Raw genomic sequence first — 55,878 nt, forward strand, 5'->3', positions numbered from 1 at the left:
GATAATGTAAATGATCGCCTGTAGAGAGAGAGCCTATCCCAGAAATCACTTGTGTTTGTGACAAATTCTTCCACCACAAGCCAGTCGCATTGTATGTAGATGCCTGTTTGAAATTTATTGCATTCACACCACTAACAGAGTTAAACTGCACATTCGCACCTATATTCAACGATTGATTGATAGTTTCCAGATAGTTGAAATTGTAGTGATATTGCCCTTGTATATGAGTGGGCAAATCCACCTGTTCTTTGCGTATTTTCTTTGCCATAATCTTTTATTTTAAAGCGAAAATCTCTACTTCATCACCCACAATAATAGGCGTTGGCAAACTTGCCTGTGCCAATCTCAAAATATTACCAGAAATGGTTACAGCACTTGCAGGTTGCATCACGCCGTTGAGGAAAACCAATATTTTATTCGGCCAAACCCTGAAGCAACTAATGAGATATTTACACTGCCACTAACTATATCACTACTTACAATAGTTCGCACCTGCCTATTGATTGTAATCCCTATAGAGTCGATAAAATTTTTCAATATTTTGGCACTCCACACACGATTGACCGTGTCTGCTCCCGCCTCCAATAGTGCATTAGTTCCCGCAGCATAAGTCGTATCTTTGTCGGTAAATGTTCCCGAAATCACGGTGTTGTCTCTCAAGGTAATGCGTATGGTTTTCGTAGCATCGCCTGTTACTTGCACACTTGCCACACCTTTAGGATCGGTTTCAGCAGTCAAAAAGGCTGAAGTGTCAATCGTTCCCGAAAGCACATCCCATCCCGAACCATTCCAAGCCACATTATCGCCAGCATTTACCCTCGGATTTGCGTTTGCTTGAATTATATTCCACACATCGCCCACTTGATTGCCCACACTTGGCAACCCTGCATAAGTGTGTTTTTGCCCTTTGTACGACATAGTAGCCGACAATCGAGCGTTGATATAGTCTGCAATGGTTTTGGCGGATACACTACGCAATGCAGTATCAGTACCTGTATTCAAAAGTGCTTGTGTAAGCTAGGATACTGAGTGTTCAGGTCGTTGAAAGTAGATGTAAGCACACTACCATCGTTAAAGGTTAAGGTCAATATTTTAGTAGTATTTCCTGTAAAAGCAATCCCCGTTACTCGTTTGTTGTTAGCTTGGTTCAACGCCTGTTCCAAGCCCTCTATCTGTTCTTTCCTGATTAATTTTGCCATTTTAAAAATTATATGTTACGACCACCAAGTCATCGGCTTTTATATCGACACCTGCTGTTTGATGATCTATCGTCAAGATGTTATTGTTTAGCCCCACGGCTTCTGGTATTACAAAAACCCCTCGTAAATACACTTTTACGCTTTCCGTAATAGGATTGTTTTCGAGCGTTAAGGTCAGTTTTTGCTGAACAAACCAACTTTCATGCACCATAAACGATTCACTCTTAAAGTTGCCCCCCATTTGCGTTTTTATAGCCTCCAACTCCGAGAGAGCCTTATTTAGATAGTTGATGATGTCGTTGGTTTTCGATACCCATTCGTTGATTTCCGTAGCCGACAGCATTTCATTTTCCGAAATCTTACGCTCTGCAATGAGCCGTTGTTTTGCAGGGCTGTCTATTTTAGTCCCAATTTGTAGTAATTCTATTGCCATTATCTTTCAAATATTTGCCATTCTACTTCGTTTCTTTCGGCTCCGTCCAAAGATGCTCGTATTTCTATTGAAAAACCATTGGCATTAGATTCTAATATTTTGGACACGGGATAACTATTATGAGACGCTCCCTCAATTCTTAAAGTATAAGAAATAAAATACGGCTCCTCAATAGGCTTTGGAAAAACAATCGGAACAACGGTAGTCGAGGTAGAAGAATTGTTGTAAGAAAACAAATCATCAACCACCCCACTTGCTATCATTCGATGTTTTTTGTAGTAAATCAAACGCTTTTTTGATATAGTTTCATAAATTGGAGGAGTAACATCTACATTGGGAATATTAACCAATTCTGCAAAATACCTCACATTTATCGGCAGCTCTTCCAATGCCGTACTCAGTTGGTTATTGGTATTGTACAAATCGGTTTCTTCCAGTTTGTGTATGCGAAAAGCATTGCCCACAGCACCAGTATTTTTATAAGGCACGATTTTTCCATCGAAGACAAACATGCCCGATTCTACAGTACCGTCTGCGTTTTGCACCATACCGTTCAATACTTCGCCGTGCTTTTTGTCGGCAACTATGGCCCGTTCCAAAAAATCCAACGATCGCTGTAGATTGATTATTTCACGAGTTTTCAGCGGAAACCCTGTTGCAGATACTTTTAGTCGTTTCATATATAAATGATTTTATAATTTTTAGAATAGATTTTATAATAATTAGTCAACCGTTTAACGGCCTCTTCTTGCCCTTGCAGTTCCGTAGGTACTTTAATGATAAAGTTTGGGGAAAAATCCTCCTCATCGTCATACAAATATACAGGTATATCATCATAGATATAAAGCGGTTTTTCGTCCTGTGGATGATACACATACAGTTGAATATGAGGTTGCATAGTTTCGATGACTATTCTGCGTTGGGCATTGTCAAAGGCATCGTTGAGTACCTTTTGCAAGTAGCACACCTGCCCATTGTGGCTCAGTCGGTAGCGTTGGTCTTCCAACCGCTGTAAAAACCACTCGTGTTGGCTACGTATGGGTTTTGTGAGTACATACAGCCAAGCCAATAGTACCGATTTTCGCAAAAACGATGGTGTAAGCTGTTGCACCAATCTGTGCCAATTCACTTGAAAAATAGCATTATTCATAGTCTGTAAATGGTATGTAATCAATGGTTAAAACCTCTTCGTCCAATCGCATATATCCAGCATCTGGTATTCGCACCTCGTTGATGATGCCTATATTGGATGCGTGGGCGTCTTCATAGAAATGATTTCCGTATTTGCTCCATGCACCTTGCACTTTTACCATTTCCACGGCAGGGAGTCGCTCAATAGCTCGTTCCAAGCGTGATTCTACAAAGGCACCGTTAAACTCAACGGACTTCAAATAGCCGTTGATAGCCTTTTTCACAGGTTCGGTGTCCGAGCCGTCGAGCAGTTCGCCTTGGGTGTTCATCAGCATAGGGTTGTAATATACCGAAAGGTGCAGTTTCAAATCGTCAGCTACATGCGAAGTCGCCAGTACAAAAGTCCCTGCATCGCTCACTTGGTTCATATACGCCTGAAAAGCAATCAACTCTTCACTTGATAATGGTTGCAGTTCATCGCCCACGGTTTTCACCGTTTTTATGCGTAAATGGTTGTTCATTTTCACCACAGCGGCATTGCTTACTATCCTATCCCCCAACCCCTCTCCTAAGGAGAGGGGAGCGTATTCGTCTGTCTCTGGCAAGAGTTCCACTCCGTGTTGATATGCCATTGCTTTTTCTCTGTACCACTTACGAGTATGCGGACGCGTATCTGCAATACGGCGTTCTATTTCTTGTTCTTTTTGATGCATCAATCGTTCGTGTATGTGTATGCAAAAAGCCACTATATATATCCACAATCGCCAAATGGCTGTGTGGCTTGTGCTATTCAATCCAGCCAAAGCAGGTTCTGCCTCTTTCGCTTGGATTAGTTCCTGTTGTATTTCGTTTAAAGTTCTCATAGCCTCACAATATCATCGGTAATACCTCAATTGGAAAAACATATTCGTTCACTTGTTCCGTAGCTATATCCGTAGCGGGTTGAATGTTTTTATTCTTGTAATAGTTTACTATTTCATTATTTTTTTTCAAAACAATTGAAAGTCGTAGGCTTTGCCCAGCTGATAATTCGTCAGAGACAGAAAGATTATTTTCTAAACAAATATCAAAAACCGCCTCGGCACTACCACAATGTTGTATCGCCACATCGAGTAGGGTTTGCCCCTGTAAAACAGTTATTTTCATTTATACCTTCTTCCCATTTAGCTGTTTATACTTTTTCAATTCGGCTACAAGTTCATCTACCGAGGTTTCCAGTTCACGGATTCGCAAGTTTGCCGCCTCAAGGTCGGAGATGTCTTTAGCGTATTTGTTTGATAAGTCTTCAATCATTTCACGATAGATTTTCACGGCTTTATCCACATTGTCGAGTTCGGAGGTTTGTACCTCCATTTGTTCTTTCGCTCTTCCAAACCACCAACCCACTACCGCCGACACGATCGTTCCAATGATAGGTAAAATAAAATCTTTGATTGTTTCCATTTTTAAATTGTTTTTAATCGTCTTTTAAAAAGGTTTGAAACCGTTGAGCAATCGCCGTAAATTCTGCCAAATTTACAAGTCCTGTGGTAGGGCCTTGTGGGTGCGTGAAATTCATATTTTGAATCGCCTGTAATAAATCTTCCATCAGCTTATAAAGCGTTTCATTTTGTTTTTTTAGAAGGAAGCCGTCCTGCATCTTAAATTCCGTTTCGCCTACTTTTAGCTCATAACTCTCCACTTCATCTGCCCAAATTAAAAAAGGTTTCGTTTCATCGTTTTCAATTAAACCAATCAAACAAATAGTGCCTTGTTTAGGCTTTATCTGGATGTTTTCTAGTCCAAGTAAAACATCGTAATAAGGTAGTTCATCACTTACACCTATTGCCGCCATTGTTTTTTCTTCCCAATTAACCTCCTTTGCTTCTGCCCATACCGTTTGCACTTTGGCAAAAGATTTTATCTTCTCATTAATGGCTTGGTTCAACTTGTCTAAACTCATTTTTTCACTGCTTGCCCTAAGGTTATTTCTTGTCTATATCCACTGCTTTGGTCAAATGTTTTCTTCACGCTATCTACATAATAAATCCCTTGTCTATCTTGGTATAGTGTAGAAGTTATTTTTACCCGTTGCCCGTGCTGTATGCTCGGAGTTCCTAACGCCTTAAAAGAACCATCATACCCCTCTTTTTTTCGGTCGTTATACATTTTCTTTACCGCCTCTTCCAGCTCCTTTTGGGTGCGAACATTAAATGTCCAGTTAATGGTATCATTCGCTTCTTTGTCGCCCCATTCGAATTTTAGCTTTTTGTTTTTCTCTTTATTCTTAACCGCTTTGGCAACTTCCTGCATACTTTGTCCGATGATTTTTACCAGTCGTTCCTCTTTGGATAAGTAGTTCAAATCATTGCTTTCGCAATTTCTTTCTAAATCAAAGGTTGGTACTTCATTACTCACATCAGAATAAGGCTTGGCAATGGTCAGTTTTCCATTTCGGATAAAGGAATAAAGACTCATTTCACTTTGTAATTTATTCAGCACTTCGCCCAGCGTTACCTTGCTAAACCGCACCGCTCCAAGTGATACATTCAAATCTACATCCGTAGGGTAGTCATTGACTACTTTGTCAATAAAACCTTTCAGCGTAATATTGGGCGAAGCGAAATTGACAGGTATTTGTTTGAGTTTCCACATTTCATCTTCTAATTTCAGCGTAATAGGATAATTTGCCGAAACTTGGTCAATGTAGCCTTTAAACTCTAATCTCAAATCGCCGTTATAACCTAAATAGATTTCCACAGGGTCGCCCTTTTTGAAAACATCTTTGATATTTTGCTTGTCAAAGTCTTTGATGTTTCTGGGTAAAACAATTTCTGCCTTTCCGCAAATCATCTTCCACGATAGCTCTATTTCACAAGAGGAAATTCTCATAATAGAAAACGCCCCTCGTCTGTCTGTTTTCAAAAAACGCACTTCGGCACTCATTGCATAGGTCATCGCTTTTGTTTTTAGTCAATTAATAATTCTATCGGTTCATCACTTACGGCGGTTATTTCAATCGGTATCACATTCGGAGAACCTGAAACACTTTTAATATCAATATCCTCTAATACAATACTTTTGATATTCTTTTTTGTGAATAAATAACCTTCTATTCCAATACTTCCCGCCACTCCAAACCATTCTAAAATTTTCTTCTCTTGCTCTCGTTCGGTAAGCTCTTTATTTCGTAGGCAAAGGGTTCTTATTCGTATGTTCCAATCGTCAAAACCATAGACTTCTTTTACCGTTCCATTCGCTCCGAGCGTGGTTGTTTTAATGATGTTTTTTGCTCTGCTAAAATCTGCCATTGTGGCATCGGGTAGCCAAAAATCATTGAGTGAAGTATCTACTAATCGCCCTTTATCATCATATTTTTTAAATTGACCTCCTAAAAACTTCATCGGAAAAACGACAGGCGTTCCGTAGATGCTTTTTCGCTCTGCTTCTTCAGGCATTACCCTTTCCATTATTTTAGGATCATACCCCAACATATCAGGCGTTGGCGATTGGCCCAATGGAAAAGTAAGATATACGGGCATTACTCCGAAAGCTGCTTTAAAAAGCTGTCCCACATATACTCTGTTATCTAATCCTAATGTTTTATTATCCATGGTTCATTTGTGTTTCTATCTTGGTTTTTAGTTCGTCATAATCTTTGTTATCCAATGCCAAATGAATACGCATTTGTCTCTCTATAGCTATCTTATCTGTTTTAGCCTTGATGTACTGATAAAGATTAGGCCCTAATATGGGAGTTTCTTTCCATTCGCCTTGCGTAGATTGAAGGATTAAAGACACCTCTTGCATTTCGCTTTTACCAATGTCAAAATCTCCATTAGAAATTTTCACATCATTTTGATTATCCAGTAAAATATCTTTCATCTTTTTATGCTTTATGCAATAGACTATAAGCATAAAGCCTACTGTTTATTGCGTTTTTATTCTAATGCTGCAAGTCCATCTCTTAATCTATCGGTAATTTGTCCCACAATTTTATCCGCTGCACTATTTCGGCTGTTGCCACTAAAATGGTTATGAATAGTCAGCGTAACATTCATTGTTCTGTTTCCTTTACTTCCAGACATATTTAGTCCATCAGATTGAGAACCGCTACCGCTTCCTTTTACTCCTTTACTTTTAGCATTGTTACCTCCTCCGTTAGTTCCTAAAAAGCTATCCACGCTCACCGCTCCTACTTTTGGCGAATTATTAGTTACAGGTGGATTGTCTTTTTGAGGCTCTTTTTTCTTTTTTGCTTCTACCTCTTCAGTGGTAACAAGATTAAGATTTCTTCTCATTTCTTCTATTTTAGAAGCTCCTGTCCCTGCTAAATGTCCTAAACCTGGCAGATTAGATGCTAATTCTAAAATCTGTTGCAAGGGCTTTAAAATCGTATCCAATAAGACAATACCTATCCTTTTCAACGCCCCTAAAATTCCCCCTGTCTGAAAGGCTTTTTTGATGCTTTCCCAGTGGTCATAAATGGATTTAAAAGCGTTAATTACCATTCCTACTGGCCCTAAAAACATCAGTAAAGCCGCTCCCCATTCGTTATATTTATTGATTGCCAAAGCTACCACCGCTACTAACGCTACCACTGCCGCCACAATAATACCTACAGGGTTTGCACTCATCGCTGCATTGAGGAGCCATTGTTTAGCCGTCATTATTCCTGTCCATATACTGGCTAATTTTTGCCCTACAGCGGTGGCTCTAAACCATACAGCCGTTGATTTTAGTACTGGGGCTAATCCGGAATAAGCTGCTCCTAAATCTCCAGCTACTGAAATAGCACTCCCCATACCGCTTCCTACAAGCCCCATTACTTTAAAAACATCAAATCCTGCAATCTGAAAATCCTCCAATTTTGCCTTCAGTCGGCTCATTTTCTCACTCCAGCCCTCCATTATGGTTTGGGCTTGTTCGTAAGCTACATTGGTACCTGTAATCTTTTCTGTTAATTCCTCTTGATATTGTGCCGAATTAATCAAGGCTTGTGCGGACTGAACATTTTCCGCTCCAAATACCGCCGCCAACGCATCTGTATTTTGCCCAATCTTTTGAAGCTCCTTTAATCGTTCTGCAAAGGGGGTAGAAGCATCTGCTACTTTTTTCATATTAACCCCATAATTGGCGAGTATGTTTGTAGCCTCTTTGGACAAAGCCGATGGAGCGTTCATTTTAATAAGGACATTTCGCAACCCTACTCCTGCCTCTGCTCCGTACTTTCCGCCTTGTGCCAATGCTTGAAGTGCCGAATTGGTCTCTTCAAAAGATACATTAGCCAATTTTGCCATTCCTCCAGCCTGTACCAATGCTTGTGAAGTCTGGGTAACCTCCGAGGCTCCCTCTTGAGCCCCTGCCGCCATCACATTCATCATTCGCTCCATTTCACGAGATGCCTCTATGGGGTCATTCAAATTAACTTTGAATTGAAGCATTGAAGTGGTCAAAGCGTCGGTTGCTCCTGTTACATCTCCACCCATTGTTTTCGCCAATGTATTGGCATATTTACCCATATTGGATAAAGCCTCTTGACTTTCGCCAATTTGTGGCCCTAAACGGGAAAGTACCGTTTGAAATAGCCCTAAATTATCCGTAGCACTGGTGCCAAATTCTTTAGCTAACCCTCTGGCTTTACCGCCTAATTTGTCCAACTCATCGCCTGTAACGCCTGTAATGGCAGATACATCTAATAGGGCTTTTTCGTACTTTTCGCCAACTTGTGCCGATTCTGAAAAAATGTTAAAGAAACTACTTAGCCCATTACTTGCCGCCATCCAATCAATCGCACGAACCTGCCTCAAACAATCGCCAAACTTCCGAGCCTTAGTTGTCGCTTTTTCTATTTTCTCCGAAACATTTTCAAATGAATTACCCACCGCTTCGGCAGTTTTCTTCCCTTTCTCATTGATAACATTGAGAGGGGCGGAAATCTTATCGCTCACATTCAGCGTCCAAGTGGTTGTATAATTCATTTTTATTTACTACTTTCGTTAAAAATTAGATTTATGCTATTAGATATTATTGGCTATTTCTTCATTGTAGCATTCGCTGTTTTAGGAATTATTGTAATGCTTTGGGGTGGTTTGGCCGTCATTGGTACTTTTGCAGCTGTTATCGGTGCAATACTTGAGGATTTTGGCATTGTCAAAAAATCTTAACCTTCCGCCTCAAACATCTCATTGACCACTTCTACAACAGCCCTTTTCACGCTGTGATAAAGACTGATGTTTTGGATTTTTCTTTCAAAATCTATGGCTTTATAATGCTTAATATATTCTTCCTCGTCCATTTCATCTGGGTTTCTTCGGAAGTGATATAATATTTGTGCATCTATGGCTTCAAAGTAGTCGAACTCCTCTTCACTGAGAAGAGCCGACTCTATACTTTTTTTAATTCGACCTTTGAAGCGGTAATCAATCCTGCCAACTGTTCAATCACACCCGTATATACCGAAGCATCATTTTCTAAAAGTTCCATATCCCCAGCCAATACGCAATTAGCAATAATAGCTTCGTTTGTTTTATCTGCATTGTCTTTGTATTCTTTGGAACTAATCAAATACACCAAACTTTTAGACGGTTTTTTAATAATAAAATAGGCGGGTTCTTCGTCTGTATTACCCTCTTTGTCAAACTCCGTTCCTGCGGGATAGACTACCAATTCTCTTACAACTTTTGGGTATTTCAGTTTAAAATCCTCTAATTGCTCTTGTGTATATGTTTTTTTGTTCATTTTAAATTATGTTTAAAGATTCTTTAATTTACTCCCCACCTTTGGAGGGGTTGGGGGAGGATTAAACTCCCCAAGAGATATGACTCACGAGCATTTCGTGTTTATGTACCATTTTTCCTTCGTTATTCTTTGCGGTTTTGCTTCGCCCTGTAAACTGTACATTGTGTATTACATCGGTTACAATTCGTCCATTGTTCGGATTGGCATACTGTACATTCACATCAAAGGGAGCTATATCCTGTAATCTTTTACCAGGGGGAAGCAAACTTTGTATCGCCTGTTCTTCCTCTATATAGAGTGAAAGCGAAAATTTTGCCTCATAGTTTCCCTCTGTATAGCCGATAGGCATTCCACCTGCTCCGTAGGCGTTCTCTTTCTTAGTATTGTCGTTGTAGTCAAATTCTTCAATACCGACTACATCACGCCCCATGAGGTTGAGTGTAGCTTGATTCCACCCTGTGAGCTTTCCGAGATAATTCGTTATTTGATTTGCTTTTGCCATAATTCCCCACCCCCAACCCCTCCCCGAAGGGAGAGGGCTTCCGTGCGTTGAAATTAGGGGTGTTTTTCGCACTGATTATTTTTTCATTAGGTTTCCCTTACTCCCCTCCTTCGGTGGGGCTGAGGGAGGATTAAAGCCTATTGGTTAAACTTAAATCTACACCGAAAGAATGCACAATATCATCGGCTACTACCTTTACCGCTATTTTTAGCGGTGTGTCTTCCGTCGGAGCTTGTTTTGGACTGATGTATATATCCCCTCCGCTGATGTCGTTTTCTGCTTCCATTCGCTCAATAGAGGCTTTCATACATACGCGTTCCCAGTGAGCTATGGTTGTAGATTTGATATATCCTGTGCTTGGGTCTTTCTTTACTTTTCCTTTGAGATAAGGAGCCAATGCCTCACGGATAAGTCTTGCTGCTTTATTCCAAACTCGGTTATTTTCAATGTAGGCATAGTCGCTGTTTTTAGGAAAACAAGTCGCCGAACCAGAGAAATACATACCCGAAGCTCCTACATAAGACCCCACGAAAATATAACCTTTGTCAATCAAGCTTTTGATTTGTTCATTAGTCAAATCCGAGAGTTTTTGCCCTGTAGAAAGCGATGCCGTAACAAATCTCTTTAGTCCTGGTTCGGTCAAAGAATACAACGCACGCCCTTTCTTTTCGTCTGGTTTGTTGAGAATATTTGTAGAACCAATATTCTCTGAAACTTGCCGTACGCAAAGCATACCGAGAGCCGAACCAATAGCGGCATATCCTGCATATTCCGTTGCCAAACCTGCTATATGAGCATCTTGACCAATGATTACTGATATATTTTCAGCATTCTTTTCTCGCAAATTCGGATAATCGTTTAGGTTATCAATTCCTGTAGCTTTTCCTCCTTCCAAAAGCACGAAATCAATTAAAATTCCGTCTTTTTTCAACTCATTAACCAAGGTTATTTGCAGATTATCTACCAGTCCTGCAACCGAAGTCAGTGTATTAGCAAAACCAAAATACCCCACACCTTTAATCTCTGAATTGGCTTTTATCGTAGAAATCACCTGTGCCGTAGCATTGGCAATTTGAGTATTAGGAGCAATCGGTAAGAAATACACCGTAGCATTAGGAGCCAAACGGAAAACCTCCGAAATATGATAATGTGCTAAAACTTTATTGTTGGCATCAAAACTTTCATTAATTCCCAAATCCTCCGCATCTTTGGTTTGGATGAGTTTTACCACTTTTCCGTGTGTGATTTGAGCAGTACTTGTAGGAACAGCTCCTACAAGCAATACTACACTGTCATTGGTAGCGTTTTCTCTGCCTAATCCACCGTCTATCTTATTGATTTGTACACCTTGTAAATTTCCCATTATTCAGAAATTTTTTGTTTAAATTCTTCTAATGCTGTAATCAAAGTGGGTGCTTTTTGATCACTTACTTCCAATCCAAAGAAATGCACCAACGCTCTCAATTGATTGTAGTTATTGCTTACCAACTCCAACTCCTGCAATTCCTTTATTTTTTCTTCGTAGTTGTTTTTTTCTTCATCAGGATTTGCCCCTCTATACTCTGGCGAATCCTCTGTTTTTAGAGTATCTTTCCCAATCACTGATGGTTGTTCTTCTACGCTTTCAAAACCTCTTACAAATCGTTTGTAAGAAATCTCTTTGTCATCAGCGTGTAAAATCGCCCTGTTTTCCTCAAAAAATGGTTGCCCATCTTCTGTAACATATACTTCCTCGTGGGTTGGGTAGTTCTCAAAGAACTTTACTGCCACGGATATTAATTTTTGTGTTGTAATTACTTTTGACATTGTTTTAAAATTTAGGTTTGAAAAAGGTAAACAATACACTTGCTCCAATGATGATTAAGCTAATTCCTCCCACCCACATCAACGCCTTGTGATACCAAGCAAAAGGCTTTTCTACTTCTTTAATAATAGTCTCCTGCTTGTGTTCTTTTACATAATTATCATATAATTGGAGGGCTAATTGTTCAGCTTCGGCTTTGCAGTCTATCGTTAATTGATTGCCGTTGAGCGTTAGTTTTGGAGGTAATAATATCCGTCCTCTTTTTGCTCCCTCTCCTTTGGAGAGGGCTGGGGTGAGGATAGGCTTCCCACCATCGGAGCAATCAATCTGCACCACGGTTCGTACGCTGTCGGTTTTGGTTTGCACGATTGTATCTCGCACGATTTTTTCCACTTCCTTGTAGTGTGTTACCTGCAAGGGTTCGGATACGGTTCTTTTACTTTTGCACGATACGGCAAACAAAAGCCCCATCGTGAGTAATAGCATGGTAATAATGTTTTTCATTTCGTTTGATTTATAAATTTTTATATTCATTTTTTGCGTCAAAACACGGACACGCTTTTTTCACATTCGGAAAATCTCGGTGTCCTTGAATGATAGCGGTTTTAAATTTGGTTTTAAGCTCTTTTAAAAGTCGTTTCAAAGATTCTTTTTGCTGAGGCGTTCGGTTGTCTATTGGTTTGCCCAATCGGTCTATACCTCCGATATAGCAAACATTGACGGTTTGAGCATTGTAACCCTTTACACCATTCGACACTTCTTTGAGGTCTAATAGCTGTATCACCTCGCCATCGGCTTTTATGATAAAATGATAGCCGGGCATCTTCCAACCTAAATGAGTTTTCCAATAGTGCTTAATACTCTCTACAGTAGTCGTCTGTGGCGTTGCTGTACAATGCACGGCTATATACTTTATTTCTCTCATAATCTTTTGCTTTTATCCAGAAATAATCGCCGCTGTTCCTTCGTCTTTGATAGCTACTGCAATCCAATACACTCGGAAACCAATCGTATTTTCTCTACGCTCTGGATTATTAGCCGCTTCTACTGCGTATCTTTTCGCGCTTCCTGATGCTTTTACCGTGTGTTTTTTATGGAACACAACCGAAGCTTCTGCACCTGCTTCCGCACTTCCAAAAGGTTTTTTAGTGAGTTCCGACTTGTCGTATTTCGGTGCATAAGTACTCTCGTAGATTTCAAAGCCATAGTAATTTTTGGCTATTCTACCACCATTAGCATCTTGGTACCTTTGTTTGAATGATAAATCCTCAATCAACAAATCCGCTGTATGGTCTGGGCAAAGCACCAATACACGCCCATCTTTTGGCACCAACATTTTATCCAAAGTCTTTTTGAGATTAATCAAGTCTTTGGCGGTCAATCGTTTTCTTCCTGTTCCATCGTCTTCTCCTGTGGTTTTGAGTACAGGCGTGGTCGCAGAATTATCAGGAGCAATAGAATACAAAGCGTGTTCTGCTGTTTTGTCTTCCAATTCCTCTCTGTGCTGTTGCTGCACATCGCCGAGTTTATCGTATGGCAATGCGTACAATTCTTCATCCGTTACGGTCGTGTTTTCCGTGTCGTACATATTGAGAGCGAGGGTAATATGCCCGTCTTCTCTCTTGTTGGATTGAATAGGATAAATCTTATTATTGATTAAAACCTTTGGTGCTAATCCTCTTTTAGGGATTTTAATCGCATCGTTATTTACCCATTGCGGTTTTGGTGTGAGTACCGATAACCAACTGTTCTCGTGGCGGAAATTCTTGATGAGTTCCTTTTCCGCCAACTCGTTCTTTAATGCTAAATTGCTACTTGTTTTTGACATAATTTCTTTTATTTTCGTTTGTTAAAAATCGCCATTGCCTTGTCTTTATCTGTTTCCATTAATTTTTCAAAGGCTTTGGGGTCGTTTGCTAAATAATCCTCATAAGTCCAGCTGTTTCTATCCATTGGAACCTCTCCACCTACAGCGTTAAGCGTTTCAATCTGTCCGCTCAATGGTTGTAATGCTGGCATCGCTTTCAAAGCCGTATCGGTTGCTTCATAGTTTGCCGTTGCCAGATTGATGTAAGTTTCCTTTTGGTCGGCGGTAATCTTCTTATCGTTGATAGCTGCCATTATTAAGGCTTCCACCTTTTGTTTCTGAACTTCTTGCAGTTGAGAAGTTAAAGTGTCCGATGCATTGGCCTTTTGTTTCATTGAAGCCATTGCTGTATAAATCTGCTCATCGGTTGCATCTGCCGCTAAACCCAGTGCGGCAATAATCTTGTTTTTATCCATCATTTTTAAATTATTTTTAGCGTTAGGAATTTTAGGAGCTCCACAGGCCGAAAGACTTTCTATTGCCGTGTCGTCCCACTCTATATTTGCTGTAATGATATTTTGAATCAAGCCCAAAGACTTAGCCTCTTGAGCTGTCATCCAATAATCATTTTTCCAAAGCTCATCTATCTCGGCTTCGGTCTTATTGAAGGCTTTAGCGTAAGCCGAGCGGTAAAGATCTTCGGTATTCTTGAGTAATTTCAATTGTGCTTCTACTTCCTCCACCGTTCCGTACGCTCCAAAACTCGGCTTGTGAATCATAAATTGACTCTCAGGATAGGCAGAACTCTCAAACTGCGTAAGCATATAAGTTGCGGCACTGGCTGCCAAAGCTCCCACCGTGATATTTACTTTTTCAAATCTCCTTAGATGAAGCACCATATCTTGAGCTTCTATGGTAGAACCTCCTCCAGAAGAGATAAACACTTGGGCATGCGTGATGCCTTTGCTCAAAGCATCTTCTACAATCTCTCCGATGCTTTTACCGTCATTGCCATAATCTCCGATGTAGTCTATAATCTTGATATTAACAGACTGCGTCTGAGTATTATGAAAGGCTTCTATATGGAATTTTTGTCGTTTCATTGGGGCAAAGTTGCCGCAATGGTTTTGCTTCTGAAAATCGGCGTCCCAAATTGGTAAGTTTTACGGTCTGATTTAGTATCAAATTCATACTAATTTGGGATAAAAAATTTCATTTCCTACTATGATACAGCAACTTTGCAACAGCTAATAGCTATTAGCCTTTAAAAAGCAAAAAAATATGGCAAAGGAAACAGAACAAAAAATCGCAAAGGAGCTCTACATCAATCAAAATAAAACACCAGAGGAAATAGCACAAAAAACAAGCGTGAACATTCGCACGGTGCAGCGATGGATAAAAGAAGGCAATTGGAAAAAACTACGAGACGCCAAAGCCAATGGCTTACCACAAAGAATAGAACGAACGCAACTCGTGGTAGATTCTATGGTAGAGGAACGACTTGGAATCCTTAAAGAAATCAAAGAATTACAAAAACAAAAAGAATGGGATAGCCCTCCCACCAAAGAAGCACAAGCAGAATTAGATTTCCAAATTGCACAACTGAGAAAACAAGCCGCCGCTATTGATGATGCTATTGCTAAATGGAACAAACGCATTGAAAACCTACATAAAGAGGGCAAAATAACGCTTTCAATCTATATAGAAGTAATGGAACGGATTTTTGAAGCGATGCGAACCAGCAATGAGCCTCTTTATATGCAAACATTGGATTTTCAAGAAAACCATTTGGAGGAAGTTTCTACAAAATTACCATAACTCCCCTCTCTTTCGGAGAAGAGCGGGGGTGAGGAAGCCTTTAAACATCCTTTAAACTTTGAAATTTTAAACGATTTCAAAGAAACCATACAAGTATATCATTTTAATAAAATAAACGCAAATAAAAAGCGTATTGCTTACTGCCTATTGCGTATAGCGAAAATATGAAGATAAAAGACAAGAAAGCATTAGAACGCTACAAACAGAAATTAGCCTTTGCTCGTTCCGCTGGTTCGGATTTCGCCTTTGAAACCAAACAGGAACGAGCCGACAATATAGAAGCCTGTAAAAAGGATATTCGCAAAATGGTGGAGCGGTATTTTCCGCACTATGCCGATGCCGAGTGTGCCGACTTTCAGATAGAGTGGGCAAAGAAAGTGGTTAAAAATCCAAATTTCAAGGGCTTTTGTCAGTGGGGGCGTGCCTTAGCAAAATCCGTGTGGAACGACATCTTTATTCCCTTTTGGCTTTGGATACGAGGCGAACCGATTTATCTCGTTATCATCGGAAATTCCGAAGAAAAAGCACAACAACTCTTAGAAGACCTCCGTGCCGAATTTGAAGCCAACCCACGAATATTGGCAGACTTTGGCGAACAAAAACAACTCGGAAGTTGGGAAGACGGCTTTTTCATTACCAAAGGCGGTTTTATTGGTCAAGCGCTCGGTATGGGGCAGTCCGTGAGAGGGCTAAGGGTAAAGAACAAAAGACCTTCGCACATTGTAGCTGATGATTTGGAAGACAAAGACATCAACAAAAACCCACGCCGACAAAAAGCCGTTGCCGACTGGATAGACCGAGACCTTATCCCAACAATGGACGGACAATACAAACGATTTGTCCAAGCCAATAACCGATTTGCTCCCATAATGATACAAACCATGCTTCAAGAGGCACACCCAAAATGGCTCGTGCATCAAGTGAATGCCTACGACCCTGTAACTTATGAACCTACTTGGAAAAGTAAATATTCCGATGATTATTTCCGTGAGTTGGTAGAGGGCGACGATGGTATTGGGGCTTTGGCGGCAAATGCCGAATACAACAACTCTCCACACATTGAGGGCGTGATTTTCAAAGACGAGCAATTTCAGTGGGCAGAAACTACCCCACGCATAGATCATTACGAAATGATTGTCGCCCATTGGGATGTGGCTTATGCAGGAAACTCTACCAGCGACTACAACGCCATTACAGTAATGGGGCTAAAAGGTAGGGATTTCTACCTCATAGATGGCTATTGTAAACAAAGCAAAATGCGTGAAGCCGTTGAGTGGATGTGCGACTATCAAAAAGGACTTCCCTCCAGTGTGGAGATTTTTTGGCAATACGAATCCCAGTTCTGGAACGACGAATTACAACGAGTTTTAGAAGAAGTACAAAAGGAAACAAGCATAAGGCTCAACATCATTAAAAAGGATGTACCCAAGCAAAATAAGTATCAACGAATCCTAACCATGCAACCGTATTTCCAAAACAGCCGAATCTTTTTTAATAAAAAGATACAATACAAAAACGACATTCAAATCGGACTGGCTCAACTCAAAGGAATAGAACCCAATTACAAGGTGCACGACGACTTCCCCGATGCGATGATTTCTACTATAAAAGATTTGGAAACCTATGTAGGAGCAGGAGGCAAAACCTTTTCTTACCGAATGGGAAAAATGAAAGGCAAAAACCGCTGGTAAAGTCCCCCTAACCCCCGAAGGGGGAACACCTAAAAAACAAAACATTAAAGTAATAACCAAAACCCTTTAAGCCCCCCTTCGGGGGGTTGGGGGAATTAAAAAAAGTGAGTACCCCTGCCACTTTACTCCCCTTCGGGGGACAGGGGGATAAAATGAAATACCTAACATTAGAACACTTATACACCCACGCCTTTGAGCGTACCATCGTAGAATCTACCGCCGATTTTACAGATGCAATAAACAACATAGAAACGGAAACCATTGATATTGTGAAAACCTATCTATCAAGGTATTACGATGTTTCTAAAATTTTCAGCGACACCCCTATTAGAACAGGCGTATTGACTAAGATAATGACCTATATCATTATTTACGAAGCCATTAAGAGAAATGTGTATCGTAAAATCAAAGGACGATATGAGGAGGATTACAAGTGGGCAATGGAAATGCTGGAAAAAATCAATGCAGGAAAAATCACCCTTGCAGATTTGCCAGAAGCTTCCCAAAAACAACGCCTCACTAAATGCAGGGGGCAAACTCCTACACGGCAATCTATCTAACAAAAATTTTTATATCTAAACAATGTGCGAACAACGCCCCAAGTTTCAACGCACGAAGCCCCTCTCTTTCGGAGAGGGGTTGGGGTGAGGATTAATGTTAAAAAACATCTATAAAAAAGCAGAAAGTTTCTTTTTACAAAGAGCCAATCCGCAACTGTTAAAAGTAGTGGCAGAAATGAAAAACTTCCGAAGTGGAGCACTCTCTGCATCGCTTACACATTCCGTACAAAACATTAGTGCCAAATCTTTGGAAGATTGGAAAATGGCAGTTCTTATGGCTACCAACCCTGAGAACCCTAATAGGTTGTTCCTTTATCAATTGTACGAAAACTTGAAATTAGACAACCATCTAATTTCGGTAATAGAGAGTAGAATCCTACACTCCCAAAGGTCTAATTTTAAAATCGTCAACGACAAAGGCGACGAGAACCAAAACTTGTCGTGGCTCTTTCAGCGGTCGTGGTTTGAAGATTTTATCTCCCTTGCTCTTTGGTCAAAGTTTGAGGGGACAAAATTACTGGAACTCTTTACTACTAATGAAGCTGGCGAACTGGCAGAAATTACCGAAATTCCTATGCCCAATTTCAACACGGCAAAGGGTATCATCACCAAAGAAAACGGCGAAGAAAACGGCTGGGATTACCGCAAAGGCAAATATGCCAACTATTACATTCAGGTAGGCAAAGACAAAGATTTAGGGATACTTTCGCCTATGGCTCCCACCATATTAGCTAAAAAATTAGCTATGGGTTCGTGGCTGGATTTTGTAGAAAAATACGGCATCCCACCGCTCTTTATCACTACCGAAAGAGAAGACGAAAGACGAATGGGCGAACTCTGGGATATGGCAGTAGATTTCAAAGCCGCCAACTTTATGATTGGGCGTGGAAACGAAAAATTTGAAATTCCCAACATCACCTCTACCAATGCTCAAGAGGTATTTGATAGACTGATAGAGAGAGCCAACTCCGAAATATCCAAACGAATACTCGGTGGTACAGGCCTCACCGATGAAAAAGGCTTTGTAGGTTCGGTAGAAATCCAATATCAACTGGCAAAAGATAGGTTTGAGAGCGATAAACTCTTTCTACAAAACCTCATTAATGGCGAATTGATACCACGACTCATAAAACTTTCGCCTGTATATGTTCCGCTCCAAAATCATTACTTCGAGTGGGACAACGCCGAAGTGTTTGACAGTGCCAAATTAGCCGATTTGGTCGTGAAATTCGGTCAGCATTTCCATATAGACCCTGAGTATATAGAGCAAAAAACAGGTATTCCGATTTTGGGAATTAAAAGCCCCCTAACCCCCGAAGGGGGAATAACCCCTAACAATAGCAAACAAAATGAAATATAGAAAAAATAAAAACTTTACCTTTATCATTTCACCCCAATTTCTCCCTTCCTTCGGAGGGGTTGGGGGAGGATGGGGACAGGGGGGCATTAATAAACGCCTATACCTCCGTTCCTTTTTCCGTGAAGTAGAAGCTCAATATCAGCACCTTTGCGACCACGATGTTTGCAGCATTCCCCTCTCTTTCGGGGAGGGGGCAGGGGTGGGGAATTTAGGCAACTACACCAAACTCATAGAAGAAATTGCTCAGCAAATCCAAAGCGGAACACTCAAACCCTCCGACTTGGATAGCCGTTTGGTAGAGCAGATTTACAACGATGTCTCAGAGCCTGTAAAAAAGGAATTGGGCAAACAGTGGATTAATTACGACTATAAAGAACCTGGCAACCTTATCCAAAAGTTTAAGAAAAACCTTTGGCAGTTTTCCTGTGCCAAAACATTGGTAGAATTAGAAGCCATTAACGGACTTCTTATTGATAAATACGGCAGGATAAAGCCAGAACATCAATTTATGCAAGATGTACGGAAAATGAATGTGCAGTACAACAAGAACTACCTACAAGCCGAATACCAAACCGCCAAGCGTGGAGCCCAAATGGCTCACTTGTGGACAAAGTTCCAAGAGCAAAAACATCTATTCCCCAACCTTGTGTATAGAACCGTAGGCGATGGCCGAGTGCGACCAGAACACGCCATGCTCAACGGAATAGTAAAACCCATAGACGACCCATTTTGGCGTACCTATTACCCACCCAACGGCTGGCGTTGTCGCTGTACCGTGATGAACACCGCAGAAAAAGTAACGGAAGGAGAATTTGAGGACAAAAGCGTAAAACCAGAATTTCACGGCAACACTGCCCTTGACGAAGAAATACTTACCTCCAAAGGCTCATTCTTTAAGCTCCTCAACAAAGATTTTAAAGCCAAAATCAATGCCGAGCTTCTAAAGTACAATATGCCTATGGACATTGCCTATCACGGCAAACACAAAAAGAAAGTATTTGTAAGCCCTTATGCCGATACCTCCGACCTTACTGCAAATGTAGAGACCGCTATGGTCATCGTGGATCATTTGGGAATAGATGTAAAGATTAGAGCTCATATAGATAGTAATATTGTCAAAGGGCATAAAAACCCAGAGTATGAAATAAATGGACGAATAGCGGATAGGAAAGAAACAAATTCTTACACCAGCATCAAAAGTAATTTAGAAAACGCAAGAAAGCAAGGCAATCAAAGTATTGTTTATGACATTACCAAGTTCCAAAATTGGAACGCTTATGAAATTACAAAAAATCTTAAAGGAAAAATTATGAGTTTTAAGGATAAAGATTGGTTGCACGAGATTTATTTTGTGAATGGTAATAAGGCGATTTCTTTTACCAAAGATGAGTTGTTAAATGAGTTTGACAAAGTATTTAAACTCTTTAAGCAGTTACAATAACGGAAAAATCCCCAATATTGCTATTAGGGATTTTTCTGGTAGCTATGGGAGATTACTCGCCCTCAGCACTGCAAATATACAAAAACTTTTTAAACCCCATTTAAAAAGCCTTTAAAATGAATAAAAAAGATTTTCCAACGCCCAATTTTTCAGCTTTGGCAAAGACAATTATCAAAGACGCTATTATTATTGCAGAAAAAGAAGCGGTTAATTTTTTCAAAGAATCCTTTTTTAAACAAGGGTTCACAGATACCTCCTTTCAGCAATGGGAAAGTAGAAAACAACCCGATTACAGACCAGGCGGGGCTATTTTGCAAAGCTCAGGGCATTTGAGAGACAGTATAGAAGTTGCTAATAAAAACAACAACAGCCTCACCATAGGTTCATATGCCCAATATGCCAAAATTCACAACGAGGGCGGCACACTCAATATTCCCATTACCAAAAAGAGTAGGAAGTATTTTTGGTATATGTACAAACAAACCAACAATGAAAAGTGGAAGTGGATGGCACTAAGCAAGAAAAACCACATCCTCCTAAAATTTCCAAAACGGCAATTTATAGGACATAGTGCCACACTAATAAAGCTATTAGATGCCGAACTGAAAAAGCATATAGAAAAACAATACAAGAATGAGGTAATGAGATAATTTTCAAATCACCTCATTCTCACATTTACAAATTTATTCATTATGTACAACGAATTATACAAAGAACTCGCCAACGCTATTCAGAGAGAAATCCCAGAAATATTATGGATAGACCTTTGGCACAACCAAGTGAATTTTTTAGAGGAAGAATTTCCGTTCCGCACTCCAGCTGTCTTTTTATCCTTCCGCACCATTGGTACGCAAGATTTGGGCGGTTTGGGGCAGGAAGTAAGTCTGCAGGTAGATTTTTACCTTTTTTACGAAACCTTTACAGACACCTATCACGGAGCATTTAATCAAGATTCCGCCCTTGAATTTTTAACCCTGAAAGACAAAATACATCAGTATTTTCACGGCTCGGAGGGCAATTATTACAGTGCAATGAGGCGTTTAGGCTTTGCTCCAGAAGACACAGGCGGAGCAGGAAACTTGTACCGAATTTCTTTTAGTTGTATCGTTCAAGACGATAACGCAATGCCCGAAGAAGTAGAAGAACACATCACGGCAGAACTAATGAAAGAGGAAGACACAGGCTTCGTAATTCCATAAAAAAACCTCTCTTTCGGTGGGGGTGGGGAGACTTAAACCCTATTAAATACAATATTTTCAATCGTTTTTTCAGACTTAAAGAAACGACAAGCCAACTCCGCCAAAATACGCTCCGTGCTGTATTTTGGCTTTCCATACTCTGTAATTTCAGAAAGACGGCGGTATTCATTCCTTACCGTCTCATAAAATTGTTGAGTTCTGTCTCGTTTAGGTTTTTTAATCATATCTGTTATATCAATTTATTCAATATACGGTGTAAGAATAGGTTTTAGTCGTTCTATAAATGATTTTGCTAAGACTTCATAAAGCTCCTTTTAGCTTGTTGTAAATCTTCCGCTTTTTGCTTTTTGGTCATTTTACTATCAAATCTCTCAAAAAAACGCTTGGACACTCATAAAACCTTAATTTTTTAGACAAAAATAAAAAAACGCCCACTTATAAACAAGTGGGCGTTTCTGCTCAACATAATTACCTATACAGTTTCTTGATTTGCCTTTTGAAAAAGTCACCATCACTTTGACCTTCCAAAGTGCGAAATTCATTGTGTTGCCGCTCCGCTTCTTGCAAAACGGTTTCGGTGCGTTGCTTTTCGTACTCTCTAAAAAAAGTGAGTAGTTTGGAAATACTCAAGCTTTCGTAAAATTCGCCATATTGTCCCGTGATGATTTGGTTAAACAAAAAGGCGAGTTCGCTTATTTTTAAATGCTTATAGTCCGAGAGTATATGTGTAGCACAGAGTTGTACTTGGGTTTCGCTCATCATGCGTTTTAGCCCCAATACTTCGTTGAGGCAGACAATCCACGCCATAAGCAAATTGTAGGCAAATGTCTCTCCACAATCTCTTTTGATAGTGGCGATACTACGAGCTTTGGCGTTGATAGCTACCGAAATATTGCTCAGTCTATGAGCATGAACAAGACAAGTTTTAGGATCGTAGAGCTTCAAATATTTGTCTTTTAAAATCGTTGCTATATTTTGATTTTGTGCCGTTTGTGGTAAGTTGTTTTGCATTTTGAATGATTTTATTTAGGTTGCTATTTATGTATTTCAAATCGGTGTTTTTCTGATGAAAAGCGTCCAATTTTTGCCAATTTTCTAAAAGAACCTGCCACATATTTAGTGCTTCTTCGTCGCTTTGGCAAATCTCCTGCAGATATTTTATAATTTCTTTCAGATGTTTACCCTCCACTGCGTTAAATCGGGGCTTTAGCCCTGTGAAGCGTTCGTAAAAGTCAAACCAAAGGGTTACATATCTCTGATAATGCTCCCTCGCCTTCGGAGAGGGCTGGGGTGAGGATTCCAAAACCTCGTAAATAACACCGTTTAAACGCTGTTTAAATGCTTCTATATCATTCTCTGTTGGCGGTAAAATGGCTCCGATTTTCAGCCACTGCTCAGCGGTGAATTTGCCTTTTTGTAGCGTGATTTTCTTTAACTTTCCTCTTGAAAATTCCGCTAACATCGTAGCCTTAGCCGAAAGGATTTGTATGGTTAGTTTCATTGCTCTTTGGCTTTTATATAAGTGCTGTTTTTTCGGTAATATACTTATAAATCTCGCTCCACGTGGGCAAACCACCCACTTGCTTGTCATCTACATATACGTGAGCGTACACTTTACGACTATTATTATTGTAGAGTTCTACGCTCTGCGGTTCGTTGTCGTTTACTCTGTCGAATGGAATTTCATTCGCCAAAAGCCAGTTGATAGCTTGGGTCAAATAATCGCCATAACGACAAGTGTAAATAATAATATAATGCCCGTCTGCTTTCAATTTTTGAATATACTGCTTGGCATCGGGTTGCAGTCCGTCAATATTGGGATACACCCCACGGCAAATTGTGCCGTCAAAATCTATTGCTATTATCATAATTCCTCACCCCCTTGCCCCCTCTCCGAAGGAGATGGGGAAGTCGTGCGTTGAAGTTGGGGCGTTGTCGCACTTTATTTTTAATTGATTTTCTACACATACCCTCCTCCAAGTTTTCGGAGGCTTTCCCCTTCGGGGGTTAGGGGGAATTTATATTTTGATTTTATCATATTTTCAATGGCAAAAATCACTTTGCTAATCTCTTGTTTATTCATATCCATTAACGCTTTTTTCACGGGCGAACGTTTGCTTATGAGCCAAGCTCCGAGGCGGTTTAAATCAACAAAGTTGGGGTTATCTTCTTGCACCCAACCTAACTCGTGGCATCGTGCTAATAGTGCTCGGTGTTGGGGGTTTTGGGTGTCAAATCGTGCATAAAATCCCCACCCTAAATCCCTCCCCGAAGGAGAGGGTCTTTTTAAATGTCTTATCAAAATAAAGGCCTGTTTCTCGGTTAAATCTTTGGTGGATTTAATTTCCATTCCAAAAAAATCTGAAAGGAAATCCAGCCGTTCTTGGCGTTCACTAAAACGCTTATGTAAAATTGTTTGAATTACTTTTAGTTGTTCGTTTGTTATCATTTTTCTCCTGTTTTTCAATGAATTGCACTCCTTTTTTTATCGCCTTATACAATGAAGAGGCTTCGTCATAATAAATCCCTTTATAACTTTGAACGTACCCCGTATAAATTTCAATTGTATATCCTGTCATTCGTTGCCAACATACGCAGAAATTCCAATTTCGGGCAATACATAAGTCCTCCAATTTCTTTAACATTTTACCTGTCTTTGTTGCCATATTTGAATTGTTTTAAATTCGTTCCGCTCGGGGGCTCGAACCCCGATGCCTGCCGGTGCGGAATAGATTATTTTTTTGTAGCATTTAGCACAAATTTTGATGGTATGGTTTTCACACTTCCAATTTGTGGATAGGCTTTGTAGCCTCTTTCATCAAGCCATTTTTGAAAGTCTAAAAGAACAAAGTTCTCTGCCTCTTTCTGGCTATTAGCTATTACTACTCCTGTCATATGAGAGGGCTTTAATTTCACTCCTTCAACTTTTGATTTTAGATTGATGCGTATCTGATAGATTTTCATTTTGCCTATTTTTAAAAGTTATTTAAAAGGGCGTGAAGCTCACGCCCTTTGTGTTATTCATTTGCTTCTTTTTTCGGTTCCACAAAAAACGTTTCATCTTGCGTTACCGAAATACCTACTTTGCCAAATAAGGTATTTACCTCCTCATTGTCGCGGTCAGCTAATAGCTTATCTTTTGCGGGTTCTTCCACCGTGCGAACGTAACCCGGCAGGAACTCTTTGAGTAAGTTGGTTACCGCACCCCACGTGAAGCCCTTTAACGTTTTGAGTTTCGGCGTTCCGGTGCGGAAGCCGAGCGTACCGTGAATACTTTCCAACGATTTCCTTTTGCTAAATAGCTCGTCTTTGTTTTCTACCGCAAAGGCTTGTAAGATGTCAAAATTGGTTTCTTTGGTCTCTTGCAATTTGGCTATTTTATCGGCGTACTTCTCACGGATTGTTGTGATTTGTACATCAATAGTTGCATTGATTTTGACGATTTGGGCATCTGCCATTGCGTACTCGCTGAATGCCGTTTCCATTTGTTCCTTGCTGATTCCTGTTTGAATCACTTTTTTTGCTCTTGCCATTTTTATGTGTATTTAATTGATTATATGATTTTTTTGTTATACAATTCGTTTTCTTTAAGTTGCTTTTCGATGCCTTTTTCCATGTACTTCAATTCTCCTTCCTCACTGGAATAATAAAGGGTAGGAATATCCCACGAGTGAGTATCGAGCCATTGTCGTAGGCGTTGGGCTTTTTCAGGAACTTGGTCGGTTCTGCCCATTCGGTATTGATTGACCATAATTCGTTCGCCAGTGCTCAGCACTCGTACGAAGTTATCCAGTACCAATACCTCCAAGTACCTGATATACTCATTTGTCGTGCTCATAACTTTCAATTTCAATGAATTTCAATTTATACTCGTCCATATCAATGAGCTTACTCACATAATAATTCCTTGCGTTTTCAAGTCGTTGGCGTTCGGCGGTTTCGTGGTGAAAATTGATTAGCTCGTGGTTGATTTCTTTTACTTTGGTTTCCAGCCAAATTTTATTTACATACTTTGTTTTCATATTTTTGGTCTTTAATTATTTTATCAAGTAACACTTTGGGGTAATAGTTCTGAATTTCTGTGCAAAAAATATCCAACATCAATAGTACATCATCGGGGGTAAATACCTTTCTGTCTAATCCGTCATCGTAACATTTTTTTATTCCGCTCTCCACCAGTGCTACCCATTGGTCGTCAAACCAGTTTTTGAGGTAGTCGTTTTTGGACAGCCATTCCAGCGGAATGTACTTTTGATGGGCTATTTTTCCGCACCATTCCAAAAAGTATTGGTGGCGTAGATTTTCGTATTGCAAGTAGCTCAACTCTGCATAGTACGCCAACTTGTGGCGAAAGGTGGTTTGTTTTGCTGTTGTGGTCATAATCCTCACCCCCTTGCCCCCTCTCCGAAGGAGATGGGGAAGTCGTGCGTTGAAGTTGGGGTATTCGCACTGGTTATTCGTTATCATCTTGTTTTACTTCGCCCCAATATTCGGCGGCTTTTTGCGGATAAATCACAAACGGACTGCCTCCGCCATTCATTCGCCCTGTGGGAAAGGCTTTGTAGCCCTCGACGCGTATTTTCAAATCCACATCATAACGGGCAAAGTCTGCCAATTCGCCTTTGGGTTCTTTGCCATTGGCTTGGCTAATGAGTATCAAGCCTTTGTTTTTCTCTTTCATTAACCGCTTTAACTTTTTATATTCCTCCTTGTCAGTTTGCATATACTGGACAGAATCAATGATTAAAAAATCAGGCGATTTGTGTTTTGTCATTCGTTCCAACAGCTCGGCAATGGGTTCGTTGTCTATTAGTAAAAATTTACCCTCCACGCTGTCCATATAATTGCGTTTGAGGTTCATTTGCATCGTGTGAGAAATGCCCTCCTCCAAAGAATTGTACGCTACTTTGCCAAATTGGGTGAGGTATCTTGCCCATTGCATCGCCAAAGACGATTTTCCGCTGGACGAAGCCCCCCAAATAATCGCAGAGAAACCTCGTGCAGGGCAACCGACAAATTCTTTCCAAGCCCCCTCAAAGGGCAGTAGGTTGAATTTCTTATTGATGATTTGTTTGGGTGTATATGCTTGTGCCATAAAAGCCCCCTGTCCCCCGAAGGGGGGCAAAAGTGGCAGGGGTACTCACTTATTCTAATTGTTAATTATAAATTGTTAATTATAAATTGTTAATTAAACATTATTCATTGTTCTGAATAAGCTAATTTCAAGGAGTGGATTTTGCGTTTTACGCGTCTGAGGTCGCCCTCGCAGTCTTTCCAAACCTCTTTGATGTCGCTTTTTTCGGTGATGCTGTTGGCGGTGCAGATTTGGATGCAATCGGCTTGATTGATTTCCGAAAGCTCAATGAACTTGCGACCGATACGGCTGTATATTTCTTTGTAGCCTTTCTTGTTGAGTTTTAGCCCTCGTTTGATACGTTTTTCCAAATGGTCGGTGGCACACATTACTATTCCGCAATGTTCCTCCAACAGGTTGTACAGCGTGATAAAGAAGTACAGCACTTGGTCGTTTACCTTGTCAAATTCGTCAAGTAATAGTACAGGGTTTTCCAACGATTTCAGCACCCGCACGGCTTCGCCTACCATTTCATTAACGGTTAGTCCGCTACCGTCTCGCCCCATTGCCGTAAGCAGTTCGCTCATAAAGGCTTTTTTGTTCCAAAACTCGTTGCATTGCACCATAAAAGCGTTGGGGTTTTCCCGTTCGTAAAGTTGCATTGTTTTGGTTTTGCCCGAACCTGCGGGGGCGGTAATGGCATATACTTGGCTGTTTTGCTGGGCATCCTCAAACAGACGAGTAAGGGTCTGAAAATTCGATGTTTGCACAAATACCCAATCGCTTCCGCTCATTCCGAGTTGTGCCTTGATGCTTCGCCATTTGCTCTCGGCGATTTTGTCCCAATTGCCTTTGAGAATTTGCGTTACTAAGGCTTCGGATACGCCTTTGAGTGAATTTGCCCCCTTGCTTTGACTTCCTTTGCGGTCGCAAAAGGCTTTTAATTCATTGGCTATCTGTTGTTTTTCGGTTGTATTCATTGTATCTTGCTTTTAATCTGTTACTTAAATCATTTTGCTGATGTTTACCTGCACAGGCACAAGTTCCATTTCGTCGTCCCAATCGGTATTGCTCATTGTTTTTTGATATTTGCCAAAATCGTCTTTGGGCGTTGATTTGAGCGTTTTCCGTTTGTTTTCTATTCCTTTGATATTCGGCAAATTCAACCCTTGTTGTTGGGCAGTCATTCCGTATTTTTCTAACAATTCCTCCGTTTCGTCTCGGCGTGTGATGCGTTTTCCGTCCGTGAGCTGTTGAACTTGGCGGATATATTGAGCATCAAAACTATCCTGTTCTTGAATATTGCGTTGTACTTCTTTCTTAATTTCCGCACCGTTTACCAACTTCAATCCCAAAGGCGTGTCTTCGTATAGGTAAATCAGCTCCATATTATCGGGATCGAACTTGATAACGAACTTTTTGCCGATATTCTTTTCGAGCCAATCCACATCAGGCAACCCCTTCTGCGTATATACCATATAGTCGTATTTGACTTTTTTCTCTTGAAACGAAATGCCGTACGCATCGCAGGTAATCGGCTCTTTTCTCGTAATCCAAAACAGCGAAACCATATCCCAAATCTCCACTTTCTTTGTTTCCGCATTTTGGCTTTCCAAATACATTTCAATACGTGGTTTGCCTGTTTTGGGGTGCGGAGCTTCGTTCCATTCTCGGCGTCTTTGGGCGTATCGCTCTTTGATTTCGTCCAACGTAGGTAGATTTTGCTTGTTGGCGAGGATAAACTCCATATTTGCTTTGCTCTCCTGAGTTTTCGCCGTGATGTTCATTCCTGTAAAAAACCAATCGCGTTTTAAAAATCCGTCTTGAAATCGCCCGAACGCACTTTCTATCGTTTTTGACTTACCATTGTAAGGCTTGGTGGCGGTTTGCACTTGGGCTATTTTGCTTAAAAAGTCGCCGTTTTTGAGTTTTTTGTGTCCGCCTTGGTTATCGTGAGCGATTTGATACGGGCGAAATCCTGCTGTTTGTACCGCCATTTTAAAGGCTCGGTATTGGGCTTCGTAATCCTCCGTTTTGCTAATGTGATAACCTAAAAGCACCTCGCTATATGCGTCCATCACCTCGTACACTTGACAGGTTGCCATATTGCCGTTTTCGTCCAAATAGTAGTAATTGAGCTTCGTTCCGTCGGAATACCAAAGGCTATCCCGCATTGTAGGCATTTTGGTTTTGTGCTGAAACCCAAACTTTTCCTTGTAAGAAAGTTCGCCGTACCGATGCCCCCACCACAGCGGTTGCACATCTTCGGCATACAGAAAATTGTAAAATGTTTTTTCGTTTTTTATCAGCTTCCACCCCTCGGCAACGGCTTTGTCGTTGTATTCGGCGTGGAGTTGCGAAAGACTCACACACACGTTCACTTGATTGCACCAACGAGCCAATGTCCATTCAGCGGAAACCCCGACGAGTTTAGCGGCTACTTTGTTCATAAATCCGCTGTGTATCAGCCCCTCGTAACCTTTGGTCGGGTAGCGTTTGCAGGTTTTTATTCCTTTAAACGCCATTGTTTTAGCTTTCAAGTCCCGATAATTGCTCGGCAGTTTGTGTTTGTATTCCTTTGACGGCAGTTGCTGAATGATTTCCGCCATTTTCTGCCACATTTCCTTACGACCTCCAAACTTGCGTTGCACCACTACATTGGTTGCGATAAAGTGACAAGCATTGAGTATTTTGGCGTTGTCGCTGTACTCTCGGATGCGGTCGGCAGGTAGATGTTCCGTGCCGTCTTCGTCCTCCAACAAGTATTGCTCAAAAAAGCGTTCGGCACCGTAATCGGGTTTGATATAATCTTCAAACACAATGGTTTTCACTTCTTTATATGGGTTGTGGTTTTCCTCAATTTTGGATTTAAACCGTTCGGGCAAAGAGGCGTACACCACCCAAGCCGTGCGACCATTTCCGCCAGTTGTCAGCTTTTTTAGTTTATTACGACTTAGCAGTTGGCAGTAGTTACTTACCGACATTACTTCGCCCTCACCGTACAACCACGAAGCAGAAACACACAATATATTATCTACATATTCAAACATTTTTAAACCCTTTTTAAATGGTTTTTAAACTTTGCTGCGGAGGCAGACTCGAACCGCCCGTAAGCCTTGACTTTTCCGCTCTTAATAAAACTAACTACTATAACACACCGCCTCTAATAGCTTTAAAATCTTTCATAAATTGCTCTCTTGCAAGGTCAAGGGCGGTGTAAAATTCTTTTTCGGTGATTTCCTTAAAAGCCTCCATTTCAAAAAACATATGTAAAGGTATTTCGGAACTGATGAACACATAATTTTCAAAATGGTGGAAATGAACCCCTATGGGGTCGTCTGGTGAGTTAAAACTATCCACTCGCACAAACTCATCCGTTATCAATGACTTGTAATATTTTCCTTGCTCTACATTTTCAATTCGTATCATTTTTTTTTATCGTTTTAAAATTAGTTTCCCGAGTGCCACATACTCTGCTTTCGCAGACTTTGACCCACAGCGTTATTTTTACTTGCTCCTGCTCATAGCAGGTCGGGAAAAATCGATACCTTTGTAGCAAATAATTAAATTACAAACATTTATGAGTAAAGTTATTCACACCCGCAAATTTGTTATTGCGGATTTTCGTTTTGATGAGCTTCAAAAAACGGAGGATTTTCTGAACACCGAGTATCCCAACTACAACGTGGTTGATGTGTACTATTATTGTGTTTGCCAAGTCCATCGGGTGCGTTACACATTGCAACGAGCGACCCACGCAACCGAATAAGCCAGTTTTGCAACTCATCCCATTCTTGCGGGTTGGTAAGGTCTATATTTTCAACTCGAAGGTTAATATCCTTGCCAATCCCTTGTTCTTTGATTTCTACCTGTGTAGAAAATCGAATACCTCTGTCTATCATTTTTTTATCGTTTTAAAATTAGTTTCTCCACCCGCTACGAACGAGAACGGTTTTAATCGTTGCGGGTCGCACCCGCTGGGGAAAATTTGCTACCTTTGTAGCCGTCAAACCTAAAATTTAGCTTTATGTATATTAAATTTTATTGTGATCTCTATTTTCGAGCAAAGGATGAAGATGTTGCTTTACGGATTTTTGAAAAGTATCAACTTGTAATAAAAAACGCTCTAATTCCGATACTTGGGACATTCCACATTGTTGGGAACGATGCCTTTCCGAATGAAATAGCTGACCAAGAGCAATTTCAAGTAGAAATCTTTCAGCTTCAAGCTGTTGGCAAATGGAGATTTTCTCTTCCGTTCGCTTTTCGGGGGATGGGGATTGAACATTCAAAAGATGTCCTTGCTTTGCTTGAAACCTTTTTCCGCTGTTCCGCACATCGCATAATGCCGTTTGAGGTAAAGTTTCAGTCTCAGATTGTAGATGACAATCCGTATTAAACGGCTCGTTGTCGGCTACTTTGTTGTTGCATTTGGGGGCTTTCGTTATCCAGTTATTGATGTAATCAGGGCTGTTTCGCAATGAGCCAAAACGTTGTGCTATTACAGAAGCCTCCGAACAATGATTGTCTTTTTTCAAATGTTCTTTGTAAATAGTTGTTTCACGTTTGACCGCCACGCCCAACAGCGTGGTTCTTTTTTCGATTTTCACTAAATCGCAATTTTCGTTTAGGTGGTAAATTGTTTTCGTTTTCATTACTTATTGATTTACAACATTATTTAATTAAACATAGTTAGTTGCTTTGGGCTTACGTATGGCAGCTCGGCGATGCATTGTTGTGGGTTGCGATAGTCCAAAAAGTATTCGGCAATAGCCTCTGACATATACCAACCGTCTTTGGTTTTGCAGAACTGCTCGGGGTACTTTTTTATCCTTGCTCGTACCTGCCCACTGGTTAGCGAATAGCCGTTTTGCAAAAGCCAATAATTATACGCCACACATTTAACTCCGTTGATGGTTTTGGGAGCGGGAATGTGCAAAATCATTTTTTCCTCCAATTCTGCCCAACGCATTACCAATTTTGCCCTTGCCTCATCGCTGTATTTTGTAATCACATACAAAAACTCTAATTTGTTGAGGGCATAATAAGGGTCTTTTCGACTTGCTCCGTTAGGTAAGTCTATGATTTTGAACGTGAAACCAAATTTGGATTTATGTACTTTTTGCCACGCTGATTCCATAATTCGGATGTCCCTAAGCACGTGAGCGTGCTTCTTTCCTGTGATTTGAGCAATTTCAAAACTTGAAATGGTTTGCTCTTTGTTTATTAAGTTTGTCATAAGTTATTGATTTACTTGTTTTACATCTGTTTTAACGGCTTCACTTTCAGCCTGTAATAACTCTTTGGCTCGTTGGCGGATAGCTTTTGCCTGTTCGGAGTTGAACACATATTTTAGGCTCATATCCACGCTTTGCATTGTTACTTGAAATTCTTTAACAATTTGTTTCTTTAAATCTGGGTGTACTCGTATTTTTTTCATTACTTTGTCCTTTCAAATTGATGGTGCAAATATAGTAAATAAATTTTCGATAAACCAAATGATTTCGTAAATATTTTTTCGATGATAAAGGATAGAATTATACAAGTGATTGAATTAAAGAAGATTGGAAAGGAAAATTTTTATAAAAAAATTGGTATGACTTCTGCGAATTTTAGAGGAAAAGCAAAAGAAACGCCTATAAATTCCAATGCAATCGAAAATATATTATCGGAAATCCCCGATATAAATCCGATTTGGTTACTCACGGGTAAACCTCCAATGTTATTAAGTGAGGTAAAAAATGAGGTTCCCCCTACTAATAATAGTGAGGTAGAGGCTCTTTTAAGAGAAAAAATGGAAATGTTAGAGAAAAACAACGCTTTATTAGAAGAAAACAAAGCCTTGTTACAGGCAGAGAATGAGCGTTTAAAGGCTGAGATACAGGCGTTAAAGTCTGTACAAAGTAAGTCTGCCAATAAATCCACCCAACCAAGTCAATCCCAACCGCTTATTCAACCACGCCGTTAATTATTGCCCTGCCTGTGGGTTTAATGGGGCAAATTTAGGAGAGGCGTAGTAAAATAAAATGTGCCATTATGAGTATATCCCCTATGTAATAAGTAGTTTTGTGTGTACAAGTGTTTAAAAATCAATGATTTAATTTTAAAAATTGCATTTTTCAAATGGTAATACCCCCCTTGTAATTTTAAAAAACATAGGGGTAATGTTATTTTGTGGTATCCATACCCCTATTTTAATAAGGGGGTAAAACAAGTAAAATGTAATAGCAAATGTAATAACAACTATAATAGCAACTACTAAAATACCTGTTTTTAGGGGTAGTAGTTATCATTTTCGTGAGGTCACGCAAATGGTCGGTCGGCAGGTCCAAAGCAGTAGTTTCAAAGCATAAAAAAAGCCCCTAAAGGGGCGGTTTTATTGGGGTTATGTACATTTTATTGGGTTTTCTTTGTTGGGCTGTACAAAAGGCTTATATTCGTACAATAACCCACATAAAAAAGCGACAATTTTTGCATATAAATGTACAGTTTTGTACATTTTGTTTTTTGTACATTTTTGGGCTTTTTTGGTTGTAACTCCTTTGTTTTTAGGGGTTTTAAAGGCTTTTTTATATTGTATCTTTTTGTACATTACATTTTACCCCCTATATTTTACATAGATTTTTATATTATAAATATTTCAAAGTTTTTTCAATTTAATATTTTTAAAGTACTATTTGTTCTTTAAAATTTTTAATTCTGAGTTTTATTGATAATTCAAAATGTATATAATATGGGAATGACAGGAAATATTTTACGAGTATCTGAAGAAGAATTAGATGCTATTCTAAACGATAGTTCTATTTTAGAAGAAATTGTTTATGATGAAGAAGTCGTCGTGTAGTTGATATCGATAAAATATGGAATATTGTATTTACTCATAGGGAAAAATTATACTTATGGTTATCATTTTTTTAGATGGGGGAGGGGTTGGTGGTCAATTGGTTGATGAGACATAAGATTTAGGATGTGGTTCTGCACATTTTCTCAATGTTAAACAAGTAGAAAAAATAAATACGAAACTTTCAAAAATCACTGTAGATTATTTAAAGAACAATTATGATTTGATGAGTGAACATGAAATTTATCCACAAATTTGGGACGAGAGCGAAGATGCTTTAGAATATGTGATTGATGGTTTTTTGACTTTGTAAAATGAATTTGCTAATGCTGATAAAAATAAAGAAGGGATAATTACTTTTTTGAGTTGATTAATTTTTCATACTTGTAATGAAAATTGTGAAATAACAAAGTTTAAATTACTTAGCAAAGGTTTAAATTGTAGTGATAGAAAGATATTTTCAACTGATTATTGTTTTAAATAAAGCAAAATAAAAAAATACATAAAAAAAATATTTAACCTGTGGAAAACTATTTAATTTTTTTTTACTTAAATTCAAAATATTTCACATTTAATCAAAAGAAAAAAACAGTATCTTTGCCCTTTAATAAATTTTTCAAAAAATATGTTGACAGAATTAAATGCTATTTCGCCTATTGACGGGCGTTATCGTTCAAAAACGCAGAATTTAGCTCCTTTCTTTTCGGAAGAGGCTTTGATAAAATATAGAGTTTTAGTTGAGGTTGAATACTTTATCGCATTGTGTCAGTTGCCTTTGCCTCAATTGAAAAATGTAAATCCAGAGGTATTTGGAAAATTGAGAGCGGTTTATGAAAATTTTTCTGCTGAAGATGCACTTTGGATTAAAAATGTTGAAAAAACAACCAATCACGATGTAAAAGCTGTTGAATATTTTGTAAAACATAAATTTGAAGAGTTTGGTTTACAGGAATATAAGGAATTTATCCATTTTGGTTTGACTTCTCAGGATGTAAACAATACGGCAATTCCTCTTTCTACTAAAGATGCTTTTGAAAAGGTTTACAAACCGTTGTTGATTGATGTAATTGCAAAATTGAAAGAACTTTCTGTAGAGTGGAAAGATGTACCTATGTTGGCTAGAACGCACGGACAACCGGCTTCGCCTACGCGTTTAGGAAAAGAAATCAATGTATTTGTGGTGCGTTTGGAAGAGCAATTACGCTTGTTGAACAACATTCCTTTTGCTGCAAAATTTGGAGGAGCTACAGGTAACTACAATGCACACAAAATTGCATATCCAACTAACGACTGGAGAGCTTTTGGAGAAAAATTCGTAGAGAAAACATTAGGATTGAAACACTCATTTCCGACGACTCAAATCGAACATTACGACCATTTTGCAGCCTTTTTCGATGCGTTAAAGCGTATAAATACGATTATTATCGATTTGGATAGAGATATTTGGACGTATGTTTCTATGGAATATTTCAAGCAAAAAATCAAAGCAGGGGAGGTGGGGTCATCTGCAATGCCACACAAAGTAAATCCTATTGATTTTGAAAATTCGGAAGGAAATTTAGGTATTGCCAATGCTATTTTTGAACATTTGTCAGCAAAATTGCCTATTTCTCGTTTGCAAAGAGATTTAACGGATAGTACAGTATTGCGTAATGTGGGGGTGCCTTTCGGACATACGGTGATAGCATTTGAAGCCACATTGAAAGGATTGAACAAATTGTTGCTAAACCAATCTAAATTCCACGAAGATTTGGAAGCAAACTGGGCGGTGGTTGCAGAGGCAATTCAAACAATTTTACGTAGAGAAAGCTATCCAAATCCTTACGAAGCATTGAAAGATTTGACGAGAACCAACGAAACGATGAACCAAGAGTTGATACACAAATTTGTAGATACATTGAATGTTTCGGATGTAATAAAAGCTGAATTGAAAGCGATTACTCCACAAAATTATTTAGGAGTAGAATTATAAAAACTAAAACGAGTTATCATAAAAGATAGCTCGTTTTTTTTTGTTAACTAAAATGTTGAAAAGAATCTTTAAAAATCATTTATTTGACAAAAAAACCTTTTGAAAATTGCTGAAAAAAATGTATATTTGCTGTTTGTAAAAAAGAAAAGTTAATATGAGTGAAGAAATAAAGAAAAGCTCTTATTCTGCCGATAGTATTCAGGCATTGGAGGGAATGGAGCATGTGAGAATGCGTCCTTCGATGTATATTGGTGATGTAGGAGTAAGAGGTTTACACCATTTGGTATATGAGGTAGTTGACAACTCTATTGATGAGGCATTGGCTGGGTATTGTAACTCTATACAAGTTACTATCAATGTTGACAATTCTATCACAGTAAAAGATAATGGTCGTGGTATTCCGGTAGATATTCACAAAAAAGAAGGAGTTTCTGCCTTGGAGGTGGTTATGACCAAAATTGGTGCAGGTGGTAAATTTGACAAAGATTCATATAAGGTTTCTGGAGGTCTTCACGGTGTGGGGGTGTCGTGTGTAAACGCACTTTCTGATCACTTGCGTGCAGAGGTTCACAGAGATGGTAAAATCTGGGAACAAGAATACGAAAGAGGTAAAGCGATTTATCCTGCTCGTGCTATTGGTGAAACAAATGCTACGGGTACAAGTGTTACTTTCAAACCCGATGGGACGATTTTTACTCAAACTTTGGAATACAACTACGATACATTGGCGGCTCGTTTGAGAGAATTGTCGTATTTGAACAAAGGAATTACTATTACTTTGACAGATTTGCGTGAAATCGATGAAAACGGAAATTCAAAATCGGAAACTTTCCATTCAAAAGATGGTTTGAAAGAATATGTGAAATTTTTAGACGGAAATCGTACGCCTATTATTTCGCATGTAATCAGTATGGAAAATGACAAAGGTGAAATCCCAGTGGAAGTTGCCTTGATTTACAACGATAGTTATTCGGAAAATATTTTTTCGTATGTAAACAATATCAACACACATGAAGGTGGAACGCATTTACAAGGTTTTAGAATGGGATTGACCCGTACCTTGAAAAAGTATGCCGACCAAAGTGGTTTATTGGACAAATTGAAATTTGAAATCACAGGAGACGACTTTAGAGAAGGATTAACGGCTATTGTTTCTGTAAAAGTTATGGAGCCTCAATTTGAAGGACAAACCAAAACAAAATTAGGAAACAGAGAAGTGGTTTCTCCTGTATCTCAAGCGGTTGCTGATATGTTGGAGGCTTATTTGGAAGAAAATCCAGCAGATGCAAAAACCATTGTTCAAAAGGTGATTTTGGCTGCTCAGGCTCGTCACGCTGCGAAAAAAGCTCGTGAAATGGTACAGAGAAAAACCGTAATGAGCGGTGGAGGATTGCCAGGAAAATTAGCAGACTGTTCGGAGCAAGATCCAGAAAGATGTGAAATCTTCTTCGTCGAGGGAGACTCGGCGGGGGGTACTGCCAAATCGGGGCGAGATAGAAATTTCCAAGCAATTATGCCTTTGAGAGGTAAAATCTTGAATGTGGAAAAAGCTATGCACCACAAAGTGTTTGAAAACGAAGAGATTAGAAATATTTTTACAGCTCTTGGTGTTACCATCGGTACTGAAGAAGATGCTAAAGCCTTGAATTTGTCAAAATTGCGTTATCATAAAGTAATCATCATGTGTGATGCCGATGTGGACGGTAGCCACATCGCAACATTGATTTTGACTTTCTTTTTTCGTTATATGCGAGAATTAATCGAAAACGGTTATGTATATATAGCAACGCCACCTTTGTATATGGTGAAAAAAGGAAATAACAAAGCCTACGCTTGGAACGACGAGCAACGCCAAGAATTGATGAACAGTATGGGAGCAGGTGCTACAGTGCAGCGATACAAAGGTTTGGGAGAGATGAACGCAGAACAACTTTGGGATACTACAATGGATCCTAAATACCGTACACTACGCCAAATCACAATAAACAATGCAGCTGATGCGGATTATGTGTTCTCTATGTTGATGGGTGATGATGTACCACCTCGTAGAGAGTTTATCGAGAAAAATGCTATTTATGCAAATATTGATGCATAATATTATAATATTCATCAAAAGGCTGTCAATTGAGACAGCCTTTTGTTTGTAAAATCAAATAGTGAAATGACTATACAAGAAAAAATCAATCAATTGCGTTCGGAATTAAACGAACACAATTACAAATATTATATCCTCGATACTCCAGAAATTTCTGATTATGAATTTGATATGAAATTGAAGGAGTTGCAAGAATTGGAAGCAAAACACCCAGAGTTTTTTGATGAAAATTCGCCAACACAAAGAGTTGGTGGAGGAATTACCAAAAATTTTGAAACCATTACGCATCAACAAAGAATGTATTCTTTGGACAATGCCTATTCGTTTGAAGAATTAAACGATTGGGAAAATCGCTTACAAAAATTGTTGGGCGATGTGCCTTTGGAATTTATGTGCGAACTCAAATACGACGGTGCATCGATTTCTATTTCGTATGAAAACGGAAAATTGGTTCGTGCCGTAACTCGTGGTGATGGTTTTCAAGGAGATGATGTTACGACCAATATCAAAACAATCAAGACTGTACCTTTGGTTTTGAAAGGAGATTTTCCTGAAAAATTTGATATTCGAGGGGAAATTATTCTGCCAATTGCAGGTTTCAACGAAATGAACGAAAAATTGATTGCTTTGGGCGAACAACCGTATTCCAACCCACGAAATACGGCATCAGGTAGTTTGAAATTACAGAACAGTAGCGAGGTGGCTCGTCGTCCGTTGGAGTGTTTGCTGTACAGTATCGTTGGGGCAAATCAGGCGTTTGAATCACAAGAGCAATCGCTAAATGCTGCAAAATCATTTGGTTTTAGAGTACCTTCTCAATCAAAAATAGCTAAAAATCTGCAAGAAGTATTCGATTTTATCAATTATTGGGATACGCATCGACATGATTTACCTTACGAAACCGATGGCGTAGTTATCAAGGTCAATCGTTTGGATTTTCAAGAAGAATTGGGATACACAGCCAAATCTCCTCGTTGGGCAATTGCCTATAAATTCAAAGCAGAACAAGCCGAGTCTGTGTTGGAAAGTATTTCGTATCAGGTGGGACGAACAGGAGCGATTACACCTGTAGCCAATTTGTCGCCAGTGCAATTGGCAGGAACGATCGTAAAAAGAGCTTCGCTGCATAATGCCGACCAAATTGAAAAATTGGATTTACGTATAGGCGATGCGGTTTTTGTGGAAAAAGGCGGTGAAATCATTCCAAAAATCGTTGGAATAAATATCGAAAAAAGAGCCGAAAACAGTCAACCATTGAAATACATTACGCATTGTCCAGAATGTAATGCACCTTTGGAAAGAAAAGCAGGTGAAGCCTTGCATTATTGTACAAACGAAGCCAATTGTCCGCCTCAAATTGTAGGAAAAATCGAACATTTCATTGGTCGAAAAGCTATGGATATTGAAGGATTGGGCGGAGAAACTGTTCAACAATTGTACGACAATCGATTGATTTACAGTTATGTCGATTTGTACGAATTGAAAAAAGAGCAGTTGTTGCCATTAGAACGCATGGCAGAAAAATCGGTCGATAATTTGCTCACAGGAGTAGAAAAATCCAAATCAATTCCTTATGAAAAAGTGTTGTTTGCCTTGGGAATTCGTCATGTAGGGGAAAATATTGCTAAAAAATTGGCAGTTGCCTATCCAAACATTGATTTGTTGATGAATGCATCGTTTGAAGATTTGGTCAATCAAGACGAAATAGGGGAAAAGATTGCACAAAGTATCATAGATTTTTTCAGTGATTTACAAAACATTCAAATCATCGAACGCTTGAAAAACTACGGATTGCAATTTGAAGCTGTTACCAAAGAATCGACGCAAGTTTCGGATATTTTTGCTGATATGATATTTGTAGTTTCGGGGAAATTTACACAATTTTCAAGAGATGAAATCAAGCAAAAAATCGAAGATTACGGAGGAAAAAACGGAAGTTCCATCACAGGAAAAACCTCTGTAGTCTTAGCAGGAGCCGATATGGGACCATCAAAATTGGAAAAAGCTACCAAATTAGGTATTCCGATTTGGAGTGAAGAAGAGTTTATTGAGAAGTTGTCAGAATAAGAATTTTTATAATAATTTGAAAGATAAATATTTTAGATTAGCCTTTAAAATCTTTATCTTTGCGATATAATATTTAATAAAACATGGAAAACGGAATTTACGCTAAAATTACGACTCCAAAAGGAGAAATTTTAATAAAATTGACACATGACAAAACGCCAGGAACAGTAGGAAACTTTGTTGCACTGGCTGAGGGAACATTAGAAAATACGGCACGTCCTCAAGGAAAACCTTATTACGACGGATTGAAATTTCATCGTGTAATTGCTGATTTTATGATACAAGGGGGATGTCCTCAAGGATCAGGAACAGGTGGACCAGGTTACAAATTTGACGATGAGTTTCATCCAGAATTAAAGCACGACGGACCAGGTGTATTGTCTATGGCAAATGCAGGACCTGGAACTAATGGGTCACAATTTTTTATCACACATATAGCAACGCCTTGGTTAGACAACAATCATACAGTATTTGGTCATGTTGTAGAAGGTCAAAATGTGGTTGATACGGTAGAGCCTGGAGATGAAATGGAAAAAATCGAAATCATCAGAGTAGGACAAGAAGCCGAAAAATGGAATGCAGTAGAGGCATTCAGAGTTTTTGAAGGAAGTCGTGAAAAGCGTTTAGCAGAAGAAAAAGCAAAAAAAGAAGCTGAATTAGACAAAATTGCAGCTGGTTTTGAAAAAACAGAAAGCGGATTGCGTTATCAATTCATTCAAAGAGGTACAGGAGCCAAAGCTACAAAAGGTAAAAAAGTATCTGTACACTACAAAGGACAATTGGTAAACGGAATGGAGTTTGACAATTCATACAAACGCAAACAACCAATCGATTTTGTTGTAGGAATTGGTCAAGTGATCCCAGGATGGGACGAAGGAATTATGTTGTTGCAAGTAGGAGACAAAGCACGTTTTGTAATTCCATCAGATTTAGGATATGGAAGTAGAGGAGCAGGAGGAGTAATTCCACCAAATGCTACTTTAATTTTTGATGTAGAATTGATGGATGTAAAATAATTTTTCATATTATTTGTATTAATTAGAAAAGCTCAAATCACAAAGATTTGAGCTTTTTTATGCAAAAAATGTTTTGAATCTTTATAGAAATGGGCTAATTTTACTTTTTAAAACATAAATAGATTGTTTTATACAATGTATATCATGAAATTTATAAGAAAATATACAATTGTTATTATAAAAATACTTTTAGAAAATTTAAAATTATTAATAGCTGATTGCTTATTTTTAAATAGTTGATATTCTTTGTTTAATTCAATATGTACTATAAAAAAATACTACTTTAAAAAAACAAAAACTACTAAAAACTATAAATATTATGAGTTATTTTAAAATAGCAGATTTAGAACAATATTTTAAGCATACTAAAAAAGCCGTTAGAGAACCAAGAAAATTTTGGGGAAAAATGGCGGAGGAGGCTTTTCTGTGGTATCAAGCTCCTGAGCGTGTTTTTGAATTTGATTTTACAAATGGGGACATCAAATGGTTTATGGGAGGTAAATTAAATATTACCAAAAACTGTATAGACCGTTATGTTGCGAGAAAAGGAGATAAAAATGCTATCATTTTTGAATCTAACAATCCTGATGAACCTACACAATTTATTTCGTATAACGATTTATACCAACGCGTGTGTAAAACTGCCAATGTGTTGAAATCATTGGGAATCGAAAAAGGCGATCGCGTGTGTTTGTATCTGCCGATGATTCCAGAATTGGCAATAGCAATGTTGGCTTGTGCAAGAATTGGAGCTATTCACTCTGTGATTTTTGCAGGATTTTCAGACGCAGCCGCTCGTAGAAGAATTGAAGATTGTGGTGCAAAATTGGTCATTACTGCCGATGGTGGTTTTAGAGGAGATAAAACCATCAAGCTCAAAGAAGTAATAGATAAAGCCATCAACGGATTGGATTGTGTAGAAAAAGTATTGGTGGTAAAACGCACCAATCAAGACATACCTTTTCAAGCAGAAAAAGATGTGTGGTTTGATGAGTTGTATGCCAATGCCTCGGAGGAATGCAATCCTGAAATTATGGATGCAGAAGACCCATTGTTTATCCTTTATACTTCTGGTTCGACCGGAAAACCAAAGGGAATGGTGCATACAACAGGTGGATATATGGTGCAAACTGCCTATACATTTGCCAATGTTTTTGACTATAAAGAAGAAGATATTTTTTGGTGTACCGCCGATTTAGGTTGGATTACAGGACATTCGTATATGTTGTACGGAGCTTTGCTCAATGGGGCAACGACGGTAATTCACGAGGGAATTCCAACGTATCCTACCCCATCTCGTTATTGGGATATTATTGACAAACATAAAGTTACGCATTTTTATACCGCACCAACAGCCATTCGCTCGTTGATGACCAATGATTATTCATATATTACTTCGCACGATTTATCGTCTTTGAGAGTATTGGGAAGTGTAGGAGAACCTATCAACGAAGAAGCGTGGCACTGGTTCAATGATTTTGTAGGAAAAAAACGATGTCCGATTATGGATACATGGTGGCAAACGGAAACAGGAGCGATTTTGATTGCACCATTGGCGTTTAAAACTCCAACAAAACCAACCTATGCAACTTTACCGTTGCCTGGAACTCAGGCAGTATTACTTGATGAACATGGAGAGGAAATAGAAGATTTTCAACAAATGGGGAATTTGTGCATCAAACACCCTTGGCCATCTATGGCTCGTACGATTTGGGGCGATCACAAACGCTATGTAGAAACCTATTTTTCTACATTCCCAGGCTATTATTTCACAGGAGATAATGCTTTGAGAGACGAAGTTGGTTATTATAGAATTGTAGGTCGTACAGATGATGTGATTATTGTTTCGGGACACAACCTCGGCACTGCTCCCATCGAAGATGCTATCAATCAGCATCCGGCAGTGGCAGAATCGGCAATTGTAGGGTATCCGCACGAAATCAAAGGAAATACGATGTATGGATTTATTTCTTTGAAAGTAGAAGGAAACTATCGAGACAGAGACAATTTGAAAAAAGAAATTAATCAATTGATCGCCGACCATTATGGACCTATAGGAAAATTGGACAAAATTCAATTTGTGGATGATTTACCAAAAACGCGTTCAGGAAAAATATTGCGTCGTATGTTGAGAGCTATTGCCAATAATCAAGAGAATAATTTAGGCGATACTTCTACAATGATCAATCCTGAAATTTTGAAGAAAATTATTGAAGAGAAATTGTAATTTTTTTTAGCAAATATATTCAACCGTCATTTGACATTTGTACGTTAAATGACGGTTTTTTATTTTTTTATCGAAAAAATAGTTGTAATTTGCACTTTGATACTTATTAAAGCAATTAAATTTTATTATGTTGAAAATTAGTAGGTTAATATTTAAAAGATATTTAGGATATATAATTATATGAAAAAAATCATTTTATCAGGTTTATTATTAGTCTTTTCAATTACTCATGCACAAAGAAATTTCACTGTGCAAGAGGCAACAGCTACCCATGCTTTTTTTCCAGTTGAACAACTTTATGCGGCCAATTGGCAAGACAATGAGCATATTTCTTATTTGTCAAGTGGTCAAGTGCGTTTTCATTTAATTCAAAAAAATGTAAAAACGCAAAAAGATAAAACTATTTTGACAAGAGAGCAATTGCAAACCGCTTTGCAAGAAACAATAAAAAACGATACGTTCAATTTGCAAATGATTCCTTTCAATCATTCGTGGATTGATAAAAATGTTTTACAATTCACAGTTTCGGGCGAAAAAAATAAGTACGCAGTGCAATATGATGTAAATAATCATCAAATTGTGAAATTTGTGTCTTTTTCAAACGAAGCTCAAGAAGAACAAGTTGCTGAAAATTTAGATTTCGTAATTTGGTTGGATAAAAATAATATAAAAATTTCCAAATCAAACGGAGAAACGATTGCAATAACCAATGACGAACCAACAATTGTCAATGGTAGTAGCAATACCCACCGTCAGGAATTTGGAATAGACAAAGGTTTTTGGATTAGTCCAGACCAAAGCAAAATTTTGTTTTATAGTAAAAACGAATCAAAAGTTTCTGATTATCCGTTGATTGATTTTAGTACTCGAGTGGCAACACACAATCCTATTAAATATCCAATGGCAGGAATGACCAATGAAGTTGTGAAATTGAAAATCTATGATTTGAAAAATCATTCAACACAAACATTGGACACGGGTGATGTTGACCAATTTTTGACGATGCCTACCTGGACTCCAGACGGTCTATCGGTGTTGGTAGGAGTGCTAAATCGCAACCAAAATCATTTGGTAGTAAAGCAGTTTTCGGCAAAAAATGGAAAACCAACGGCTACTTTGTTTGAGCAAAAATCTACAACTTATGTAGAGCCTTCAAACAATTTTGTATTTGTTCCCAATTCAAAAAATTTGTTTGTTTATGTAACGGATATCAATGGGTACAGACAAATGTATTTGTACAATACCAACGGTAAATTGGTAAGAAATCTTGGGTATAAAGATGTGGTTTTTAAAGAAATAAACAAAATCACAGAAAAAGAAATTTTTTACACAGGTACGCACCAAAACGGAATGGGAAAACAGTTGTACAAAGTAGATTTAAAGTCTGGAAAAACCACTCAAATTACCAAAGTTGACGGAACTCACATGGTAAAAATCAGCGATAATAATCAATTGATTTTTGACCAATATTCAGCGTATGACAAGCCAAATGTTGTCAATATTGTCAATGCGAAAGGAGTAAAGCAATCGACTCTTTTAGAAGCAAAAAATCCGTATGAAGGTAAAATCAATCAGCCAAAAGTAGCGTATAAAACCATTGTTGCAGCCGATGGAAAAACGCCTTTGAATGCAAGAATTGTCTATCCAATAGATTTTGATGCAAACAAAAAATACCCTGTGATGACCTATGTTTACGGTGGCCCTCACGCTCAGTTGGTTACTAATTCTTTTAACTATGGAGCAACGGGATTTGACTTGTATATGGCTCAAAAAGGTTATGTCGTATTTACATTAGACAACAGAGGTAGTGATAACCGAGGACGAGATTTTGAGCATGTCATTCATCGTCAATTGGGACAAAATGAAATGGCAGATCAATTAAAAGGATACGATTATTTGGTTTCATTGCCATTTGTTGACAAAGAACGAATCGGCGTTTACGGTTGGTCTTTTGGAGGATTTATGGCTACTTCGTTGATGCTCAATCATCCGGACAAATACAAAGTAGGCGTTGCGGGTGGACCTGTTATCGATTGGAAATGGTATGAAATTATGTACGGCGAACGCTATATGGATACACCAGAGCAAAATCCAGAAGGATATGCAAAAACGACTTTGCTCGACAAAGTAGGTAATTTGCAAGGTCGCTTGTTGATGATACACGGAGCTCAAGACCCAGTGGTGTTGCAACAACACAGTATGGAGTTTATCGAAGCTTGTATCAAAGCAGGAAAACCAGTGGATTATTTCTTGTATCCTACCCACGAACACAATGTAATTGGTAGAGACAGAGCACATCTCAACCACAAAATTGCAGATTATTTCGATACACATTTAAAATAAAATAAGAGGCTGTCCGAATAGGACAGCTTTTTTTTGTATTCAGAAAAAATGTAATTTTGTGAGATAAATATTAGAAAAAATTAATAATAATAATTTTGCTTAAATTCTATTTAAGTACAATATAAAATTAACCGTAGACCGAGATTGACATTAAACTATGAAGAACCAAAGAATTTATTTTATAAATTCATAGTATAATAAAGTTGTACTTGGTAGTTGATTCTGCCATGTATAAATAGCAATAAAAAAATATAAGAAATCACTACTTTTGTATAAATTCACAAACAACCAATCTAAAAAAAGTATAGTAAAAACACTAATAGATTTCCTAAATTTGTACCTTATTATATAGACAATGAAAATCCCTTTTTGTAAATACCAAGGAACAGGAAATGACTTTGTGATGATTGACAATCGCACAGAGTTTTTCCCAAAATACAATCGCCAATTGATTGAAAAAATGTGTCATCGACGTTTTGGAATAGGTGCCGATGGATTGATTTTACTCGAAAACGACCCAGAATACGATTTCAAAATGGTATATTTCAATTCCGATGGAAATGAAAGCACTATGTGCGGAAATGGTGGGAGATGTATTGTGCGTTTTGCACACGATTTAGGAGTAATTTCTGAACAAACAATTTTCAACGCCGTTGATGGTTTGCACAAAGCAACAGTTACTCCTGAGACAATTTCTCTGCAAATGATTGATGTACACGAAATAAAAGCCCAACCAGAGGATTGTTGGTTTACCAATACAGGTTCACCACATCATGTAAAGATTGTTGATAATGTACAAAATTTTCCTATTTTTGATTATGGAAAACAAGTGAGGTACAGCGATTTGTATGCACCAGGTGGAACCAATGTAAATGTAGTTTCTATTGACGAAAATCAAAACATCAGTTTGCGAACATACGAAAGGGGAGTAGAAGACGAAACGCTATCTTGCGGCACAGGAACCACAGCGGTTGCTTTGATTTTACATCATTTAGGAAAAGTTACCGATAATAAAGTAAAATTGGAAGTTTTGGGCGGTACACTTTGGGTTTCGTTTCAATTGGAGAATAGAGTTTATAAAAATGTGTATTTAGAAGGAGCTGCAACTAAGGTATTTGAAGGGGTTTTTAAATAGAGATTTTCACGCAGATTATATGGATATACATAGATTTTTTCTGAATTACGAAGTTTAACAGACTGCATCAACAAACCGATTATAGTTTGTTAAATTACAAAGAAAATTAATCCACGCAATAGAATCTATGTGGTCTATAAAAGCGAAGTGTCAAAAAAACTATGTTATCTATTCTGCCTATGTGGTTAAAAAAAAATACACACTCCGTCTTTCTCACATACTTCACATACTCTTCTGCAAGTTTTCGAGGACTTCCCTCTTTTTATGAGAGAAAATCGTGAGAAAAAAAGTCAAGATAACTACATTATCTATTGCTAAAAATATAGGATAAAAAATGAACAAATTTTTAAAAACACTACTCCTATTTATTGAGTGTTTGATTCAAATACCGACGGCGTATGCCCAATTTGAAAATATTCCGAATGATATACAGCAAGACCCACAAAATTGTTTAGACCAGCTAAATGCTATTGACGGATATTTAGCCAACGATCCTTCAATGACGGATTGTTACACTTTATTTTTGAATATTGTAAACCATCCTGATTATAATTATTGCCAAAAATTATATGCTGTAAATGGGATGAATTGCCAATCCGTTCAAGTTGTTGAAGTAATACTTGAAGCCCCTGTTTATACCCAAGCAGAAATAGATGAATTAGATTGTTTGAATCAGTTAGAGCAATTGTACGTTTGGACATTAAAAAAAATAACTATAAGAGATATAAATGAAAATTTGATATATCTTCCGTATGGAGATTGTTACAAACATAACATTATATCTCCAATAATTGAGTATTTCAGACTGGATGAAAGCAACAGACAAAACCCTTGTGAGTTTTTGGCATATATCCAATCATTTTTACCCTGCGAGCCAACACCAACTTTACAAGAACCTGAACCAACACCAACCGAACCCATTCAGTACACACCAGCACCTGTTGTACAACCATCTGTGGTTATACAATACGAGCCACCAATAAATCCACCAAGTGATGATTTGGTATTTTATTATCACAGCGATCCATTAGGTACTACAACCTATGCAACAGATGTGTATGGACGACCTGTGGCATATAACGAATACCTCCCTTTTGGAGAGCAAATCGTAGAACACAACCAAACAACGAATTTCAACAACGGCTATAAGTTCAACGCCAAAGAGCAGGACGAAGCTACTGGAATGTATTATTATGGAGCGAGGTATTTCGACCCAAGGTTGAGTGTGTTTATAAGTGTAGATCCGTTGGCGGAGGAGTTTGTAGGTTGGACACCATATCATTATGTGCATCAAAATCCTGCCAATTTGATAGACCCAGATGGAAGAAACGCTAAAGCAGTTGTGAAAGGAAATACAATAATTGTAAAAACTACTATATATATAAGAGGATATAATGCAACTGCCAAAAAAGCAAAATCTATTGAAAACGGAATTAAATCATTTTGGGGTAAAAATTTTACATATAAAGATAAAGAAACAAATAAAATATATAAAGTTGTTTTTGATATAAATGTTAAACCGCTACCAACTGATAAAGAAGGCTATTTATAAGCCTTTAAAGAATACAAAGAAGGACATTTGAATGTAATCGAATTGTATAGTGATAAAAATACACGTTCACAAGTTAATGGAGATGGATATACTGGAGAATGGGGGTATTATAAAAGTGATAATACTTATGCACATGAATTTGGACACTTGTTAGGAATTGCAGATATGTATTATCCTTCTTCAGAAATTGGAGTATATGAAAACTATAAAGGTGTAGAAGAAAATGATATCATGGGAAAAAATGCATTAGAAGATCAAGCAAAAGTTTCTCAAGAGAATATTGATGGTATAGCAAAAAAAGTTTTACAAGATAAAGATGAAAATGGTGAAGCGTATATTGGTAGAAGTTTTGGAAGGTCGAGAGGTAATGAAAATCTTTCTAAGTAGTATAGTTTTATTACTATTTAGTTGTGGTATAAAAGATAGGAATAATAGTTATGAGTTATATATATATGATGTATGGGGAACCAAAAAATTTGATATAAAAAGTGATTCTGTCGAATATGTTTATAAAGAATATTCTACGGGTGAATTTTTTTTCAAAGATGAAATTCCAAAAGACATTAATAGAAAATTACAATCGATTTTTAAAAGCAAATTACAATCATTTTACAAATTTGATAGAAATGAGGAGTGTATCGATATAAGGATTATAAGAAAAACAATGGAAGAAACAGATACCATTACTATCGCTCGAGTAAGTGAACATGAATTTATGGAAAGCGATTTAAATCAAATTCATCCAAATCTCTATGAAGTAATTAATTATTTTGATAAAGAGAACTTTATAGAAATAAATATAAACGACCAATAGCTTGCAACGAGCATTTACCTTTTGGAGAGCAAATCGTAGAACACAACCAAACAACGAATTTCAACAACGGCTATAAGTTCAACGCCAAAGAGCAGGACGAAGCTACTGGAATGTATTTTTATTTCACCCCAAAGTTTTGTTTTTTCTTTAAACAAAGAATTTATGTTTTTTTTAAAAAAATAACCTTTGATTCATCGTGGTAAAAATAGAAAAAAACTATATGTCTATGTGGTGGAAAAATTTGTTTAATCTGAGAGAGAATATACTAACTCCGTAGGAGTTAAAAAAATAAAACAATGAAAACTATAAAATTAAGAGCATTAGAACCGTCGGATTTGGAATTTTTATACCAAGTAGAAAACGACGCAAACAATTGGTTGGTAAGTCAGACGAATCAACTGTTTTCCTATTATACCTTGGAAGAGTACATTTCCCAAGCTCATTTAGATTTATATACAGCCAAGCAACAACGCTGGGTCATTTGCGAAAAAAAAACCAACGAGCGATTGGGATTTATCGATTTGTTTGACTTCGACGCTCGAAATCGTAGAGTAGGCGTGGGAATATTGATAGCAGAAGAGCAAAACAGAGGGAAAGGTTATGCAAGTCAAGCCTTAGCAAAAATCATTGAATATTGCTTTTCCTATCAAAATTTACATCAAATTTATGCAAATATTATCACCGATAACGACGCAAGTATCTCACTTTTTTCTAAATTTGGCTTTCAGAAAACCGGTGTGAAAAAAGACTGGATTCAAGTAGGAAATATTTACAAAGACGAAGCTTTTTTTCAGTTGATTAATATGCCCCCTACCCCCCCCCCGAAGGGGAAATTAATATCCTTTGAGGATTATTTTATTTTTAGTAATAAAAAAGACTCATAAAGATTTATCCACAACAGTCTATGTTTTCTCTAAATATCTGTCTCGAGAAATTCGGAATCTCTGTTTCTCAGTGGTAAAAAAAAGACTATGTGTCTATGTGGTTACAAAAAAGTTAATTTTAATACCTATCCCATCAGACATGGGATACAATGATACATTATACAATTTATAATATACAATAAAACATGTCATTAAAAAAATTACTAACCTACTTATCCGTAGGAATACTTACAGCGGGATTGATATACGCGTTTATTTTGTATAGTAAAGCGTTTTCTCCCAATACATCATTTTCAGAATCAAAAGCGTATGTATTAATTCCGACAAATGCTACTCCCAATCAAGCGAGGGATTCGATTAAGCAATTTGTAAATGATTGGGAACAATTCGAATCGGTGTTCAAGCAATTTGAAATGGACAAAAAGATTTTTTCTGGAAGATTTGAACTCACCAAAGGCATGAACAATTTTGAAATTGCTCAAGCATTGAGAAAAAATGTGCCTGTAAGAGTAACTTTCAACAATCAAGAGACTTTGCAAGATTTGGCTAAGAGATTGGACAAACAATTGGAACCAACGGCGGAAGAATTTATAGAAATTTTTACCGAAGCAAAATTTTTGGAACAAAATCAAGCGACCAAAGAAAACGCTTTGGGGTTGTTTATGCCCAATACATACGAATTTTATTGGAATGTCAATCCGTTGAAAGTTCGTAATACCATTCATAAAGAATACATTAAGTTTTGGAATGCACATCGCACAGCCAAAGCCAAAGAAATGGGATACTCTCCCTTGGAAATAAACAATTTGGCATCGATTGTTCAAAAAGAATCAGCCAAAATAGATGAAAGACCAAGAGTAGCAGGGGTGTATCTCAATCGTTTGAAAAAAGGTATTCAGCTTCAAGCCGACCCTACGGTGATTTATGCTAAAAAATTGACAATGCAAAATTTTGATACCATCATTAAACGCGTGTATCTCAATGATTTGAAAATAAATAATCCTTACAATACATATTTGTACAAAGGATTGCCACCAGGACCGATCGCTATGTCTGATGTGAGTAGTATTGATGCAGTCTTAAATGCTGAAAATCATAATTATATCTATTTTTGTGCAAGTGTCAGTAGAATTGGCTATCACGAATTTGCAACTACTATGGAAGAGCATTCAAAAAATCGCGACAAATATATCAAGTGGATTGAAGAGAGGGGGATAAAATAAGCCCCCAATGGAGGGACGAAATCCGACACGAAGATTCGAGCTACATTATTTGGTTACACGCATTCCCCTCTTTTTTAAAGAAGGGTGCCGAAGGTGGGGTGTTTCAATTAAATTTATCCTTGTTACGCTTACTTTATTTTATCTGATAACGCATATATTTTAATTGCTTTGATTATTTTTTTGATTTATCAAAAAACAAAATCTGCAGTAATCTGTCTTAAACCGTAGATTTAATCGTTTTTAAATGCTATTTTTTTATCATTTCAAAAAAAAATCTGTGTCAATATGTGAAATCTGCGTGAGAAAAAAAGTCAAGATGACTTCACTTTTAATATTGTGTATAAGCTGTAAGAAAGAATTGAAAAATGATGAAAAATTTATCAATTCATTGTTCGATTCATTTTGTTTGATGATGTTGAAGGTGTTTTTATAATTTCTAAAAAAATAAGTGAAAGTAAAACAAACTTAAAGCGTTTTGCTTATTGTCTAAAGCATAAAATATGACTATAACTCAACTACAATATGTATTGGCAGTTGCTGAACATAAAAATTTTACTTCGGCTGCCGAAAAATGTTTCGTAACTCAACCCACATTGAGTATGCAAATCCAAAAGTTGGAGGAAGAACTCGATGTAAAAATTTTTGACCGCAATAAAAAACCTATCGAACTCACCGATGTTGGTAAAAAAGTTGTGGAACAAGCAAAAAAAATCGTCATAGAAAGTGATCGTATCAAAGATATAATCGAACAAGAAAAAGGATATATTGGCGGAGAATTTCGCTTAGGGATTTTGCCTACGATTATGCCTTCGTTACTGCCTTTGTTTTTGAACAACTTTGTAAAAAAATATCCAAAAGTTCATTTGATTGTCGAAGAGCATACCACGGAAGAAATCTTGTATAGATTGGAAAAAGGATTGCTCGATGCGGCTATAGTTGCAACGCCTTTGCAACAAGACAATGTAAAGGAAATTGTATTGTATTACGAGCCGTTTGTAGGGTATTTTCCACCAGACTACAAGCGTGATAAAAAAGAAATTACGGTAGAGGATATTGATATAAATGAAATTTTGTTATTGCAAGACGGACATTGTTTTAGCAATGGAATTATGAATTTGTGTAATGCCAGAGCTACTCAATTGCAAAACAAAACCGAGTTGAAATCAGGGAGTTTTGAAACCTTATTGCAACTGGCAGACACAGGATTGGGGGTAACCTTTTTACCTTATCTTCACACCTTGGATTTGTCAGAAAAGCGAAAAAACAATTTAATCGAATTTTCAGACCCCAAACCGTCTCGAGAGGTTAGTTTGATTTTTCCAAAAGACGAATTAAAAAAACAAATCATCGACGCATTGCACGGAGTGATTTCGGGAGTCGTACGAGGAGTCATCACATTTCAAGATGTGAAAATCATCAGTCCGAAATAAGTAAAACTACACATTTATTTTTTCTGAAACATAAGTAGGAGGAGCCATGGGTCTTCCTGTTTCTTTATTAACAAAAACCAAAAGTGAATAAGCAGTAGTCAATAAGTCACCTTTTTCGTTATAGATTTCGTAGTCAAATTCTATTTTTGCACCCGTTTGAGATTTAAAAAAAGTCTTTATCGTAATTAAATCATCATAACAAGCGGGCTTTTTATAATTCATAGTCAAAGAAACCACCGGCAACATTACGCCGTTTTGTTCCAATTCTTTATATGAAAGCCCTTTTTTTCTCATCCATTCCGTACGACCAATCTCTAAAAAAGCCGCGTAATTTCCATGATATACTACTCCCATTTGGTCAGTTTCAGAATATCTTATACGAGTTTGAATATCAAATGATTCCATTGTTTTGTTTGTATTTTTACTTTAAGGTGCTTACAAAAATATTCGTTAATATAAAATAAATAATATTTTTTTTTATTAAAAAATTATTTACATTTTTGTAGGGTAATAAAAAGACCTACTATTTGAACGAATAGTTACGAAAAAAATTTTTACAAATTTCTTTAAAAATGCTTGAAAATACAAACGAATCAGTTGAAATAATATGGGATAAATGTCTTCAATACATAAAAGATAATGTAGATGAAACGGCATTTGCCACATGGTTTGAACCGATAATTCCTCAAGAATTAAAGGAAGAGACGTTGTATATTATAGTCCCAACACAATTTTTTATCGAGTGGATTGAGGCAAATTATATTAGCATTTTAAGATCTGCCCTGCATAAAGTAATAGGTCAGAATGTTCGTTTGATTTACAAAATTACTACAAAGGAAAGTAATGGAAATAGTCAGGCTAAACCACAACAATTGCCTTCAATGTTGAAGGAATCTATTAAAACCCAAGAGTTAGATGTTCCAATTCAGCAAAAAAATCCTGAGTTGAAAAATCCTTTTGTTATTCCAGGTATTCGCAATGTAAAAATCGAATCTCAGCTCAATTCTAAGTACAATTTTGATTATTTTTTAGAAGGTGAATCCAATCGTTTAGCGAGAAGTGCTGGTATGGCAGTAGCCAAAAATCCAGGAGGAACCGCTTTCAATCCTTTGTTGATATATGGTGGAGTAGGTTTAGGTAAGACACATTTAGCTCATGCTATAGGTATTGATATTAAGGAAAAGCATCCAGAGAAAATCGTTTTATATATTTCTACCGAATTGTTTGTTCAACAATATCAAGATGCTGTAAGAAGAAACAATCGAAACGATTTTATTTATTTTTATCAATTGATCGATGTTTTGATTGTTGATGATATTCAATTTTTGTCTGGTAAATCAGGTACACAAGAGGTCTTTTTCCATATTTTCAATCATTTGCATCAAAATGGAAAACAAATCATTTTGACTTCAGATAAGCCTCCAGTCGAAATTCAATTTATCGAACAGCGTTTGTTGTCCCGATTCAAATGGGGATTGTCTGCAGAAATATTGCCACCTGATTATTCTACAAGAGTAGATATTATCAAAAACATATTGTATAGAGATAGTATTGAAATGCCTGATACAGTTGTAGAATATGTAGCAAAAAATGTAAAATCAAATATTAGAGAGATCGAAGGTGCAATAATTTCTTTGGTAGCTCAATCTTCTTTCAATCACAAAGAAATTACTTTGGATTTGGCTCAGGATACTATTGGAAAATTTGTGAAAAACACCAAAGTTGAAGTTTCTATAGATGTGATTTTGAAAGTAATATCAGATTTTTACAATCTTAGTATCGATAATTTATGTTCCAAAACACGTACAAGAAACATTGTACAAGCTCGACAAATGGCAATGTACTTTGCAAAGCAATACACCAATTTGTCATTGGCAAACATAGGGTCACAAATAGGTAAAAAAGACCATGCTACAGTTTTGCATGCGTTAAAAACAGTAGAAAACCTATTAGAAACAGATAAAGAATTTAAAAAACAATACGAAACATTGGATAAAAACTTTTCGTAAAAAATATGAAAGTATTGATGGTATGTTTGGGGAATATTTGTCGTTCTCCATTGGCAGAAGGGATTTTACAATCAAAAGTAGATACAACAAAAGTTACTGTAGATTCGGCTGGAACAGCCGCATGGCATTCTGGAGAAAAACCTGACAAACGCTCAATAGCTGTTGCTAAAAAATATGGTATAGACATTAGTCATCAAAGAGCGAGAAATCTAACAGTTGAAGATTTTGAATTATTTGACAAAATTTATGTCATGGATCGCTCTAATTATATCAATGTTTGTAGATTGGCTCCTAATGAAAAGGCTGTTGCAAAGGTAGAAATGATCCTAAATGAGGTTCATCCCGATTCAAATGTCGAAGTTCCAGACCCGTATTACAGAGGAGATCAAGGTTTTGAAAAAGTATTTGCCATGCTTGACGAGGCATGTACTATCATTCAAAAAAAAATAAATCAAGAAGTAAAATAATATGCAATCAAAAGGAATTTTGTATCTCATCCCTGTACTTTTGGGAGATACGGAAGTAAATCAAGTGTTGCCTTTAGAGATTGAAAAAACATTGGTTGGTTTGCAATCTTTGATTGTAGAAAATAGCAAGGCTGCAAGGAAGTATATCAAAAGTATTTCTCCAACAACAAAACAGTCTGATTTAAAATTGTTTGAATTAAACAAACACACTGATCAAAAGGAAATAAAATCATTTTTAGATCCTTTGCTCAATGGGGAAAATATGGGATTGATGAGTGACGCTGGATGTCCAGGAGTAGCAGATCCAGGAGCAGTGGTGGTAAAATATGCTCATGAATTGGGGATAGAAGTACGACCATTAGTTGGACCATCGTCTATTTTGCTTTCGTTGATGGGATCGGGAATGAACGGTCAGTCATTTGTATTTCATGGTTATTTGCCGATAGATAAAAACGAGAAGAAACAAAAGCTAAAAGCTATTGAGCGTGTGTCTTTTGAACAAAAACAAAGTCAGATTTTTATTGAAACACCCTATCGAAACAACCAAATGTTGGCAGATATGATTCAGATTTTACATCCCAATACCAAATTGTGTATTGCCTGTGATTTGACCTTGCCTACTCAATTTTTACAAACCCAACGAATTTCTTATTGGAAGAAAAACACCCCCGATTTGCATAAAAAACCTTGTGTTTTTATCATATATAAAGAGTAAAAGTTGTCAGTTTTGACAACTTTTTTGTTTAATAACTTTCTGTTTTTTCAAAAATCTCATAGTATTTATTTACGAAATTATTACTTTCATCTAAATCAGAAACCTCCATATTTATTCTATTCTTAATTATTTCCTTTGTCTTTCCATTTTTGTCCTTGTATTGAATAAAAATTGGATAGAGTGATGTGTGATAATCATTGATAAATCTCTTAGATTCGACATATTTTCCGTTTTTAACTTTAAAAACTATAGAACAATACCATGCTGCTCCCGATTTTTGATGGCTGATTATTTGTTTTTTGACTTTGTCAAATTCAAGACCAATACTCTAACTCACAATTTCATCATT

At 37.7% G+C, this 55,878-nt stretch carries 69 protein-coding genes and 1 pseudogene (2 of these 70 running past the window's edge); 26 read left to right on the top strand and 44 right to left on the bottom strand.

Going from position 1 to position 55,878, the window contains the following annotated elements; translation table 11 throughout:
* The 14 genes from AB4865_RS07555 to AB4865_RS07620 all read right to left on the bottom strand — a co-directional run.
* Positions 1-268, bottom strand: the 5' portion of a protein-coding gene (locus AB4865_RS07555; protein WP_372472668.1) for a hypothetical protein. The gene continues 554 nt to the left of window position 1, outside the view; 268 of the gene's 822 nt are visible here — the first part of the coding sequence; it begins with the start codon at positions 266-268; the stop codon falls past the left edge of the window.
* Positions 269-387: 119 nt separating this feature from the next.
* Positions 388-1,002, bottom strand: a complete 615-nt coding sequence (locus AB4865_RS07560) for a hypothetical protein (protein WP_372472669.1) — start codon at positions 1,000-1,002, stop codon at positions 388-390.
* Positions 999-1,199, bottom strand: coding sequence for a hypothetical protein (locus AB4865_RS07565; RefSeq protein WP_372472670.1), 201 nt, complete (start codon positions 1,197-1,199; stop codon positions 999-1,001). Before AB4865_RS07565 ends, AB4865_RS07560 begins: the two co-directional genes overlap by 4 nt.
* Position 1,200: 1 nt before the next feature.
* Positions 1,201-1,632, bottom strand: coding sequence for a hypothetical protein (locus AB4865_RS07570; RefSeq protein WP_372472671.1), 432 nt, complete (start codon positions 1,630-1,632; stop codon positions 1,201-1,203).
* Positions 1,632-2,312, bottom strand: a complete 681-nt coding sequence (locus AB4865_RS07575; protein WP_372472672.1) for a hypothetical protein — start codon at positions 2,310-2,312, stop codon at positions 1,632-1,634. The genes AB4865_RS07570 and AB4865_RS07575 overlap by 1 nt, the downstream gene beginning before the upstream one ends.
* Positions 2,309-2,782: a hypothetical protein gene (locus AB4865_RS07580; RefSeq protein WP_372472673.1), complete on the bottom strand. Its 474-nt coding sequence runs from the start codon at positions 2,780-2,782 to the stop codon at positions 2,309-2,311. Before AB4865_RS07580 ends, AB4865_RS07575 begins: the two co-directional genes overlap by 4 nt.
* Positions 2,775-3,626: a hypothetical protein gene (locus AB4865_RS07585; protein ID WP_372472674.1), complete on the bottom strand. Its 852-nt coding sequence runs from the start codon at positions 3,624-3,626 to the stop codon at positions 2,775-2,777. The genes AB4865_RS07580 and AB4865_RS07585 overlap by 8 nt, the downstream gene beginning before the upstream one ends.
* 4 nt (positions 3,627-3,630) lie before the next feature.
* Positions 3,631-3,909: a hypothetical protein gene (locus AB4865_RS07590; RefSeq protein WP_372472675.1), complete on the bottom strand. Its 279-nt coding sequence runs from the start codon at positions 3,907-3,909 to the stop codon at positions 3,631-3,633.
* Positions 3,910-4,206, bottom strand: a complete 297-nt coding sequence (locus tag AB4865_RS07595; RefSeq protein ID WP_372472676.1) for a cell wall anchor protein — start codon at positions 4,204-4,206, stop codon at positions 3,910-3,912.
* A gap of 13 nt (positions 4,207-4,219) precedes the next feature.
* A complete protein-coding gene (locus AB4865_RS07600; RefSeq protein ID WP_372472677.1) occupies positions 4,220-4,705 on the bottom strand; it encodes a hypothetical protein in 486 nt (161 codons plus the stop codon).
* Positions 4,702-5,700, bottom strand: coding sequence for a hypothetical protein (locus AB4865_RS07605; protein WP_372472678.1), 999 nt, complete (start codon positions 5,698-5,700; stop codon positions 4,702-4,704). The genes AB4865_RS07600 and AB4865_RS07605 overlap by 4 nt, the downstream gene beginning before the upstream one ends.
* An 11-nt stretch (positions 5,701-5,711) precedes the next feature.
* Positions 5,712-6,356 (bottom strand): DUF6046 domain-containing protein, encoded by a 645-nt coding sequence (locus AB4865_RS07610; RefSeq protein WP_372472679.1) that lies wholly within the window; start codon positions 6,354-6,356, stop codon positions 5,712-5,714.
* Positions 6,349-6,627: a hypothetical protein gene (locus tag AB4865_RS07615; protein ID WP_372472680.1), complete on the bottom strand. Its 279-nt coding sequence runs from the start codon at positions 6,625-6,627 to the stop codon at positions 6,349-6,351. Before AB4865_RS07615 ends, AB4865_RS07610 begins: the two co-directional genes overlap by 8 nt.
* Positions 6,628-6,683: 56 nt before the next feature.
* Positions 6,684-8,723 (bottom strand): phage tail tape measure protein, encoded by a 2,040-nt coding sequence (locus AB4865_RS07620; RefSeq protein ID WP_372472681.1) that lies wholly within the window; start codon positions 8,721-8,723, stop codon positions 6,684-6,686.
* Between the two features lie 33 nt (positions 8,724-8,756).
* Between AB4865_RS07620 and AB4865_RS07625 the strand changes: the two genes are divergently transcribed.
* On the top strand, positions 8,757-8,909 hold the full coding sequence (locus AB4865_RS07625) for a hypothetical protein (RefSeq protein WP_372472682.1): 153 nt from the start codon (positions 8,757-8,759) through the stop codon (positions 8,907-8,909).
* Here the strand turns inward: AB4865_RS07625 and AB4865_RS07630 are convergent.
* From AB4865_RS07630 to AB4865_RS07670, 9 genes are all read right to left on the bottom strand, one after another.
* Positions 8,906-9,040 (bottom strand): hypothetical protein, encoded by a 135-nt coding sequence (locus AB4865_RS07630; protein ID WP_372472683.1) that lies wholly within the window; start codon positions 9,038-9,040, stop codon positions 8,906-8,908. The two genes, AB4865_RS07625 and AB4865_RS07630, sit on opposite strands and share 4 nt — an antisense overlap.
* A gap of 89 nt (positions 9,041-9,129) precedes the next feature.
* Positions 9,130-9,483, bottom strand: a complete 354-nt coding sequence (locus tag AB4865_RS07635) for a hypothetical protein (protein ID WP_372472684.1) — start codon at positions 9,481-9,483, stop codon at positions 9,130-9,132.
* 61 nt (positions 9,484-9,544) lie between these two features.
* Positions 9,545-10,057: a hypothetical protein gene (locus AB4865_RS07640; protein WP_372472685.1), complete on the bottom strand. Its 513-nt coding sequence runs from the start codon at positions 10,055-10,057 to the stop codon at positions 9,545-9,547.
* 58 nt (positions 10,058-10,115) lie between these two features.
* Complete coding sequence (locus AB4865_RS07645; protein ID WP_372472686.1) at positions 10,116-11,348, bottom strand: DUF2586 family protein; 1,233 nt, start codon at positions 11,346-11,348, stop codon at positions 10,116-10,118.
* A complete protein-coding gene (locus tag AB4865_RS07650) occupies positions 11,348-11,791 on the bottom strand; it encodes a hypothetical protein (protein ID WP_372472687.1) in 444 nt (147 codons plus the stop codon). Before AB4865_RS07650 ends, AB4865_RS07645 begins: the two co-directional genes overlap by 1 nt.
* Positions 11,792-11,795: 4 nt before the next feature.
* On the bottom strand, positions 11,796-12,323 hold the full coding sequence (locus AB4865_RS07655; protein ID WP_372472688.1) for a hypothetical protein: 528 nt from the start codon (positions 12,321-12,323) through the stop codon (positions 11,796-11,798).
* Positions 12,304-12,714 carry an N-acetylmuramoyl-L-alanine amidase gene (locus AB4865_RS07660; protein WP_372472689.1) on the bottom strand — a complete coding sequence of 137 codons (411 nt, stop codon included), beginning with the start codon at positions 12,712-12,714 and terminating at the stop codon, positions 12,304-12,306. The genes AB4865_RS07655 and AB4865_RS07660 overlap by 20 nt, the downstream gene beginning before the upstream one ends.
* A 12-nt stretch (positions 12,715-12,726) precedes the next feature.
* The gene (locus tag AB4865_RS07665) at positions 12,727-13,617 is read right to left on the bottom strand and encodes a hypothetical protein (protein WP_372472690.1); all 891 of its coding nucleotides are present in this window, start codon (positions 13,615-13,617) and stop codon (positions 12,727-12,729) included.
* Between the two features lie 8 nt (positions 13,618-13,625).
* Positions 13,626-14,699 (bottom strand): ATP-dependent Clp protease proteolytic subunit, encoded by a 1,074-nt coding sequence (locus tag AB4865_RS07670; RefSeq protein ID WP_372472691.1) that lies wholly within the window; start codon positions 14,697-14,699, stop codon positions 13,626-13,628.
* 178 nt (positions 14,700-14,877) lie between these two features.
* On the opposite strand from AB4865_RS07670, the gene AB4865_RS07675 reads away from it, so the two are divergent.
* The 7 genes from AB4865_RS07675 to AB4865_RS07705 all read left to right on the top strand — a co-directional run bounded on the left by AB4865_RS07675 (position 14,878) and on the right by AB4865_RS07705 (position 21,665).
* Positions 14,878-15,414 (top strand): hypothetical protein, encoded by a 537-nt coding sequence (locus AB4865_RS07675; RefSeq protein ID WP_372472692.1) that lies wholly within the window; start codon positions 14,878-14,880, stop codon positions 15,412-15,414.
* A gap of 164 nt (positions 15,415-15,578) precedes the next feature.
* The gene (locus AB4865_RS07680; RefSeq protein WP_372472693.1) at positions 15,579-17,105 is read left to right on the top strand and encodes a hypothetical protein; all 1,527 of its coding nucleotides are present in this window, start codon (positions 15,579-15,581) and stop codon (positions 17,103-17,105) included.
* 152 nt (positions 17,106-17,257) lie between these two features.
* Positions 17,258-17,665 (top strand): phage protein Gp36 family protein, encoded by a 408-nt coding sequence (locus AB4865_RS07685; RefSeq protein WP_372472694.1) that lies wholly within the window; start codon positions 17,258-17,260, stop codon positions 17,663-17,665.
* Positions 17,666-17,759: 94 nt separating this feature from the next.
* Entirely contained in the window at positions 17,760-19,025 is a 1,266-nt protein-coding gene (locus AB4865_RS07690) for a DUF935 family protein (RefSeq protein WP_372472695.1), read from the top strand.
* Entirely contained in the window at positions 19,015-20,466 is a 1,452-nt protein-coding gene (locus AB4865_RS07695) for a phage minor head protein (protein ID WP_372472696.1), read from the top strand. The genes AB4865_RS07690 and AB4865_RS07695 overlap by 11 nt, the downstream gene beginning before the upstream one ends.
* 116 nt (positions 20,467-20,582) lie before the next feature.
* A complete protein-coding gene (locus AB4865_RS07700) occupies positions 20,583-21,116 on the top strand; it encodes a phage virion morphogenesis protein (RefSeq protein WP_372472697.1) in 534 nt (177 codons plus the stop codon).
* A 42-nt stretch (positions 21,117-21,158) separates the two neighbouring features.
* Positions 21,159-21,665 carry a hypothetical protein gene (locus AB4865_RS07705; RefSeq protein WP_372472698.1) on the top strand — a complete coding sequence of 169 codons (507 nt, stop codon included), beginning with the start codon at positions 21,159-21,161 and terminating at the stop codon, positions 21,663-21,665.
* Between the two features lie 32 nt (positions 21,666-21,697).
* Here the strand turns inward: AB4865_RS07705 and AB4865_RS07710 are convergent, their stop codons facing one another.
* From AB4865_RS07710 to AB4865_RS07800, 19 genes are all read right to left on the bottom strand, one after another.
* Positions 21,698-21,889 carry a hypothetical protein gene (locus AB4865_RS07710; protein WP_372472699.1) on the bottom strand — a complete coding sequence of 64 codons (192 nt, stop codon included), beginning with the start codon at positions 21,887-21,889 and terminating at the stop codon, positions 21,698-21,700.
* Between the two features lie 244 nt (positions 21,890-22,133).
* Complete coding sequence (locus AB4865_RS07715; RefSeq protein WP_372472700.1) at positions 22,134-22,610, bottom strand: DUF6633 family protein; 477 nt, start codon at positions 22,608-22,610, stop codon at positions 22,134-22,136.
* Positions 22,591-23,166, bottom strand: a complete 576-nt coding sequence (locus AB4865_RS07720) for a hypothetical protein (RefSeq protein ID WP_372472701.1) — start codon at positions 23,164-23,166, stop codon at positions 22,591-22,593. Before AB4865_RS07720 ends, AB4865_RS07715 begins: the two co-directional genes overlap by 20 nt.
* 13 nt (positions 23,167-23,179) lie before the next feature.
* A complete protein-coding gene (locus tag AB4865_RS07725) occupies positions 23,180-23,533 on the bottom strand; it encodes a hydrolase (protein WP_372472702.1) in 354 nt (117 codons plus the stop codon).
* A gap of 92 nt (positions 23,534-23,625) precedes the next feature.
* Positions 23,626-24,114, bottom strand: a complete 489-nt coding sequence (locus tag AB4865_RS07730) for a hypothetical protein (protein ID WP_372472703.1) — start codon at positions 24,112-24,114, stop codon at positions 23,626-23,628.
* Entirely contained in the window at positions 24,068-24,331 is a 264-nt protein-coding gene (locus tag AB4865_RS07735) for a hypothetical protein (protein ID WP_372472704.1), read from the bottom strand. Before AB4865_RS07735 ends, AB4865_RS07730 begins: the two co-directional genes overlap by 47 nt.
* 67 nt (positions 24,332-24,398) lie before the next feature.
* Positions 24,399-24,629: a hypothetical protein gene (locus AB4865_RS07740; RefSeq protein WP_372472705.1), complete on the bottom strand. Its 231-nt coding sequence runs from the start codon at positions 24,627-24,629 to the stop codon at positions 24,399-24,401.
* A gap of 53 nt (positions 24,630-24,682) precedes the next feature.
* On the bottom strand, positions 24,683-25,198 hold the full coding sequence (locus AB4865_RS07745; protein ID WP_372472706.1) for a host-nuclease inhibitor Gam family protein: 516 nt from the start codon (positions 25,196-25,198) through the stop codon (positions 24,683-24,685).
* A 20-nt stretch (positions 25,199-25,218) separates the two neighbouring features.
* The gene (locus tag AB4865_RS07750; RefSeq protein WP_372472707.1) at positions 25,219-25,503 is read right to left on the bottom strand and encodes a hypothetical protein; all 285 of its coding nucleotides are present in this window, start codon (positions 25,501-25,503) and stop codon (positions 25,219-25,221) included.
* Positions 25,487-25,687: a hypothetical protein gene (locus AB4865_RS07755; protein WP_372472708.1), complete on the bottom strand. Its 201-nt coding sequence runs from the start codon at positions 25,685-25,687 to the stop codon at positions 25,487-25,489. The genes AB4865_RS07750 and AB4865_RS07755 overlap by 17 nt, the downstream gene beginning before the upstream one ends.
* Positions 25,665-26,045, bottom strand: coding sequence for a hypothetical protein (locus AB4865_RS07760; protein WP_372472709.1), 381 nt, complete (start codon positions 26,043-26,045; stop codon positions 25,665-25,667). The genes AB4865_RS07755 and AB4865_RS07760 overlap by 23 nt, the downstream gene beginning before the upstream one ends.
* A 73-nt stretch (positions 26,046-26,118) precedes the next feature.
* On the bottom strand, positions 26,119-26,760 hold the full coding sequence (locus AB4865_RS07765) for a hypothetical protein (protein WP_372472710.1): 642 nt from the start codon (positions 26,758-26,760) through the stop codon (positions 26,119-26,121).
* A gap of 104 nt (positions 26,761-26,864) precedes the next feature.
* Positions 26,865-27,719 (bottom strand): AAA family ATPase, encoded by an 855-nt coding sequence (locus AB4865_RS07770; RefSeq protein ID WP_372472711.1) that lies wholly within the window; start codon positions 27,717-27,719, stop codon positions 26,865-26,867.
* Positions 27,720-27,743: 24 nt separating this feature from the next.
* On the bottom strand, positions 27,744-29,789 hold the full coding sequence (locus tag AB4865_RS07775; RefSeq protein WP_372472712.1) for a hypothetical protein: 2,046 nt from the start codon (positions 29,787-29,789) through the stop codon (positions 27,744-27,746).
* A gap of 97 nt (positions 29,790-29,886) precedes the next feature.
* Positions 29,887-30,168, bottom strand: a complete 282-nt coding sequence (locus AB4865_RS07780; RefSeq protein WP_372472713.1) for a hypothetical protein — start codon at positions 30,166-30,168, stop codon at positions 29,887-29,889.
* Between the two features lie 182 nt (positions 30,169-30,350).
* The gene (locus AB4865_RS07785) at positions 30,351-30,641 is read right to left on the bottom strand and encodes a hypothetical protein (RefSeq protein ID WP_372472714.1); all 291 of its coding nucleotides are present in this window, start codon (positions 30,639-30,641) and stop codon (positions 30,351-30,353) included.
* A gap of 132 nt (positions 30,642-30,773) precedes the next feature.
* Positions 30,774-31,394: a hypothetical protein gene (locus tag AB4865_RS07790; protein WP_372472715.1), complete on the bottom strand. Its 621-nt coding sequence runs from the start codon at positions 31,392-31,394 to the stop codon at positions 30,774-30,776.
* Positions 31,395-31,417: 23 nt separating this feature from the next.
* Positions 31,418-31,978: a Rha family transcriptional regulator gene (locus AB4865_RS07795; protein ID WP_372472716.1), complete on the bottom strand. Its 561-nt coding sequence runs from the start codon at positions 31,976-31,978 to the stop codon at positions 31,418-31,420.
* Between the two features lie 3 nt (positions 31,979-31,981).
* Complete coding sequence (locus AB4865_RS07800; RefSeq protein ID WP_372472717.1) at positions 31,982-32,179, bottom strand: hypothetical protein; 198 nt, start codon at positions 32,177-32,179, stop codon at positions 31,982-31,984.
* An 81-nt stretch (positions 32,180-32,260) separates the two neighbouring features.
* On the opposite strand from AB4865_RS07800, the gene AB4865_RS07805 reads away from it, so the two are divergent.
* The 15 genes and pseudogenes from AB4865_RS07805 (at position 32,261) to AB4865_RS07875 (ending at position 52,338) form a co-directional block, all read left to right on the top strand.
* Positions 32,261-32,707, top strand: coding sequence for a hypothetical protein (locus AB4865_RS07805; RefSeq protein ID WP_372472718.1), 447 nt, complete (start codon positions 32,261-32,263; stop codon positions 32,705-32,707).
* A 1,003-nt stretch (positions 32,708-33,710) separates the two neighbouring features.
* Positions 33,711-33,893: pseudogene (locus AB4865_RS07810) on the top strand (DUF1877 family protein); the annotation flags it as partial.
* 312 nt (positions 33,894-34,205) lie between these two features.
* On the top strand, positions 34,206-35,552 hold the full coding sequence (purB, locus tag AB4865_RS07815; protein ID WP_372472719.1) for an adenylosuccinate lyase: 1,347 nt from the start codon (positions 34,206-34,208) through the stop codon (positions 35,550-35,552).
* A 154-nt stretch (positions 35,553-35,706) separates the two neighbouring features.
* Positions 35,707-37,647 (top strand): DNA topoisomerase (ATP-hydrolyzing) subunit B, encoded by a 1,941-nt coding sequence (gyrB, locus tag AB4865_RS07820; RefSeq protein WP_372472720.1) that lies wholly within the window; start codon positions 35,707-35,709, stop codon positions 37,645-37,647.
* A gap of 66 nt (positions 37,648-37,713) precedes the next feature.
* On the top strand, positions 37,714-39,714 hold the full coding sequence (gene ligA / locus AB4865_RS07825; protein WP_372472721.1) for an NAD-dependent DNA ligase LigA: 2,001 nt from the start codon (positions 37,714-37,716) through the stop codon (positions 39,712-39,714).
* Positions 39,715-39,797: 83 nt separating this feature from the next.
* Positions 39,798-40,730, top strand: a complete 933-nt coding sequence (locus AB4865_RS07830; RefSeq protein WP_372472722.1) for a peptidylprolyl isomerase — start codon at positions 39,798-39,800, stop codon at positions 40,728-40,730.
* A gap of 319 nt (positions 40,731-41,049) precedes the next feature.
* Positions 41,050-42,957, top strand: coding sequence for an acetate--CoA ligase (acs, locus tag AB4865_RS07835; RefSeq protein ID WP_372472723.1), 1,908 nt, complete (start codon positions 41,050-41,052; stop codon positions 42,955-42,957).
* 180 nt (positions 42,958-43,137) lie between these two features.
* On the top strand, positions 43,138-45,300 hold the full coding sequence (locus AB4865_RS07840; RefSeq protein ID WP_372472724.1) for a DPP IV N-terminal domain-containing protein: 2,163 nt from the start codon (positions 43,138-43,140) through the stop codon (positions 45,298-45,300).
* Positions 45,301-45,655: 355 nt separating this feature from the next.
* Positions 45,656-46,435, top strand: coding sequence for a diaminopimelate epimerase (gene dapF, locus AB4865_RS07845; RefSeq protein WP_372472725.1), 780 nt, complete (start codon positions 45,656-45,658; stop codon positions 46,433-46,435).
* Between the two features lie 334 nt (positions 46,436-46,769).
* Positions 46,770-47,987: an RHS repeat domain-containing protein gene (locus tag AB4865_RS07850; protein ID WP_372472726.1), complete on the top strand. Its 1,218-nt coding sequence runs from the start codon at positions 46,770-46,772 to the stop codon at positions 47,985-47,987.
* Between the two features lie 27 nt (positions 47,988-48,014).
* Positions 48,015-48,374 (top strand): hypothetical protein, encoded by a 360-nt coding sequence (locus AB4865_RS07855; protein WP_372472727.1) that lies wholly within the window; start codon positions 48,015-48,017, stop codon positions 48,372-48,374.
* A complete protein-coding gene (locus AB4865_RS07860) occupies positions 48,325-48,801 on the top strand; it encodes a hypothetical protein (protein ID WP_372472728.1) in 477 nt (158 codons plus the stop codon). Before AB4865_RS07855 ends, AB4865_RS07860 begins: the two co-directional genes overlap by 50 nt.
* A gap of 296 nt (positions 48,802-49,097) precedes the next feature.
* A complete protein-coding gene (locus AB4865_RS07865) occupies positions 49,098-49,685 on the top strand; it encodes a GNAT family N-acetyltransferase (RefSeq protein WP_372472729.1) in 588 nt (195 codons plus the stop codon).
* Positions 49,686-49,870: 185 nt separating this feature from the next.
* The gene (gene mltG, locus AB4865_RS07870; RefSeq protein ID WP_372472730.1) at positions 49,871-50,908 is read left to right on the top strand and encodes an endolytic transglycosylase MltG; all 1,038 of its coding nucleotides are present in this window, start codon (positions 49,871-49,873) and stop codon (positions 50,906-50,908) included.
* 500 nt (positions 50,909-51,408) lie between these two features.
* A complete protein-coding gene (locus AB4865_RS07875) occupies positions 51,409-52,338 on the top strand; it encodes a LysR family transcriptional regulator (protein ID WP_372472731.1) in 930 nt (309 codons plus the stop codon).
* A gap of 6 nt (positions 52,339-52,344) precedes the next feature.
* On the opposite strand, the gene AB4865_RS07880 is transcribed toward AB4865_RS07875, so the two are convergent.
* Positions 52,345-52,743, bottom strand: a complete 399-nt coding sequence (locus tag AB4865_RS07880; protein ID WP_372472732.1) for an acyl-CoA thioesterase — start codon at positions 52,741-52,743, stop codon at positions 52,345-52,347.
* Positions 52,744-52,910: 167 nt separating this feature from the next.
* Between AB4865_RS07880 and dnaA the strand changes: the two genes are divergently transcribed.
* Genes dnaA through AB4865_RS07895 form a run of 3 tightly spaced genes read left to right on the top strand, consistent with a single transcriptional unit; the run spans position 52,911 to position 55,529 of the window.
* Positions 52,911-54,347, top strand: a complete 1,437-nt coding sequence (gene dnaA, locus AB4865_RS07885; protein ID WP_372472733.1) for a chromosomal replication initiator protein DnaA — start codon at positions 52,911-52,913, stop codon at positions 54,345-54,347.
* Positions 54,348-54,352: 5 nt separating this feature from the next.
* Positions 54,353-54,814: a low molecular weight protein-tyrosine-phosphatase gene (locus tag AB4865_RS07890; protein ID WP_372472734.1), complete on the top strand. Its 462-nt coding sequence runs from the start codon at positions 54,353-54,355 to the stop codon at positions 54,812-54,814.
* 1 nt (position 54,815) lies between these two features.
* Positions 54,816-55,529 (top strand): SAM-dependent methyltransferase, encoded by a 714-nt coding sequence (locus AB4865_RS07895; protein ID WP_372472735.1) that lies wholly within the window; start codon positions 54,816-54,818, stop codon positions 55,527-55,529.
* Positions 55,530-55,857: 328 nt separating this feature from the next.
* On the opposite strand, the gene AB4865_RS07900 is transcribed toward AB4865_RS07895, so the two are convergent.
* Positions 55,858-55,878, bottom strand: the end of a protein-coding gene (locus tag AB4865_RS07900; protein WP_372472736.1) for a hypothetical protein. Its footprint extends 393 nt past the window's final position; the window shows 21 of its 414 coding nt (coding positions 394-414); its start codon lies off the right edge, out of view; its stop codon occupies positions 55,858-55,860.

This window comes from Capnocytophaga sp. ARDL2, assembly GCF_041530365.1.
Taxonomy (GTDB): domain Bacteria; phylum Bacteroidota; class Bacteroidia; order Flavobacteriales; family Flavobacteriaceae; genus Flavobacterium.

Coding starts and splice junctions, on each gene's coding strand:
- AB4865_RS07695 (WP_372472696.1), top strand. CDS start 19,015: ATGAAATATAGAAAAAATAAAAACTTTACCTTTATCATTTCACCCCAA.
- AB4865_RS07605 (WP_372472678.1), bottom strand. CDS start 5,700: ATGACCTATGCAATGAGTGCCGAAGTGCGTTTTTTGAAAACAGACAGA.
- AB4865_RS07610 (WP_372472679.1), bottom strand. CDS start 6,356: ATGGATAATAAAACATTAGGATTAGATAACAGAGTATATGTGGGACAG.
- AB4865_RS07745 (WP_372472706.1), bottom strand. CDS start 25,198: ATGGCAAGAGCAAAAAAAGTGATTCAAACAGGAATCAGCAAGGAACAA.
- AB4865_RS07590 (WP_372472675.1), bottom strand. CDS start 3,909: ATGAAAATAACTGTTTTACAGGGGCAAACCCTACTCGATGTGGCGATA.
- AB4865_RS07875 (WP_372472731.1), top strand. CDS start 51,409: ATGACTATAACTCAACTACAATATGTATTGGCAGTTGCTGAACATAAA.
- AB4865_RS07585 (WP_372472674.1), bottom strand. CDS start 3,626: ATGAGAACTTTAAACGAAATACAACAGGAACTAATCCAAGCGAAAGAG.
- AB4865_RS07660 (WP_372472689.1), bottom strand. CDS start 12,714: ATGAGAGAAATAAAGTATATAGCCGTGCATTGTACAGCAACGCCACAG.
- AB4865_RS07865 (WP_372472729.1), top strand. CDS start 49,098: ATGAAAACTATAAAATTAAGAGCATTAGAACCGTCGGATTTGGAATTT.
- AB4865_RS07685 (WP_372472694.1), top strand. CDS start 17,258: ATGAAATACCTAACATTAGAACACTTATACACCCACGCCTTTGAGCGT.
- AB4865_RS07630 (WP_372472683.1), bottom strand. CDS start 9,040: ATGGACGAGGAAGAATATATTAAGCATTATAAAGCCATAGATTTTGAA.
- AB4865_RS07615 (WP_372472680.1), bottom strand. CDS start 6,627: ATGAAAGATATTTTACTGGATAATCAAAATGATGTGAAAATTTCTAAT.
- AB4865_RS07625 (WP_372472682.1), top strand. CDS start 8,757: ATGCTATTAGATATTATTGGCTATTTCTTCATTGTAGCATTCGCTGTT.
- mltG (WP_372472730.1), top strand. CDS start 49,871: ATGTCATTAAAAAAATTACTAACCTACTTATCCGTAGGAATACTTACA.
- AB4865_RS07730 (WP_372472703.1), bottom strand. CDS start 24,114: ATGATAACAAACGAACAACTAAAAGTAATTCAAACAATTTTACATAAG.
- acs (WP_372472723.1), top strand. CDS start 41,050: ATGAGTTATTTTAAAATAGCAGATTTAGAACAATATTTTAAGCATACT.
- AB4865_RS07830 (WP_372472722.1), top strand. CDS start 39,798: ATGGAAAACGGAATTTACGCTAAAATTACGACTCCAAAAGGAGAAATT.
- AB4865_RS07780 (WP_372472713.1), bottom strand. CDS start 30,168: ATGATACGAATTGAAAATGTAGAGCAAGGAAAATATTACAAGTCATTG.
- AB4865_RS07670 (WP_372472691.1), bottom strand. CDS start 14,699: ATGAAACGACAAAAATTCCATATAGAAGCCTTTCATAATACTCAGACG.
- gyrB (WP_372472720.1), top strand. CDS start 35,707: ATGAGTGAAGAAATAAAGAAAAGCTCTTATTCTGCCGATAGTATTCAG.
- AB4865_RS07645 (WP_372472686.1), bottom strand. CDS start 11,348: ATGGGAAATTTACAAGGTGTACAAATCAATAAGATAGACGGTGGATTA.
- AB4865_RS07675 (WP_372472692.1), top strand. CDS start 14,878: ATGGCAAAGGAAACAGAACAAAAAATCGCAAAGGAGCTCTACATCAAT.
- AB4865_RS07635 (WP_372472684.1), bottom strand. CDS start 9,483: ATGAACAAAAAAACATATACACAAGAGCAATTAGAGGATTTTAAACTG.
- AB4865_RS07600 (WP_372472677.1), bottom strand. CDS start 4,705: ATGAGTTTAGACAAGTTGAACCAAGCCATTAATGAGAAGATAAAATCT.
- AB4865_RS07720 (WP_372472701.1), bottom strand. CDS start 23,166: ATGAAACTAACCATACAAATCCTTTCGGCTAAGGCTACGATGTTAGCG.
- purB (WP_372472719.1), top strand. CDS start 34,206: ATGTTGACAGAATTAAATGCTATTTCGCCTATTGACGGGCGTTATCGT.
- AB4865_RS07705 (WP_372472698.1), top strand. CDS start 21,159: ATGTACAACGAATTATACAAAGAACTCGCCAACGCTATTCAGAGAGAA.
- AB4865_RS07760 (WP_372472709.1), bottom strand. CDS start 26,045: ATGACCACAACAGCAAAACAAACCACCTTTCGCCACAAGTTGGCGTAC.
- AB4865_RS07665 (WP_372472690.1), bottom strand. CDS start 13,617: ATGTCAAAAACAAGTAGCAATTTAGCATTAAAGAACGAGTTGGCGGAA.
- AB4865_RS07785 (WP_372472714.1), bottom strand. CDS start 30,641: ATGATAGACAGAGGTATTCGATTTTCTACACAGGTAGAAATCAAAGAA.
- AB4865_RS07890 (WP_372472734.1), top strand. CDS start 54,353: ATGAAAGTATTGATGGTATGTTTGGGGAATATTTGTCGTTCTCCATTG.
- AB4865_RS07790 (WP_372472715.1), bottom strand. CDS start 31,394: ATGAAAACGAAAACAATTTACCACCTAAACGAAAATTGCGATTTAGTG.
- AB4865_RS07770 (WP_372472711.1), bottom strand. CDS start 27,719: ATGAATACAACCGAAAAACAACAGATAGCCAATGAATTAAAAGCCTTT.
- AB4865_RS07755 (WP_372472708.1), bottom strand. CDS start 25,687: ATGAAAACAAAGTATGTAAATAAAATTTGGCTGGAAACCAAAGTAAAA.
- AB4865_RS07580 (WP_372472673.1), bottom strand. CDS start 2,782: ATGAATAATGCTATTTTTCAAGTGAATTGGCACAGATTGGTGCAACAG.
- AB4865_RS07765 (WP_372472710.1), bottom strand. CDS start 26,760: ATGGCACAAGCATATACACCCAAACAAATCATCAATAAGAAATTCAAC.
- AB4865_RS07575 (WP_372472672.1), bottom strand. CDS start 2,312: ATGAAACGACTAAAAGTATCTGCAACAGGGTTTCCGCTGAAAACTCGT.
- ligA (WP_372472721.1), top strand. CDS start 37,714: ATGACTATACAAGAAAAAATCAATCAATTGCGTTCGGAATTAAACGAA.
- AB4865_RS07690 (WP_372472695.1), top strand. CDS start 17,760: ATGTTAAAAAACATCTATAAAAAAGCAGAAAGTTTCTTTTTACAAAGA.
- AB4865_RS07775 (WP_372472712.1), bottom strand. CDS start 29,789: ATGTTTGAATATGTAGATAATATATTGTGTGTTTCTGCTTCGTGGTTG.
- AB4865_RS07800 (WP_372472717.1), bottom strand. CDS start 32,179: ATGAAAAAAATACGAGTACACCCAGATTTAAAGAAACAAATTGTTAAA.
- AB4865_RS07565 (WP_372472670.1), bottom strand. CDS start 1,199: ATGGCAAAATTAATCAGGAAAGAACAGATAGAGGGCTTGGAACAGGCG.
- AB4865_RS07735 (WP_372472704.1), bottom strand. CDS start 24,331: ATGGCAACAAAGACAGGTAAAATGTTAAAGAAATTGGAGGACTTATGT.
- AB4865_RS07655 (WP_372472688.1), bottom strand. CDS start 12,323: ATGAATATAAAAATTTATAAATCAAACGAAATGAAAAACATTATTACC.
- AB4865_RS07805 (WP_372472718.1), top strand. CDS start 32,261: ATGATAAAGGATAGAATTATACAAGTGATTGAATTAAAGAAGATTGGA.
- dapF (WP_372472725.1), top strand. CDS start 45,656: ATGAAAATCCCTTTTTGTAAATACCAAGGAACAGGAAATGACTTTGTG.
- AB4865_RS07880 (WP_372472732.1), bottom strand. CDS start 52,743: ATGGAATCATTTGATATTCAAACTCGTATAAGATATTCTGAAACTGAC.
- AB4865_RS07710 (WP_372472699.1), bottom strand. CDS start 21,889: ATGATTAAAAAACCTAAACGAGACAGAACTCAACAATTTTATGAGACG.
- AB4865_RS07740 (WP_372472705.1), bottom strand. CDS start 24,629: ATGAAAATCTATCAGATACGCATCAATCTAAAATCAAAAGTTGAAGGA.
- AB4865_RS07895 (WP_372472735.1), top strand. CDS start 54,816: ATGCAATCAAAAGGAATTTTGTATCTCATCCCTGTACTTTTGGGAGAT.
- AB4865_RS07725 (WP_372472702.1), bottom strand. CDS start 23,533: ATGATAATAGCAATAGATTTTGACGGCACAATTTGCCGTGGGGTGTAT.
- AB4865_RS07840 (WP_372472724.1), top strand. CDS start 43,138: ATGAAAAAAATCATTTTATCAGGTTTATTATTAGTCTTTTCAATTACT.
- AB4865_RS07620 (WP_372472681.1), bottom strand. CDS start 8,723: ATGAATTATACAACCACTTGGACGCTGAATGTGAGCGATAAGATTTCC.
- AB4865_RS07750 (WP_372472707.1), bottom strand. CDS start 25,503: ATGAGCACGACAAATGAGTATATCAGGTACTTGGAGGTATTGGTACTG.
- dnaA (WP_372472733.1), top strand. CDS start 52,911: ATGCTTGAAAATACAAACGAATCAGTTGAAATAATATGGGATAAATGT.
- AB4865_RS07570 (WP_372472671.1), bottom strand. CDS start 1,632: ATGGCAATAGAATTACTACAAATTGGGACTAAAATAGACAGCCCTGCA.
- AB4865_RS07795 (WP_372472716.1), bottom strand. CDS start 31,978: ATGACAAACTTAATAAACAAAGAGCAAACCATTTCAAGTTTTGAAATT.
- AB4865_RS07650 (WP_372472687.1), bottom strand. CDS start 11,791: ATGTCAAAAGTAATTACAACACAAAAATTAATATCCGTGGCAGTAAAG.
- AB4865_RS07850 (WP_372472726.1), top strand. CDS start 46,770: ATGAACAAATTTTTAAAAACACTACTCCTATTTATTGAGTGTTTGATT.
- AB4865_RS07700 (WP_372472697.1), top strand. CDS start 20,583: ATGAATAAAAAAGATTTTCCAACGCCCAATTTTTCAGCTTTGGCAAAG.
- AB4865_RS07680 (WP_372472693.1), top strand. CDS start 15,579: ATGAAGATAAAAGACAAGAAAGCATTAGAACGCTACAAACAGAAATTA.
- AB4865_RS07595 (WP_372472676.1), bottom strand. CDS start 4,206: ATGGAAACAATCAAAGATTTTATTTTACCTATCATTGGAACGATCGTG.